The organism is Kitasatospora griseola (assembly GCF_044999035.1).
In the GTDB taxonomy this organism is placed as follows: domain Bacteria; phylum Actinomycetota; class Actinomycetes; order Streptomycetales; family Streptomycetaceae; genus Kitasatospora; species Kitasatospora griseola.
On record NZ_CP173360.1, the window covers coordinates 4,272,320 to 4,328,999 of the forward strand.

The window sequence follows — 56,680 nt, forward strand, 5'->3', positions numbered from 1 at the left end:
CGCTCCACGCTGTCCTGGAAGGGCGACATGGAGGGTGCGTTGGAGCGGCTGCTCGGCGGCCGGCGCAAGGAACCGGCGCTGCGGCCGTTCTGAGAGCGGCGTTCTCCGCTCCGGCGGGGTCGGTCCGGATCGGACTGCCCGGCTCTCGTCGCGTCCTGACGAAGCCTCACCGGGGCCACGGAAACACCGAGGCGGCCCGCACCGGGAACTCCCCGTGCGGGCCGCCTCGGCGACGGCGTCCGGAACGGACTACAGGTACTCGGCCAGCTCGCGGAGCAGCGCGGCCTTCGGGCGGGCGCCGGTGATGGTCTTCACCAGCTCGCCGCCCTTGTAGACGTTCAGCGTCGGGATGGAGATCACGTTGTACGTCGCGGCGGTCTCCTGGTTGGCGTCGACGTCGAGCTTGACGACGGACAGCTTGTCGCCGTGCTCGGCCGCGATGTCCTCCAGGACCGGGGCGACCTGGCGGCACGGGCCGCACCAGGTGGCCCAGAAGTCGACCAGGACGGGCTTTTCGCTCTTGAGAACCTCGGCGTCGAAGGTCGCGTCGGTTACTTCCTTGGTGGCGCCGGCCACGGGAACTCCTTGGGGTCGGAGGAGAGGTGCGAGAGGGATAACAACGGCGGGGGCGGTTCTGTTTCGGTGCGGAAACGGTCGCCGCCCCCGGCCGGTGGGCTGCTCGGCCCTGGTGGGTCTGCCGGTGGCTCAGACCGCGACAGCGGCGGTCTCGGCCTCGGAGTCCGTCAGCGCGGCGAGGTAGTGCTCGGTGTCCAGCGCCGCGGAGCAGCCGGTGCCGGCGGCGGTGATCGCCTGGCGGTAGGTGTGGTCGACCACGTCGCCCGCGGCGAAGACACCCGGGATGTTGGTGCGGGTGGAGGGGGACTCCACCTTCAGGTAGCCCTCGGCGTCCAGGTCCAACTGGCCCTTGAACAGGTCGGTGCGCGGGTCGTGGCCGATCGCGATGAACAGGCCGGTGACGGGCAGCTCGCGTAGGTCGCCGGTGTTGGTGTCGCGCAGGGTCAGGCCGGTCAGCTTCGGGTCGCCGTGGATCTCCTCGACCGCGCTGTCCCAGGCGAAGGTGATCTTCGGGTTGGCGAAGGCGCGCTCCTGCATCGCCTTGGAGGCGCGCAGGGTGTTCCGGCGGTGGACGATCGTGACGCTGCGGGCGAACCGGGAGAGGAAGGTCGCCTCCTCGATCGCGGTGTCGCCGCCGCCGACCACCGCGATGTCCTGGTCGCGGAAGAAGAAGCCGTCGCAGGTCGCGCACCAGGAGACGCCGCGGCCGGAGAGCTTGTCCTCGTTCGGCAGGTTGAGCTTGCGGTGCTGCGAGCCGGTGGTGACGATCACGGCCCGGGCGCGGTGCACGGTGCCCTCGGAGTCGGTGACGGTCTTGATGTCACCCGTGAGGTCGACGGCGACGACGTCGTCCGGCACCAGCTCGGCGCCGAAGCGCTCGGCCTGGGCCCGCATGTTGTCCATCAGCTCGGGGCCCATGATGCCGTCGCGGAAGCCGGGGAAGTTCTCCACCTCGGTGGTGTTCATCAGCGCGCCGCCGGCCGTGACCGCGCCCTCGAACACCAACGGCTTGAGGGAGGCACGCGCGGTGTACAACGCAGCGGTGTACCCGGACGGGCCGGAACCGATGATGATCACGTTACGGACGTCGCTCACTGCATCTCCTGGTTCGCATGGCGTCCCGCTTGCGCGGGGGAGGGCGGTTGCTCCGCCGCCCCGGACAACGACTAACCAGTCTCCCGCATTCCCAGGCCCGAGCACACCAGGCACCCGCGCTTCGGACGTGGACGACTCAAAACGGTGAGGAATCAGGGGGCCGGAACGGTGCTGTGCAGCAGGATCGACGAGCCGGGGCAGTCCGGAGTGGCCAGGTAGACGTCCAAAGGGCCGCTGCCACCGGGCGGGCGGAACACCAGGGCCAGCACCGGTCGGCCCTGGTAGCGGCCCGTTCCAGTGGTCAGCGGCGGGTCGTCCGGGTGCCCGGCCGCGGCCAGCGCGCAGGCCGGTGCGCCGCCGCCCGGGTCGGCCGGGGCGAGCTGGTCGGCGGGCTTGGCGGACAGCAGTTGACGGATCTGCGTCGGGAGCTGTTCGGCGGTGAATTCCGGGCCCTGGCTGCCGGCGACGGCGTTGGGCCGGGGACGGGAGGCGTCGACGGCCGTCGGCTCGGAGGCGGCCTTGCCGCTGTCCCCGTGGGCGGCCGAGGCGGTGGAGCGGGCCGTGTCCCGGTCGATCAGCAGCCCGCCCAGGGTGGCCACGGCGGCCACGGCGGCGGTGGCGAGCAGCAGGCCCAGGGCGCGACGGCGACGGCGCGCGGGGCGTCCCGGCCCGGTGGCGGCGCGGGCGGGCCCGCCGGGGCGGGGCGGGGCGGACGGGCCGGACGAGGCGGCGAGAGGGCGCTCCGGGCGCTCCTCGGCGCGGGTCTCGGCGCGGGCGGCGGACTCGGCGGCCAGCGCCGCCGTCAGCCGGTCGGCGACGTCCTGCGGGATCGGTGCGGCGGGGAGGTCCGCCAGCAGCTCCGGGAGGCCGCTGAGCGCGGCGTAGTCCTCGGCGCAGGACGGGCAGGCGGCCAGGTGGTGGTGGAGGGGTTCGGCCTGTTCGGCCGGCAGCAGGTCCTCGGCCAGATCGGCCAGCGCGTCCAGGTCGGGGTGCTCGGAAGGCGGGTGCGGCGTCATCGCGGGGTCGCATCTCCTTCCAGCGTGGTGGCGGGATTCGTGGGTGGGACGGGGGAGGGCCGGTTCGGGTTCCCGGTCCGGGCCGCGGACGGGGTTCCACGTGGAACACCGGCGACGGGTGCCCGCGGGCCGGGGGTGGTTCCACGTGGAACACGCGGCGGATCGGCCTCCCGCGGAGCGGGGCCCGGGTCGGTTCCACGTGGAACACGGGCGGCGTCGGTTCCACGTGGAACATCGTCCGGGCGGAGGTGGCGCAGCAGGGGCAGCAGCCGGGCCCGGCCGCGGGCGCAGCGGCTCTTGACGGTGCCGACCGGGACGCCGAGCACCTCGGCGGCCTCGGCGACCGGGTAGCCCTGCATGTCGACCAGCACCAGGGCGGCCCGCTGATCGGCGGGCAGCGCGGCCAGGGCGTCCGCCACCTCGCGCCGGGTCTCGGCGCGCACCGCGTGGTTCTCCGCGCCCTCGCTGGTGCCGAGCGCGGCGTCCGGCGGGCCGCCGGGGTGCTGGTCGAGCGACTCGGCCCGGCGGACGGCGCCGCGGCGGGCGCGGTCCAGGCAGGCGTTGACCACGATCCGGTGCAGCCAGGTGGTGACCGCCGAGCGGCCCTGGAAGCCGGCCGCGGCACGGAACGCGGAGACCAGGGCGTCCTGGAGCGCGTCCGCGGCATCCTCGCGGTCGCCGAGGGTGCGCACCGCGACCGCCCACAGGCGGTCGCGGTGGCGGTGCACCAGCAGCCCGAAGGCGTCCGGGTCGCCCGCCGTGTGCCGGGCGAGCAGTTCGGCGTCGGTGGGCTCCTCGGCCATCCGCCCCCTCCTCACGGTCCGGCCGTCCGATCCGGCGGCCGCGGGTCACCATCGTTGGGGATCCGGCGGAGCGGATCAAGGGGCGCAGGCGGTCCGATCGTGCGGCTAGCCGTTGACCTGGATCTCGGCGATCCTGCCGCGGTAGCCGCCGTCGTCGGTGGGCACGTTGGTGAGCCAGACCAGCAGGTACCGGGTGGTGACCGGGGCGGCGGGCTTCAGGGTGACCTTGGAGCCGGAGCCGCCGGCGATCGTGGCGCCGAGGCTGCGGAAGCCGTTCTCGTCGTCGGCCGGGGCGGTGGTGGCGCCGGCCGGGGCGGCCTTCAGCTCGACCTTGGTGTCGCCGAGGAGCTGGACCTCCACCGAGCTGACGGCCCGCGTCGAGCCGAGGTCGACCAGCAGGCCGTCGCCGGGCCGGTAGGCGGTGCCGAACTGGTCGTTGTAGCGCTGGGTGGTCCAGGCGGTCGTCGGGTTGCCGTCGGTGGCGTTGGGGAGCTCGCTGACGTGTTCGTCCTTGGTACCGCCGAACGCGTTGAACGGGGAGACCGACGAGATGGTGAGCTTCTCGCCGGTGGCGGCGGCGCCGCTGTCGCTCGGGGCGGGGGCGGGGGCGGTGTGGTTGTCGGTGGTGGCCTTGTTCCGGTTGTTGACGTAGTCCACCAGCTGCCAGGAGCCGACCGTGACGGCGGAGAGCGCCACCAGCGAGGCGGTCCACTGGGCCACCCGGCGCAACCCGCGGCGGCGGCGCGGGGCGGGCCGCGGGGCCGGGCGGGGGGCGACGGGGGCCGGGGCGGGCTCGGCCGCCGGGATCGCCTGGGTGGGCGCGCCGGGGGAGTAGCGCGGCCGGGCGGCGGGCGGGGTGCGCAGCACCGGCGGGGCGGGCTGCTCCGGCTGCCGGATCTTCGGCAGTTCGGCGATGGCCGCGGCCAGTTCGGCGGGGGTGGTGATCGGCTCCTTGTGGTGCGGCGGCTGCTCGCACAGGATCCGGGCGGCGAGTTCCGCCAGGCCCTTGTGGACGCCGGCCCGGACCTGGTCCGGGGGCACGCAGCCGAGGTCCTTGGGGAGCCCCTGGAGGTCGTAGCGGTCCTCCGGGTAGGGCCAGCGGTGGGTGAGCGACGCGTACAGCAGTGCGCCGATCGCACGGACGTCGGTCAGTTCGGCGTCCTCGGTGGGCAGGCCGCGCAGGGCGGCGTCGACCGCGATGCCGTTGATCCGGTACTGGCCGCCGTCGGTCCGCAGCACGCACTTGGGGGTGAGCCGCAGGTGGGCCTGGCCGCGCTGGTGGGCGGCGGCGATGGCGTCGGTGACCTGGCGGACCATCTGGTAGGCGTCGTACGGCTCCAGCGGGCCGTCGGCCAGCAGCTCGCCGAGGTCGCGGGCGCCGGGCAGCCACTCGCGGACCACGTACACCAGCTCGCCCTCCTGCACGGCGTCCAGCACCTGGACGAAGCGCGGGTCGCCGAGCAGGGCGGCGCTGCGGGCCGCGGTGAGCACCGACTTGGCGCGGCGGTGGCCGGCCGAGAGCAGGTGCACGCCGACGGCGCGGCGGAGCTTCTCGTCGACGGCGCGCCAGCTGGTGAAGGTGTCCGACTCGGAGATGCACTCCTCCAGCCGGTAGCGGCCGCCGATCTTGTCACCGCTGTGCCGCTGCGGGGCGGGCAGCACGGCGGGCAGCGTGGCGGTGTCGGCGTCCAGCGTCTCGGTGCTGGTGGGCGGGGCGGGCTCGGACGGCTCGATCGGGGGCAGCGGGCGGCGCACGCCGCGGCTGCGGGAGGGGCGCTCGGCGGCGCGGGCACCCTGGGCGGTCAGTTCGGCGTCGATCTCCTGCGCGGAGAGCGGGGCGGTGGCGTCGGCGGGCGGCTTCGGGTCGTCGCTCCCGGGGGCGTCGGCGGGCTCCGCGGCGGCGGGCCGCAGCGGGGTGGTCGGGGCGTCCTTCGCCCCGGGCTTCGACGCGCCCTTCGGGGCAGTCTTCGGGGTGTTCTTCGCGGCGTCCTTCGGGGAGCCGTTCGCGGTGCTCTTCACCACGCTGTCGGCGGACCCCTTCGCGGCGCGGCCGCGGTCGGATCCGGTGTCGCGCTGCGAGGTTCCGGGCGCGGCCTCGGTCGCCGCCCCGTCCGTCTCGGACGTGTCGACGATCGCCTTGGTGCCGTCAGCCACCGTGGTCCTGCCTCCCCTTGTGTCGTCCCGGGCCGGGGCCGGGACGGTCGACGAGCCGCTGCCGGAGTGGTCGGCCGTGCTGCAAGGACAATTGTGCCCACTCGCGGCACCCTGGTACGACCGCTGAGAGTGCCGGGAGGTTGCCCGCTTACCCACTTCCGGGCGAACAGCAGACGAATGGGCCGGAATCGGGGGTGTGCCCCGACTCCGGCCCACAGTAGGCGGACTGAGTCGCCGACGAATCGTCAGCCCCGCGATTGACGATTCGTCAATCCGTGACCGGTGTTCCGGTCAGCGGCCGATCCGCCGACGGACCATTCCGGTGAGCGCGTTGAGTTCCTCGATGCGCATCCGGCGGGCCAGCAGCAGGAACACCGCGATCTGGACGACGGCCGCCACCAGCAGCGTCAGGACGTTGCCGATCCAGCCGTCCACCACCCGCAGCGCGAACAGCTCGATCCCCAGGCCGACCACGGCGGCGGGCAGCGAGGCGATCGCCAGCCGGACGTAGGTCTTGGTGATCCGGGCGGTGTCCAGTCCGCCGATCCGCGCCTTCAACTTCGGCACCGCGACGAACACGCCCACCGCGTACGACAGGCCGTAGCCCAGCGCCATGCCGGTCACCGCCCACTGCGCGGGCAGCAGCAGCCAGCACAGCACCGCGGTGCCGGCCTGGGTGAGCGCCACCCAGACGGTGTTGGAGAACGGGGTGCGGGTGTCCTCGTACGCGTAGAAGCCGCGCAGCAGCACGTACTGCACCGAGTACGGGATCAGGCCGAGGGCGAAGGCGGAGAGCATGTAGCCGACCGCGGTGGTGCCGTGGGCGACCGCGCCGCCGTTGCCCAGGCCGTAGATCGAGGAGCCGATCACCGGGCCCAGCGACAGGAACAGGAACGCCGCCGGGACGATCGCCACCGCCGAGGTGCGCAGGCCGTAGGAGAGGTCGTCGCGGACCGCCCCGGCGTCCTGGTCGGCGGCCGCCCGGGACAGCCGGGGGAGCACCGCGCTCATCACCGACACGGTGATCACCGCCATCGGCAGCTGCCAGATCAGCAGCGCGTTGGAGTACGCGGCCAGGCCGACGCCGAGGTGGCCGTCGTGCTCGGCGGCCTTGCCGGAGGCGGTGGCCAGCTGGGTCACCACCAGGAAGCCCGCCTGGTTGGCCAGCACGAACAGGAAGGTCCACTTGGCCAGCCGGGCCGCCTTGCCCAGGCCGGCGCCGCGCCAGTCGAAGCGCGGCCGGAACGCGAAGCCTGCCGACCGCAGGTACGGGATCATCGACAGCGCCTGCACCGCCAGGCCCAGCATGGTGCCGATGCCGAGCAGCCGGACGCCCTCGGGGGAGATGGCCTGCGGGGTGACCTCGGTGTGCTGGAAGGTGCCGTACACGCCGATGTACATCACGAAGGTGAAGATCACCACGAGGTTGTTCAGGACCGGCGTCCACATCATCGCGCCGAACCGGCCGCGGGCGTTGAGGATCTGGCCCATCACCACGTGCACGCCCATGAAGAAGATGGTCGGCAGGCAGTACCGGGCCAGCGCGACCGTGGTGTCGGCGCTCTGCTGGTCCCGCATCAGGGCGTGCGAGATCAGCTGCACCAGCATCGGCGCGGCCAGCACCGCGACGAACACCACGCCCGCCAGGCCGGTCACCACCAGGGTGAGCAGTCGGTTCGCGTAGGCGGTGCCGCCGTCCTCGTCGTTCTTCATGCTGCGCACCAGCTGGGGGACGAACACCGCGTTCAGCGCGCCGCCGCCGATCAGGATGTACAGCAGGGTGGGCAGCGTGTTGGCGGCGTTGTACGAGTCGCCCATCGAGGCCACGCCGATCGCGGCGGCGATCACCATGGTGCGCAGGAAGCCGGTGCCGCGGGAGACCAGGGTGCCGGCCGCCATGACGGCGCTGGAGTTCAGCAGCCCGGCGACCCGGCTGCCGGCGCCGTCGCCACCGCTGCCACCGGCGTCGCCCGGCCCGGCGGGCGCGGGCGCGGGTGCGGCTGCGGGCGCAGGTACGGGGGCGGGCGGCGCGGCGGCGGCGTTGGCCTCCAGGACGGCCGCGTCGGCCCGCATCACCGCCTCCTCCTCGGAGAGCGGCGGGTCGAACTCGATCGGCGGCACGTACGGGTGGCGCTCGCCCGTCGCGGGGGCGGGCTCGGGCCCGAGGGCCTTCGCGGGCTCCGGTTCGCCGGCGGGCTCGGCCGACTCGGGCTCGGTGGCCTTCGGCGCGGGCGGTGCGGCCTGCGGCGAGTGCGGTGCGGCCTGCGGCGCGGGCGCCTGCTCCGGGGCCGACAGCAGGGTCTCCACGCCGACGTACTCGGTGGTCTCGGTGTCCCAGCGCGACCCGGTCGGCTCGGCGGCCTCCGCGGCCACCTCTGCGGCGATCGACGCCCAGCGCGGGGCCGGCGCGGTCAGCCGCAGGGCGGCCTCGGGCTCGCGGCTCGGCTGGCCGGGCACCGCCGCCGTGGCCTCCGGGGCGTCCTGGACCTCCGCGGCGTCCGGGACGGCGTCCGGCAGGTCGACCTCGCCGTACGGGTCCGCGTCCCCGTACGCCTCGGCGGCGTACGGGTCACGGGCGTAGGTGTCGGCGACGTACCAGTCGGCGGTGGGGTCGGCGGGGGCGGCGGCGGACCGTGGGCCGCCCGCGCGGTCCTGGGGCCTACCTCCGCCCTGGTCCTGGGTTGCTCGCTCGCTCCGCTCGTTCATGCCACCAATCCACGTCAGAGAGGGGGGACGGACGCCTGGGGGTGAGGCGCCCGGTGATCCACCATCTCATCACCGGAGACCCGATCGGTGTCATCCCGGTCGGAGGAGGGCTCCGCGTCGGCGCCCGGCCGGTCGCCGTCGTCGCCCGCGGCGTCCGACAGCGGGCGGTCCGGGTCCTCGTCGATCTCGCCGGCCGCCTTGCGCTTCTTGCGCTGCAGGTAGAACCGCACCCCGGCGAGGAGCATCAGCGCGGTGCCGCCGGCGATCACGTACGTCACACCGCTGGCCACCGAGGTGACGTCGACGGTGAACTCCACCGGTTCGCCGTAGCGCTGCGCGTTCGGGCCGGTGGTCCACAGCTCCGCGGTCACCTGGACCTGGCCGTTGACCTGCGCCTCGGCGGGGAAGCGGAAGGTGCGGGAGGTGGTGGCGTCCAGCACCACCGGCTGGTTCTCGCCGACGAGGAGACGGTTCGGCTGGGTGGAGTACAGCCGCAGCTCCAGGTTGCCGACCGCCTGGGTGAGGTCGTTCTTGACGCTGATCAGCAGCGTCGCGTTGTCGCCCGGCAGGGTCACGGTGCTCTTCTTCGGCACCCGGACCGCCGACTTCAGGTTGTCCAGGTAGTGCTGCACGCCGGCCCGGTAGGCGATGCCGGTCTTCTGCTGGTCGCGCCAGCTGGTGGACATCGACCGCACCATGGCCGCGCTGAACGGGCCGCGGACCCGCTCCGGCTGGGTGAGGATCATCATCAGCTGGTCGACGCCGTCCTGGATGCCCATGGTGTCGACCAGCTCACCGGAGGACAGCTCGGTGCCGGTCGCGTCACCCGGGTAGTCGGCCGGGACGTTGGCGTTGGCGGTCGGGTCCGCCGGCATGTCGACGACCTTCTGCAGGGTGACCGGAGCCACCCAGCCGCCGTTGCCGGACGCCGCCAGCACCGAGTCGTGCAGCGCCTGCGCGGTGCCGACGGTCAGCGACCGGGACGGCAGCACCAGCACGCCGCGCTGGTGCTCCGGCTCCTGGTGGGCGATCGCCAGGGTCTCGGCCAGGAACCGCTGCTGGACCGCGGTGCGGTCCTGCACGGTGGCCAGGTCGTTCTGGAACAGCGAGGCGAGCACGGAGTCCGAGACCACCGCGGTCTGCCCGTTGCCGATCGGACGCGCCGCGTTCGGCGTGTAGGTCAGCTTGTCGGACTCCGGCATCGACGCGCCGTTGACCAGCACCGTCCGGCCGCCCGCCGCGCCCGCCACGGCCGCCGTCCGCTGGTCCAGCAGACCCCGGTACGGCCAGGCCACGTCCGAGTGGGCGTCCACCGAGAGCCGCGCCTCGGTGGTGACCTGCCCCGCCGTCATCGCCTTGCGCAGCGCGGCGTCCATGCCGTTCAGGCCGGCGCCGTGGTGCGCGATCGACGCCAGGTCCGGGTCGGCGTACGGCAGCGACACCACCTCGGAGTCCTGCCCCGACACCGCCGACTTCAGCTTCGCCAGCCAGGCCGTCGCCGCGTCGCGGCCGGTGCCCGGCACAGTGTTGTCGTCCCGCGCGGACTCGCCGGAGGTGCCGGGCTTCTGCACCCGGTACGGCTTGGTCATCGCGAACACGGTGTCCAGCAGGTCCGGGTCGATCGCCCAGGTCAGGCCCGGCATCGTCTTGCCGATCTCGACCAGCTGGTTCAGCCGCCCGTCGCCGGTCAGCTCGCCCGCCAGGCTGTCGTCCCGCAGCACCGGCGTCTGGTCCTGGTCCGGCATGGTCTGCGCGACCAGCACCGGGGCGTGGGTCAGCGGCCACACCACCGAGACCTGCGAGGGCTTGGCGGTGGCGTGCCCCTGGAACGGCAGGTAGGTGCGGGCGATGCCGAGCGGGTGCGCCGTCCGGTCGCCGCCGGTGGTGCCCCAGAGGTCCACCGCCAGCTCGTAGCTGCCGGTCTCCTTGGCGTTCAGCGCGGACACCGGCACCTGCAGGGTGAAGTCCTTGCTCTGCCCCGGGCCCAGGTCGCCGACCTCCTGCGCCGGGTTGTCCAGCGCGATGCCGTCCTTGGTGCTCGGCGTGGCCCAGGAGCCCATCATTTCGATGTCGCTGCGGGTGGCCAGCATCGGCTTGCCGGCGCTCGGCTGCCGCACCTTGACCGCCGAGGACCTCAGGGTGTCCGAACCGGAGTTGGTGACCTTGCCGGTGACCGTCACGTTCTCGTTCTCGTGCGCGATCTTCGGCGTCGCCCCGTTGCCGACCTGCACCGTGTCGATCTGCACGGTCGCCGGGTACTCGCCCGTCGCAGTCACCAGAGTGCCGGGCCGGGCCGCCGCCGGGGCGGCCGCGACGGCCCCGACCAGTCCGCCTGCCAGCAGGGCGGCGGCACCCCTGGCCAGCCGGCCCGTCCACCGTCCACGGCGCCCGGCCCCTGCCGCGCCCCGCCCGGTCCGCTCGTCCACGCGCGTCCTCGCCGTTCCTGATCGTCTCGATCGACCCACGCACCGACGCGGCCCCGCCCGACCCCGGCGGCCTCCGACAAGGAGCGTTCACCCGGCATGGTAACGACGTTGCGCGGCCCGCAGTGCCACGGGCCGGGAGCTGAGGAGCGGGCGGAGCACACGAAACGGGAGGGCGGCGGAGCAGGGCGGGCACGTACCCTTGTGAGCCGTGTCCACTGCCAATGCGTCCAGCACCAATCATTCCAGCTCCGCCGACCGGGTCGCCCTGCCGGGCCTGACCGAGGCGCAGACCCTCGGCCTGCAGGAACTGCTGAGGGTCTCCCCGGTCGCCGACGAGATCGCCCGCCGCTTCCAGGACGCCGGCCACCGGCTCTCGCTGGTCGGCGGCTCGGTCCGGGACGCCCTGCTCGGCCGGCTCGGCAACGACCTCGACTTCACCACCGACGCCCGCCCCCAGCAGATCCTCAAGCTGGTCAAGGGCTGGGCCGACGCGGTCTGGGACGTCGGCATCGCGTTCGGCACCGTCGGCGCCCGCAAGGACACGCCCGAGGGCTCGTTCCTGATCGAGATCACCACGTACCGCAGCGAGGCCTACGACCGCAGCTCCCGCAAGCCCGAGGTCAGCTACGGCGACTCGATCGAGCAGGACCTGGTGCGCCGCGACTTCACCGTCAACGCGATGGCCGTCGACCTGCCCGGCCGCGGCTTCGTCGACCCGCACCGCGGCCTGGACGACCTGGAGGCCCGGGTGCTGCGCACCCCCGCCACCCCCGAGGAGTCCTTCTCCGACGACCCGCTGCGGATGATGCGGGCCGCCCGCTTCGCCGCCCAGCTCGACTTCGAGCCGGCGCCCGAGGTGGTCGCCGCGATGACCGCGATGGCCGAGCGGATCACCATCGTCTCCGCCGAACGCGTCCAGGCCGAGCTCAACAAGCTGCTGCTCGCCGAGCACCCGGTCAAGGGCCTGCGCCTGCTGGTCGACACCGGCCTCGCCGACTTCGTGCTGCCCGAGCTCCCGGCACTGCGCCTGGAGAGCGACGAGCACCACCGCCACAAGGACGTCTACGAGCACTCGCTGACCGTCCTGGAGCAGGCCATCGCGCTGGAGACCGAGGGCCCCGACCTGGTGCTGCGCCTCGCGGCGCTGCTGCACGACATCGGCAAGCCGCGCACCCGCCGCTTCGAGTCCGACGGCCGGGTCTCCTTCCACCACCACGAGGTGGTCGGCGCGAAGATGACCCGCAAGCGGATGCGCGAGCTCAAGTACTCGAACGAGCTGATCAATGAGGTGTCCCGGCTGGTCGAGCTGCACCTGCGCTTCCACGGCTACGGCGGCGGCGAGTGGACCGACTCCGCGGTGCGCCGCTACGTCACCGACGCCGGCCCGATGCTGGAGCGCCTGCACAAGCTGACCCGCTCCGACTGCACCACCCGCAACAAGCGCAAGGCCGCCGCGCTGGCCCGCACCTACGACTCGCTGGAGGAGCGGATCTCCACGCTCCAGGCCCAGGAGGAGCTGGACGCGATCCGGCCCGCACTGGACGGCAACGAGATCATGCAGCTGCTCGGCCTGCGCCCCGGCCCCGCGGTCGGCCGCGCCTACAAGCACCTGCTCGAACTGCGCCTGGAGCACGGCCCGATGGAGCACGAGGCGGCGGTCGCCGCGCTGCACGAGTGGTGGGCGGCGCAGCCGAAGGACTGACGCCGGCTCAGTGCCCGCTGGTCGCCGGCTTGGGAGCGGCGTTCAGCGGGCTGATGCACAGCCGGTACTTGACCATCTTCTTCTTGGACCGGTACTGGCTGTCGTAGGCCGTCGTCCCCGGGTACTGCTGGGCGCAGTTGTACGTGCTGATGAGGCCGGTGTGGCGCGCCACGACCTTCCAGTTGGCGTCCGCCGCGGTGCAGGCCACCGTCTGGTGCTGAGTGGTGAGGCAGTCCCCGACGTTCGCGCCCTTGTTGCCCCCGCCGGTCAGCGCGCGGAAGGCGAACAGGCCGCCGACGGCCACGCCGATCAGCCCCAGGCCGACCACCACGCCCCGGATCCTGGCCTTCCGGGTGGGCGGCTTGGCGGGCGGCGGCGCCTGTCCCCAGGCGGGCATCTGCCCCTCGCCGGCCGGCGGCTGCCCGTACGCGGGGGGCTGCCCGTACGCCGGCTGCGGGCCGGGCCCGGGAGGCTGCTGTCCGTACGCGGGGGGCTGCCCGTAGCCGGACGGCTGACCGTACGCCGGGGGCTGTCCGTACGCGGGCGGGTGGCCGTAGCCGGGCGGTTGCTGGCCGGGCTGCTGGCCGTACGGGGCGGGCCCGCCGTACGGACCGGGCGGCGGCGGTGTGCTCATCTGTTCTCCCCCAGGACGACGAAGGCGTGCCGTGCGCCCACGACCCTAGCGCCAGAGACCCCGTCAGGTCCGGCGTGCGGAACGGAAGTACAGCAGCGCGCCGAGCGCGTACAGCACCGCCAGGCCCAGCACCACCGGCACCGAGCGGCCGTTCAGCGGCAGCACCAGGGCGGTCACCCCGGCCGCCGCGACGAACGAGACGTTGACAAGCACGTCGTAGATCGCGAACACCCGGCCCCGGTACTCGTCCTCGACCGACTCCTGCACCAGGGTGTCCGCGCAGATCTTGGTGCCCTGGGTGACCACGCCCAGCAGCAGTGCCGCGAGCATCGACGGGACCTCCCGGAAGGTCAGTCCGAGCGCCGGGACGAACACCGCGGCGGCGGCCAGACACACCGTCATCCAGCCGTGCAGCCCGAGCCGCCGGGTGCACCACGGGCTGATCACCGCGGCGACGAAGAAGCCCACCGCGGACAGGATCACCGCCCGGCCCAGGCTGGACAGGCCGCCCGCGGTGTCCTCCGCGCTGTTGAAGGTGTACCGGGAGAGCATCAGCACCACGACGATCAGCACGCCGTAGCAGAACCGGGCCAAGGTCACCGCGGCCAGCGCCCGCACGGCCGGCCGGCAGTCCCGCAGCAGGTGACGCAGGCCGGCCAGCAGATCGTGCCAGGCGGTTCCCAACGCCTGTCGCAGGGAAGGGAGTTCATCGTGCACCTCGGGGCCGAGCGCATCCGGTGCGATTCGTCGGGCGGCCGTCGCGGCGGAGAGGTAGAGCAGCGCCGCCAGCGTCACCAGGACGGCGTCCGCGTTCCGCCCGGGCGGCATCACCTGGTGCACCAGGAAGCCGACGATGCCGCCGGAGGCCGCCGCGACCGTGCCCAGGGTGGGCGAGAGGGCGTTCGCGGTGACCAGGTCGGACGGGTCCACCACCCGGGGCAGCGACGCGGACAGGCCCGCCAGGATGAACCGGTTCAGCGCCGTCACCAGCAGCGCGGCCGCGAAGAACATCCAGTCGGGCGCCCGGCCGAGCAGCAGCGCCGCCGTCACCAGGCCCAGCCCGAAGCGGGCCAGATTGCCCATCAGCAGGACCTGACGCCGCCGCCAGCGGTCCAGCAGCACCCCCGCGAACGGCCCGATCACCGAGAACGGCAGCAACATCACCGCCAGCACCGCGGCGATGTCGGCGGGGGAGGACTGGTGCTCCGGGGAGAAGATCACGTACGCGGCCAGCGAGACCTGGAAGACCCCGTCGGACAACTGCGAGAGCAGGCGCACCGTCAGCAGCCGGCGGAAGCCGGTGCCGTGCAGCAGGCCGCGCAGGGTGGCCTCGCGCGGGGGCCGTTCGGTGATCACCCGCCAAGGGTGCCACGAGCCCGACGGTGTTTCACGTGAAACATCCGCCAACTTCGCGCGACGCGCGCCCCCCGCGCGCCTCCGCACAACCGGTGACACCGCCACTCCGAGGTCGTTGGGCACTTACAAGGGAAGAACCATCTCGGAACGACGGGAGGCTCCCCATGCGAGACGAGTTCACTGCCCTGCTCCTCGGCCAGGTCGGCTACCACGAGGGCCGCGACGCCGACGGCACCTGGAACAACCGCCAGCGCTACAGCGAGGAAACCCCCGGCCTCGAATGGTCCGACGGCCAACCCTGGTGCGCCACCTTCGAGGCCTGGGCCGCCCACCGCACCGGCATGGACAACCTGTGGCCGATGACGGCGTCCTGCCTCGACGCCGTCGCCTGGTGGCGCCGCCAGAACCGCTGGACCCCCTACCCCGTCCTCGGCGGCCCCTTCTACCTCGGCCCCGGCGGCGGCGACCACACCGGAGTCGTCTACGCCTACGACGCCGACACCATCTACACCGTGGAGGGCAACACCAACGATTCCGGCTCCACCGAGGGCGACGGGGTCTACCGGAAGTCGCGGGCACGGCGCGGGCCCGGGTCGCCGTACGGGTACGGGGTCCCGGCGTATCCGGAGGGGACGGTGTCGGCGGATCCGGCGCTCGGGGGGATCCCGGCGGCGCGGACGTCCGGGCAGCCGACCACGCCCGGGGCGCCGCAGTGGCCGGGGCGGTACCTGCGGGTGCAGTCGCCGATGCTGCACGGGGACGACGTCCTGACGTGGCAGCGGCGGATGGCCTGGCGCGGGTGGGTGATCACCGCGGACGGCTGGTACGGGCCCGCGTCGGCCGGCATCTGCCGGGCCTTCCAGCAGCGGCACGGGCTGTCGGTGGACGGCGTGGTCGGGCCGGTCACCTGGAACGCGGCCTGGTCCTGACGCGACGGAGGGCCGCCCCGTGAAAACGGGACGGCCCTCCGGCAGAGCGTGACGAAACGTCAATGCTCAGAGCTCAGAGCTTGAAGCTCAGCGCCCAGCGCTCGCCTTCTTCAACGAGCAGGCTTCGCTGCGCTCAGCGCTCGCCTTCTTCAACGAGCAGGCTTCGCTGCGCTCAGCGCTCGACCTCGCCGCGGATGAACTTCTCGACGTTCTCCTTGGCCTCGTCGTCGAAGTACTGCACCGGCGGGGACTTCATGAAGTAGGAGGACGCGGAGAGGATCGGGCCGCCGATGCCGCGGTCCTTGGCGATCTTCGCGGCGCGCACGGCGTCGATGATGACACCGGCCGAGTTCGGGGAGTCCCAGACCTCGAGCTTGTACTCCAGGTTCAGCGGGACGTCGCCGAACGCGCGGCCCTCGAGGCGGACGTACGCCCACTTGCGGTCGTCGAGCCACGCGACGTAGTCGGACGGGCCGATGTGGACGTTCTTGGCGCCCAGCTCACGGTCGCGGATCTGCGAGGTGACGGCCTGGGTCTTGGAGATCTTCTTGGACTCCAGGCGCTCGCGCTCGAGCATGTTCTTGAAGTCCATGTTGCCGCCGACGTTCAGCTGCATGGTGCGCTCGAGGATGACACCGCGGTCCTCGAACAGCTTCGCCATCACGCGGTGCGTGATGGTCGCGCCGACCTGGGACTTGATGTCGTCGCCGACGATCGGGACACCGGCCTCGGTGAACTTGTCGGCCCACTCCTTGGTGCCGGCGATGAACACCGGGAGGGCGTTCACGAAGGCGACCTTGGCGTCGATGGCGCACTGGGCGTAGAACTTGGCGGCGTTCTCGGAGCCCACCGGCAGGTAGCAGACCAGGACGTCGACCTGGCGGTCCTTGAGGATCTGGACGACGTCGACGGGGGCCTCGTCGGACTCCTCGATGGTCTCCCGGTAGTACTTACCCAGGCCGTCGAGGGTGTGGCCGCGCTGGACGGTGACGCCGGTCGGCGGCACGTCGCAGATCTTGATGGTGTTGTTCTCGCTGTTGCCGATGGCGTCGGCCAGGTCGAAGCCGACCTTCTTGGCGTCCACGTCGAAGGCGGCGACGAAGTCGACGTCCTTCACGTGGTAGTCGCCGAACTGGACGTGCATCAGGCCGGGGACCTTACCGGCCGGGTCGGCGTCCTTGTAGTACTCGACACCCTGCACCAGCGAGGCGGCGCAGTTGCCCACGCCGACGATGGCTACGCGAACCGAACCCATTCCGGTTGCTCCCTGAATCTCATGAGAGTCGCCGTGGTGTGACGACACTCGTTCCACATCTGTTCTGACTGTCTGACGGGCGCGCGGGGCGCCCACGCCTCGCCGCGAGCGGCGGCAAGGCCGGCGCGGTGCTGCTACAGCGCTCCGGTCAGGAGCGCCCCGGGCGGTCGTACGGTGGCCCGGGCGGGTCCGAGGACCCGGCGGCCTGGCCACGGCCGTCCGAAGTTGGGGGGGACGCGGGGCCGCGTCCGTTTCTGGTGGCGCGCTCGGTCTCGATCAGCTCGTTGAGCCAGCGGACCTCGCGCTCCACGGACTCCAGGCCGTGGCGCTGGAGTTCGAGGGTGTAGTCGTCGAACCGCTCGCGGGTGCGGGCGATCGAGCTGCGCATCCGCTCCAGCCGCTCCTCCAGCCGGCTGCGGCGGCCTTCCAGCACGCGCATCCGGACGGCCCGGTCGGTCTGGCCGAAGAAGGCGAAGCGGACACCGAAGTGCTCGTCCTCCCAGGCGTCCGGCCCGGACTCGGCGAGCAGCTCCTCGAAGCGCTGCTTGCCCTCGGCGGAGAGCCGGTAGACGATCTTCGACCGCTTGCCGTTGAGCGCGGTGGCCGGGACGTACTCGACGTCCGGGTTGTCCTCGACCAGGAAGCCCTGGGCGACCAGGCTCTTCAGGCACGGGTAGAGCGTTCCGTACGAGAAGGCCCGGAACGAGCCCAGCAGGACGTTGAGCCGCTTGCGCAGCTCGTAGCCGTGCATGGGCGCGTCGTGGAGCAGGCCGAGGACGGCGAATTCGAGAACGCCGGAGCGTCGGCTCATACCGCCTTCCTCCTTCCGTCGCGGGGTCCTGCTCGTCGGATGCCGGGCCCGGCCCGCAGGGTATGCCGGGCCGATGTGTCGTGCCGATGTATCGGCTCGATATATCGGCAACAGTAACCCTGGGTCACGAAAGGAGCAAGAGGGGCACGCGTAACCGCGATCACAAGGGCTTTGGGCAACGGCCGTGCAATAAATCCCGGTCGGTTCGTCCTGGTTGGCTTCCAATGCCCGATTGGACACCTTTCAGGGAGCCGTACTCTGTCGCCTGTGCACCTGGACCGAGGAGCTGCTGAGAGATGAGCGAACACCGGCGTAGGTCGGCCAACCCCGGGGGCGAGCAGCCGCCCTCCAGGCGGGCGTCCGCCGGGCGCCCGTATGCCTACGGCAGCCCGGTCGAGGGAGCACCCGACTACGCGCACGAGTCGCGCGAGCCGTCGGCCGGTCCCGGCCGTCCCGGTCCGGCGGCGGCCCCCGGACCCCGGCGCGCGGTGCGGGAGACCGCCCAGCAGCCCCGGCTGACCCGGGCGGAGATGCGCAAGCAGTCCCGCAAGGGCAGTGGCGGCGGCGGAGGTTCGGAGGGTCCGCCGAACGGCCGCAGCGCCGGCCGCAACGGCAATCCGGGCAAGCCCGGCAAGAAGCGGCTGATCGACTACCCGCGCTTCGGCAAGACCGGCTTCAAGCGGTGGATGCCGTCCTGGAAGCAGTCGTTGAGCCTGTTCCTGATCTTCTTCGGCGGCAGCGTGGCGGCCATAGGCGCGGCGTTCGCGCTGATCCCGGTGCCGGACGCGAAGGCGTCGATCGATCTCCAGAACAACATCTACTACTGGGCCGACGGCACCGAGATGGCCCGCAAGGGCGACACCAACAAGCAGTGGGTGGAGCTCTCGGAGATCAGCCGCCCGGCGCAGGACGCGGTGATCGCGGCCGAGAACGAGACCTTCCGCACCGACAAGGGCATCGACCCCAAGGGCATCGCCCGCGCCGTCTACAACATGGCGACCGGTGGCGAGACCCAGGGCGGTTCGACCATCACCCAGCAGTACGTGAAGAACGTCTACCTGTCCCAGGAGCAGACGCTCAGCCGCAAGGCCAAGGAATTCATCATCGCGCTGAAGATCAGCGACGACAAGGACAAGATCCTCACCGGCTACCTGAACACCAGCTGGTACGGCCGCGGCGCGACCGGCGTCCAGGCCGCCTCGCAGGCGTACTACGGGGTGGACGCCAACAAGCTGGACGTCTGTCAGAGCGCTATGCTGGCGGGCCTGTTGAAGGGTGCGGCGCTGTACGACCCGACCCTGAACGCCGGCAACCGCGACCGCATGCAGGAGCGCTGGAACTACGTTCTGGACCGGATGCAGGCCACCAAGACGATCACGGCCGAGGACCGCGCCAAGTGCGGGCCGAAGTTCCCCGAGCCGATCGTGGTGAAGGCCCCGGCCAGCATGAACGGCGAGGTCTCCTACCTGGTGGACACCGCCAACAAGTTCCTGGCGGCCAAGGACAAGAACCTCAACCAGCAGCGGCTCGACCGCGGCGGCTTCCAGATCTACACCACGTTCCAGAAGGACAAGGTCGACGCCCTGAAGAAGGCGGTCGACGACTTCGAGGCCGCCAACCTGCACCCGGACAAGCGGGCCGAGGACCAGAACGTCCAGATCGGCGCGGCCTCGGTGGTGCCGAACGACGGCGCGATCATCGCCCTCTACGGCGGCAAGGGCATCGAGAACAACCACTACACGAACAACGCGGACGCCGTCGGTGTCCCGGTCGGCTCGACCTTCAAGCCGTTCGTGCTGGCCACCGCGATGCAGACCGGGGTGCTCACCAAGAACGGTGAGGACGGCACCCCGGCCAAGATCAACCAGGACTCCAAGTACCTGGCCGACAACCTGGCCCCGATCTACACCAAGGACGGCACCCCGGCCATCGGCGACGACGGCAAGCCGTACAAGCAGCGCAACAGCGAGCCCGGCCAGAAGGGCTACGTGACGCTCAAGCAGGCCATGCAGTGGTCGTACAACGTGCCGTTCGTGCAGCTGGGCCAGGACGCGGGCAACAAGAACGTCAGGGACATGGTGATGAAGCTGGGCCTGCACGAGGACACCCTCGCGCCGGCCACCAGCCTGACCTTCCCGCTCGGCACCTCGACCCCGTCGGCGATCCGGATGGCCTCGGCCTACTCGGTGTTCGCGGCCCGCGGCCAGCAGACCGACCCGTACTCGGTGAGCAAGGTGCTGTTGGGTGGCAAGGAGCTGCCCGGCTTCACCAAGCCGACGCCGAAGCAGGTGCTCGACCCGGTGGTCGCCGACAACATCACCGAGGTGCTGCAGAACGTGGCGAAGAACGGCACCGGCAGCAAGACCAACGAGCTGGGCTTCCCGGTGGCCGGCAAGACCGGTACCACCGACGGCGGCAAGTCCGCCTTCTGGGTGGGTTACACCAACAGCCTGACCACCTCGGTCGGCATGTGGCGCGAGGACCCGGCGAACAAGTCGGGTCTGCAGTCGCTCGACGGCACCGGCGGCAAGAACGAGATCCACGGTGGTGACTTCCCCGCCGAGGTGTTCACCCGGTACATGAAGGTGATAGGCCCCGGTAACCCGAAGAACTTCCAGGCCGCGACCCCGTGGGGCCAGGAGGTCGACTCCTCGGGCGCTCCGGCCAGCCCGTCGTCCAGCGCCTCCGCCTCCACCTCGGCGTCCCCGGGCGAGCAGACCGGACCCGCCGAGCCGCCCGCCAGCAAGTCCCCGGAGGGACCGGTCTCGCCGCCGCCGAGTTCCACCTCGACCTGCCAGGGCAACGGCAACGGAAACGGGAACTGCGGCCCGAGCCGGTCGCCCAGGCCGAGCAAGAGCCCGACCCAGAGCGCCAGTCCCAGCCCGGGAGCCGGGGGCGGCGGCAACGGCGGCGCCGGCAACCTGATCGGCCTGATGGGCAGCCAGTAGGGCCACGGCGCAGGAGAGTTGAGGAAGGCCGGAGGTGGGATCCCACCTCCGGCCTTCTCGTTTCGTCGGACGGTCCCACTCACCGGCCCGCCACTGAAGTCCGAAGGTCGGCGGACTCCCCGTCAGAAGGTTGCCTCCGGGCGGGACACCGGACAGGGCAGCTTCGACCCCGGGCGCCCCGGGTGGGCCGACGTCCGGCTCGACCCGAGCGTCGTCCCCGCCATGCAGACCGACGTCGGCAAGTACATGGAGTCCCTCGGCTACCCGATCGACGGCGGCACCCGCAGCTACCAGCACTGGAAGTGCTTCCAGAGCACGGTGATCGACCACGACGACCTGATCACCGAACTCTCCGTCAAGTACAAGCTGCGCAAGGCGCTGGTCCAGACGTCGGCGTACTGGGAGATGCGGCACATCGAGCCGGCGGACGAGGCGGCCTGGCTGGCCACCATCTCGCTGTTCAACACCGTCGGGAAGTTCAAGGACACGTCCACCGGAATCGCCAAGCAGCGCGGGCTCACCCTCACCGGCGCCTGGAACTACTGCCTCGCGCAGGGGCTCATCACCGGTAGGGCCATCGCCGACCGGACCAACGACGAGCACCTGTACAACGCCTGGAAGAGCTCGTACGACTCCGAGACGTCCGCTCTCACCAGCGTCTTCCTGATCCACATGTGGGACATCGCCGGCAAGCCCGACGGCGACGACAAGTCGCCCGCGATGAGGCCGCCGCGCCTGGACTACGTGGACTCGGAGATCTACGACGTGCTGCGCCGCTACCAGGGGCCCGGAGCGGAGGCGTTCGAAGAGGCCAAGAAGCGGATGGGGCTCTACTACATCATGGAGAAGTACAACGCCATCTCCCGTAATCGATAGTGGAGTTGAAGGTCCGATGCCCGCAGACCAACCGTTCGCCAGACACGACGGCACCGTCATCCTCCTGATGTTGCTGATCGGTCTCCTCGCCACCCCGGGGCTGATCTTCTACGGCGTCAGAGGCCTGCTCCGCGCCAAGGCCGCCGCGTCCCGTGCGGCGGCCCTGGTGGCCGCCTCCGCCCTGGCGTGGGCCATGGCGATCGGTCTCTACGTCTGGGGCCTGCTGTACCTGTTCATGGCCGACGACTACAGCGAGGCCAGGGCGTGCGACGCGGCGCTGGACGGACGGGTCGTGGGGTACTCCCCGTCGTTGGTCCCGTTGCGGTTCGGCTGTCTCGGACCCGACGGCCGCACGGCTTCCGTCGTCGTCCCTTCGTACGTCAACCCGGTGCTGGCCGTGCTGGTGGTCTGCGCCGTGACGCTCACCGTATTCGCGATCGTTCGAAGCAAGGAGAGAACCACGTGACGGCGAACATTCCGCGGCGCACCGTGCTGCGCCGTGCCATCGGCGTCGCCGCAGGCGCCGCGATCGGATCACAGCTGTTCGCGGTGCCCGGCCATGCCGCGACGCCCGCCCCCGACCGTGACCGGTTGCGCGAGTTGACGCGGGAGACCAGGGAGCGGGAGGCCCGGGTGCGGGAGGGCGCCGCGTCGAAGAACGGGTGGGACATGGAGAAGGTCGTGGACGACCGCGGCCACGTCTACACCCGTCCGGTGCCGGGCACGCCGCTGGGTGTCCAGGTGCGGATGGGCGACGTCGAGACGGTCCTCGTCCACGTGATCAGCAGGTTCCACTACGAGATCGACGCCCTCCGGGAGGGCGACGTGGTCGGCTGGCGCGCGCCGGCCTCGGTGCGCCGGAACCTGGCGGAGTCCAACCAGGCGTCCGGCACCGCGGTGCAGATCCGCCCCGGCTCCTACCCCTCCGGCGTCCGCGGGGGGTTCTACCCGCTGGAGGTGCTCACGATCCGGGACATCCTCGCCGACTGCGAGGGCGTCGTGCGGTGGGGCGGTGACGACCGGGTGCCGGACGAGTCCCTGTTCTACATCGACGTCGCCCCCGACGACCGGCGGATCGCGGACGTCTCCTGGAAGTTCCGCGAGTGGGCCTTCACTCCGGGACGGGGCGCGGGGAGCATGACCGATCCGCTCCAGCCCGAGCGTCTGCAGGCCGCGAAGCGCCTGGCCGGCCGGCAGGCCTGACCTCTCGCCGAATCCCGGCGAAACCGCCACAGAGGGGCACCGGACCGCGAACGGCGATCCCGTGCCCCTCTTCGGTTGCGGGCGAGGGTGCGGCAGTATGTGCGCCATGACGTCCAGCCTGCGTGACGAGACCCCAGCGCCCGGGCCGGTTCCGGCCGCGGGGCCGCTGCCGAACACCGTGGTGGTGCCCGCGGACGAGGACCCGGTCTCGGAGGCCGGCAGCGAGCTGCTGGGCGGCCCGCCGGGGCGTCGGGCGCTGCTCGGGGTGTCCTGGTGGACGCCGGCCAGGTTCCTCGCGGTGGTCGCGGTGGTGGTCTTCCTGCTGGGTCTGTTCCAGAAGGCCTCGTGCTACCAGAGCGGCTGGTTCTTCGGCGCCACCAGCCAGTACACGCACGCCTGTTACAGCGACATCCCGCACCTGTTCTCGGGGCGCGGCTTCGCGGACGGCGGGCGCCCGTACCTGGACCCGATCCCGCAGGGTTCGGCGGACATGCAGTACCTGGAGTACCCGGTGCTGACCGGTCTGTTCATGCAGGTCGCGGCCTGGCTGACCACCCACAACGGCGACATGATGAGCCGCGAGCAGTGGTTCTGGCTGGTCAACGCCGGAATGCTGATGATCTGCGCGGTGGTCGCGGTGGTCGCGGTCTCCCGCACCCAGCGCCGCCGCCCGTGGGACGCGCTGCTGTTCGCCCTCGCTCCGTGCCTGGCGCTGGACTCCACCATCAACTGGGACCTGCTCGCGGTGGCGCTGGCCGCCGTGGCGATGGCGTACTGGTCCGGGTCCCGGCCGGTGTGGGCGGGTGTGTTCATCGGTCTGGCGACCGCCGCCAAGCTCTATCCGGTGCTGCTGCTCGGCCCACTGCTGGTCCTGTGTCTGCGGTCCGGGAAGTGGAAGGAGTTCGGCCTGGTCTTCGGCGGCACCGCCGGTTCCTGGCTGATCGTCAACGTGCCGATCATGCTGGCGAACTGGAAGGGCTGGCTGACCTTCTACAGCTTCAGCCAGGTCCGCACCGAGGACTACGGCTCGTTCTGGCTGATCCTGATGCAGGCCGTGCGCAACGGGCAGCACCTGGAGAGCCTGAACACCTGGATCGCGGGCCTGCTGGTGCTCAGCTGCCTGGCGATCGGCTGGCTGGCGATCAGCGCCCCGCGCCGTCCGCGCTTCGCCCAGCTGGCCTTCCTGGTGGTCGCCGCGTTCGTGCTGACCAACAAGGTGTACTCGCCGCAGTACGTGCTCTGGCTGATCCCGCTCGCGGTGCTGGCCCGGCCGCGCTGGCGGGACTTCCTGATCTGGCAGGCCTGCGAGGTGCTGTACTTCCTCGGCATCTGGTCGTACCTGGCCTACAACGGTGACGCCAAGCACCACGGCATCGACCTGCAGTGGTACCACTTCGCGATCGCCCTGCACCTGGTCGGCACCCTGTACATCTGCTACCTGGTGGTCCGCGACATCCTCTACCCGGACCGCGACCCGGTGCGCTGGGACGGGAGCGACGACCCGTCCGGCGGCGTGCTGGACGGCGCCCCGGACCGGTTCGTGCTCGGCTCGGCCCGCGGCTTGCGCGAGGAGGCGAGCTACGCCGAGTACGCCCCGCAGGGCGAGGCCGACTGGCTGGTCGAGCCCGAGCCCGCCCCGCAGCCGAAGTAGCTCCGCAGGAACGCCGAAGCCCGACCGCCTCCCCGGCGGTCGGGCTTCGGCCGTTGCGGCGGCCGCCTCAGCGTTCGACCACCCGGTCGAAGTGGGTGGTGGTGTGGCGGACGGTCAGCGCCAGTTCGTCGCCGACCGCGGGCGCCTTGTGCTCGCCGGGCAGGAACAGGATCGACACCTGCATGTGCGGCGGTTCGGCGAACCACAGCTGCTTGCCCTGCCAGCTGTACGGGGAGAGCGTCCGGTTCAGGGTGGCCAGGCAGGCCCGGGCCAGGCCCTTGAGGCGCTGCAGCATCCCGTGCACGTACTTGGGAGCCTCCAGGCCGACGCCGTGCGCGGTGCCGCCGCTGACCACCAGCAGGTGGCCGCCGGACGGCGCCTTGTGCTGCCGGTAGCCGTACCGCTCGCCACGCCCGATCGGGGTGACGTCCAGGACGGTGGCCCGGGAGGACATCGCGCCCACGTCGCCGAGCCACAGCCGGGTGCCGATCCGGGAGCGGAACTCGGTGTCGGGGTGGCGTTCGGCCAGCCGTCGCACGTCCTTGGCGGCCAGGTGGCTGAGGTAGACGACGTCGGTGGGGAGCCCGGCCGCGCCGATCGCCCGGACCCATTCGGCGACCTCGTCCACCGGGTCGGAGCCGTCCGGCCGGTCCAGCGGCAGGTGCAGCGCGAAGCCCTCCAACGCCAGGTGGCCGACCGGCAGTTCGGGGAGTTCGCCGACCCGGACGCCGTGCCGCCGCATGCCGGTCATGCACTCGATCACCACGCGGGCGCCGGCGGGCAGCGCGGCCAGCGCCTCGGTGTGCGCGACGGTGCGGATCACCCGGTCGGCGGGCAGCTCCGCCTCGGGTTCACCGGCCCGGTACGGGGTGAGCACCAGCAGGTCGCCGGGGAAGGCGTCGGCCATCGCCGCCGCCTCGTCCGCGGTGCCGACGGCCAGCACGGGGCTGCCCAGCCGGGCCGCCTCCTCGGCGAGCCGCCGGTTGCCGAAGCCGTAGCCGTTGCCCTTGGCGACCGGGACCAGCCCGGGGAACTCGGCCAGCAGCCCGCGCTGGTGCGCCCGCCAGCGGTCGCCGTCCACGTACATCGTCAGGGTCATCACGTTCTCCCTGTAAAGGTCCGACCTGAGCTCAGCGGCGCGACATGTAGAGGTCGAGCGCCTTGTGCAGGAGCTTGTTGAGCGGGTAGTCCCACTCGCCGAGGTACTCCGCGGCCTGTCCGCCGGTGCCGACCTTGAACTGGATCAGTCCGAACAGGTGGTCGTCCTCGTCCAGCGTGTCGCTGATGCCGCGCAGGTCGTAGACGCTCGCGCCGAGCGCGTACGAGTCGCGGATCATCCGCCACTGGACGGCGTTGGACGGCTTCACCTCGCGCTTGTGGTTGGCGGAGGCGCCGTAGGAGTACCAGACGTGCTCACCGACGGTGAGCATGGTGGTGGCGGCCAGCGGTTCGCCGTCGTGGTAGGCGAGGTAGAGCCGCATCCGGTTGGGGTCCTCGGCGGTGAGCGCCTTCCACATCCGCTGGAAGTAGGACAGCGGGCGGGGGGTGAAGTGGTCGCGTTCGGCGGTGGTCACGTACAGCTTGTGGAAGACCGCGAGGTCCTCGTAGTCGCCCTGGACCACCTCGACGCCGGTCTTCTCGGCCTTCTTGATGTTGCGCCGCCACAGCTGGTTGAAGCCGCGCTGGACGTCGTCCAGCGAACGGCCGCCGAGCGGGACCTGGAACACGTAGCGGGGCTGCACGTCGCCGAAGCCGGCGCCGCCGTCCTCGCCCTGCAGCCAGCCGGAGCGGCGCAGGCGTTCGGCGGCCTCCAGGGCGCGCGGCTCGGACCAGTCCGGCTCGACGTCGCGCAGCCGCTTGGCCTCCTTGGAGGCGATCGCCTCCTTGATGGTGGCGGCCTCCCAACGGCGGACCACCACCGGCGGGCCCATCTTCACCGAGAACGCGCCCTGCGACTTCAGGTGCGCCAGCATCGGCTTCAGCCAGCGGTCCAGGTCCGGGTCGAACCAGTCGATGACCGGGCCCTCGGGCAGGTACGCCAGGTACCGCTTCACCTTGGGCAGCTGGCGGTAGAGCACCAGCCCGGCGCCGACCAGCTCGCCCGCGGTGTCGAACCAGCCGAGGCTCTCGGCGCGCCACTCCGCCTTGACGTCCGCCCAGGAGGGCACCTGCATGTGGCTGGCTGAGGGCCGGCTCTGCACGAATGCCAGGTGTTCCTCACGCGTGATCGTCCGCAGACGCAGGCTCATGCTCCGTGCTCCTCCTCGTCAGACTTACCCAGGGTGACCCTATCGCCCGAATGGTCCGATTCGACCGGGAAACGGTCCGACATGGCTGTGCCCCCCCGTTTCGTACCTGCTGAGCACAGGTAGTACGCCGGGAGGGCAGTGGAGGTTGCGCGCCGGTGGTCGGGTTCACCCGGTTCCACCGCGCGCGGGGGTCACCACACGCCCCCGAAGAGTCCGCCGTGCGCCACTCCGAGGAACAGGCCGAACGCGGCGGCGCCCGTCCCGATCACCACCAGGAAGCGCTCGGCCGTGGTGACCGAGACGAACAGGCCGATCATCCCGGTGACGACCCCGGCCAGTCCGGTCCACGAGCTGAGCAGGTGGAGGTTGTAGAAGAACGAGGTGACGAAGGCGACCGCGCCGAGCAGCAGGGTGACCCCGACCAGGGCGTTCTCCCGCGGGTGCGGGTTGCCGTCGGTGTTCAGGGTGAACTGCGGCCGGTGGACGTTCTGCGCCATAGGACCCACCTCCTGTGGTGGAGGGAACGTTCGTTCTGTCCAGATTGATACTGGTATGACCGAAATGACAACCCCGGGATCCTGGCGTTTTGTCCGCCGGTCGGCTCACCCGGTAGGCTGGCCCCTCTGCACTGGTGTAGGGCGTGCCCGCATGCCCGGACCATCGGTGCCGACGCGCACAACCCTCCTGCCACGGAGAGACCGTGGCCGTTGAGTCCAAAGGAGGTGGGTTACACATGCGTCACTACGAGGTGATGGTCATCCTCGACCCGTCGGTCGAGGAGCGCGCTGTCTCCCCCCTGATCGAGAGCTTCCTCAACGTCGTCCGCACCGGCGGCGGCAAGGTTGAGAAGATCGACACCTGGGGCCGTCGTCGCCTGGCGTACGAGATCAACAAGCAGTCCGAGGGCATCTACTCGGTCATCGACCTCACGGCCACGCCCGAGGTCGTCAAGGAGCTCGACCGCCAGCTCAGCCTGAGCGAGTCGGTTCTGCGGACCAAGGTCCTGCGCCCGGACACCCACTGAGCCCACTTCCGGCGTACGCGCCGGAGGGCTCGCGTCCGGTGTTCCACGTGGAACACCGCTGACGAGCACCGCAGAACTTCTTTCCGAGAGGTCATCACCACATGGCAGGCGAGACCGTCATCACCCTCGTCGGCAACCTCGTCGACGACCCCGAGCTGCGTTTCACTCCGTCGGGCGCCGCGGTGGCCAAGTTCCGCATCGCGTCGACCCCGCGCACCTTCGACCGTCAGACCAACGAGTGGAAGGACGGCGAAAGCCTCTTCCTCACGTGCAACGTCTGGCGTCAGCCGGCGGAGAACGTGGCCGAGTCGCTGCAGCGCGGCATGCGCGTGATCGTGCAGGGCCGACTGCGCCAGCGGTCTTACGAGACCAAGGAAGGCGAGAAGCGGACGGTCTTCGAGGTCGAGGTCGATGAGGTCGGCCCGAGCCTGCGCTCGGCGACCGCCAAGGTCACCCGCGCCAACCGCTCCGGCGGTCCCGGCGGCGGTGGCGGTGGCGGCTTCGGCGGCCAGCAGGGCGGCGGCGGGTACGGCGGCGGCAACCAGGGTGGCGGCAGCTGGGGTGGCAACTCCGGCGGCGGTCAGTCCGGCCCGTCCGACGACCCGTGGGCGTCCAGCGCCCCGTCCGGCGGCCAGCAGGGCGGCGGCTGGGGCGCCCCGTCCGGTGGCGGCTACTCGGAAGAGCCCCCGTTCTAAGCGGCGCTCGGCCGGGCCCGCACGGGCCCGGACACGCTGACAGATCTCGTACTTAACGGAGCACACAATGGCGAAGCCGCCTGCTCGCAAGCCCAAGAAGAAGGTTTGCGTCTTCTGCAAGGACAAGGCCACTTACGTGGACTACAAGGACACGAACCTGCTGCGGAAGTTCATTTCCGACCGCGGCAAGATCCGTGCCCGCCGGGTCACCGGCAACTGCACCCAGCACCAGCGTGACGTCGCCACGGCCGTGAAGAACAGCCGTGAGATGGCCCTGCTGCCCTACACCTCCACCACGCGCTAAGAGAGGGTGACCGAACAATGAAGATCATCCTCACTCACGAGGTCCCCGGCCTCGGCAGCGCCGGCGAGGTCGTCGAGGTCAAGGACGGCTACGCCCGCAACTTCCTGGTCCCGCGTGGCTTCGCCATCCGCTGGACCAAGGGCGGGCAGAAGGACGTCGACGCCATCCGTCGCGCCCGGAAGATCCACGCCATCCAGACCCTCGAGGCCGCCAACGAGGTCAAGGCCAAGCTCGAGGGCCTGCAGGTCAAGCTGGCCGTTCGCTCCGGCGACGCCGGCCGCCTGTTCGGCTCGGTGACCCAGGCCGACGTCGTGGAGGCCATCAAGGCCGCCAACGGCCCGGCCGTGGACAAGCGCGCCGTCGCGATCGCCTCGCCGATCAAGACCGTGGGCACCCACAAGGTCTCGGTCAAGCTGCACTCGGACGTTCAGGCCAACCTCGACGTCGCCGTCGTCGCTGCCTGATCTCTGCCGCAGAGCTGACGAAGGGGCCGGACTCCACTCGGAGTCCGGCCCCTTCGCCGTGCCGTCGAAGGGCTACGCCCGGACGGCGCCGGTCACCATCCAGCGGCCGGTGCGTATCCGGCCGGCCAGGACCGCGGCCCGGGCCAGCATGAACAGGTTCATCGCCCACCACAGCCCGGCCAGGCCGAGGCCGAGCACGGGCACCGCGAGGACGGCCGGGGTGAACAGCAGCAGCGCGGCCAGCATCCCCCAGGCCAGGAAGCGGCCGTCGCCGGCGCCCATCAGCACGCCGTCCAGCACGAACACCAGGCCGCCGATCGGCTGGGTCAGCGCCGCCAGCAGCAGCACGGTGGACAGCAGCCCCCGCACCGACGGGTCGTCGGTGAACAGCGGGACGTACAGCGGCCGGGCCAGCACCATCAGCAGGCCCAGCAGCACGCCCGCGCCGACGCCCCACTCGACCATCCGCCGGGTCGCCGCGCGGGTGCCCGGCAGGTCGCCGGCGCCCAGGTAGCGGCCGATGATGGCCTGCCCGGCGATCGCCACGGCGTCCAGCGCGAAGGCCATGAACGACCAGATGGTCATGGTGATCTGGTGGGCCGCGATCTCGGCGTCGCCCAGGTGCGCGGCCACCGCGGTGGCCAGCAGCAGCGAGGCGCGCAGGCTCAGGGTGCGCACCACCAGCGGGCCGCCGGCCCGGGCGGAGGCCTTGATGCCGGCCAGGTCGGGCCGCAGCCCGGCGCCCTCCCGGCGGGCGCCGCGGACCACCACGGCGACGTACACGGCGGCCATCGCGTTCTGCGCGATCACGGTGCCCCAGGCGGAGCCGGCCACCCCGAGGCCGGCGCCGTACACCAGGCCGAGGTTGAGCAGCAGGTTGGCGCCGAACCCGCCGATCGCCACCAGCAGCGGGGTGCGGGTGTCCTGGAACCCGCGCAGCACGCCGGTGGCGGCCAGCACCAGCAGCATCGCGGGCACGCCGAGGGCGCTGATCCGCAGGTAGGTGACGGCGTACGGGGCGGCGGTGGGGGAGGCCCCGAGCAGGTGGGCGGCCTGCGGGGCGAGGGCCAGCGTGAGCACGACCATGCCCGCGGAGAGGATCAGGGCCAGCCAGATCCCGTCGATGCCCTGCTGGACGGCCGCCCGGCGGTCGCCGGCGCCGATCCGGCGGGCGACCGCGGCGGTGGTGGCGTAGGCGAGGAAGACGAAGATCCCGGCGGCGGTGGTGAGCGCGGCGGAGGCGATGCCGAGGCCGGCCAGCTGGGCGGTGCCGAGGTGGCCGACGATCGCGGAGTCGGCCATCAGGAAGAGCGGTTCGGCGACCAGCGCGCCGAACGCCGGGACCGCGAGCGCGAGGATCTCGCGGTCGTGGCGGCGGCGTTCGGCCGTGGGGGCGGGACGGGTGGGCGTCGCTGGCATGACGTCCACCCTACTCATCCACAGGTAATGATCGCTAGTGGCTTTTGGCTCTTACCGGACCTGTGGACGGACGGTGGATCGAACGGTCGATCGAACAGTTGGGCGGTCCCGTCCCCAGCTGTGTGAAGAATTTCTCATGCACAGGGTGGGGAAAAGGTCGCCGCAGGTCAGCGAGTTGACACCGGGGCGATCGTGTGGTTATCCACAGCGGTGTCCACAGGGTTGTGCACAGCTTTCCGGGGGTTCTCCACAGCCTCCGAGCAGTTATCCACATGGCCTGTGGATAACCGTCTTGGAGGAACCGCCCGGACCCCCGTACCGTGGCTCCGGACCAGACCCCGGTGGCCGCGCGACACCGCCCCGCACACAGCCGGAACTGTCGGCTCGGTGGCGTATGAAAGACAGAGCGCCCGCACCGGACAGGCCCGCACCAACTCGCACCAACCGCTGATCGGGGAACACGCGTGACCGGCCCCCAGTACGACGACCACGAAGCCCCTCCGCCCCCGGAGGACGACTGGCAGCCGTCCGACGACGCCTTCCCGCTCGACGCCTTCCCCGACGGTCCCGGCGACCGCCTGCCCGCCACCCGTCGTTCGAACAACGCCGCCAACGGCTCCGGTGGGCAGGGCGGCGGCGGGGGCTTCCAGCGCCGTGACGGCGGCGGCAAGGGCGACCGCTTCCCCGGCAAGGGCGAGCGGCGCGACCGCGACGGCGAGACCGGCTTCGGCGGCAGCGAGGGATTCGAACGCGTCCCCCCGCAGGACCTGGCGGCGGAGCAGTCCGTGCTCGGCGGCATGCTGCTGTCCAAGGACGCCATCGCCGACGTGGTCGAGGTGCTCAAGCCCGCCGACTACTACCGGCCCGCCCACGAGCTGATCCACGGCGCGATCCTCGACCTCTACGCCCGCGGCGAGCCCGCCGACCCGATCACCGTGGCCGGCGAGCTCACCAAGCGCGGCGAGCTGGTCCGCGTCGGCGGCGCCTCCTACCTGCACACCCTGGTCAACTCCGTCCCGACCGCGGCCAACGCCGAGTACTACGCGGAGATCGTCCACGAGCGCGCCGTGCTGCGCCGCCTGGTCGAGGCCGGCACCCGGATCGCCGGCATGGGCTACGCCGCCGAGGGCGACGTGGACGACATCGTCAACGCCGCCCAGGCCGAGATCTACGCCGTCACCGAGCAGCGCACCAACGAGGACTACGCCCCGCTCGCCGACATCATGGAGGGCGCGCTCGACGAGATCGAGGCGATCGGCTCCCGGTCCGGCCAGATGTCCGGCGTCCCCACCGGCTTCGCCGACTTCGACCAGCTCACCAACGGACTGCACCCCGGCCAGATGATCGTCATCGCGGCCCGCCCCGCCATGGGTAAGTCAACCCTGGCGCTGGACTTCGCCCGGGCCTGCTCGATCCACAACAACCTGCCGAGCGTGATCTTCTCGCTCGAAATGGGCCGCAACGAGATCGCCATGCGCCTGCTGTCGGCCGAGGCCCGGGTGGCGCTGCACCACATGCGCTCCGGCAACATGACCGACGACGACTGGACGCGGGTGGCCCGGCGGATGCCCGAGGTCAGCGCGGCGCCGCTGTACATCGACGACTCGCCGAACCTGTCGATGATGGAGATCCGCGCCAAGTGCCGCCGGCTGAAGCAGCGCAACGACCTGCGCCTGGTGGTCATCGACTACCTGCAGCTGATGCAGGCCGGTGGCTCGCGGCGGGCGGAGAGCCGCCAGCAGGAGGTCTCGGACATGTCCCGAAACCTCAAGCTGCTGGCGAAGGAGCTGGAGATCCCGGTGATCGCGCTCTCCCAGCTGAACCGTGGCCCCGAGCAGCGCACCGACAAGAAGCCGATGGTCTCCGACCTGCGTGAATCCGGCTCGATCGAGCAGGACGCCGACATGGTCATCCTGCTGCACCGCGAGGACGCCTACGAGAAGGAGTCCCCGCGGGCCGGCGAGGCGGACCTGATCGTGGCCAAGCACCGTAACGGCCCGACCGCCACCATCACCGTCGCCTTCCAGGGCCACTACTCGCGCTTCGTGGACATGACCCGCGACGTGACCTGACGGACGGTGAGGCGTCGCGCCGTCAGAACCAGTGCAGGCAGTGCGGTTCGCGTTCGGCGCGGAACATGGCGTCGGCCAGCACGGCCGCGGCCGGGTGGTGGGCGCGGATGTGGCCGGCCCGGACCAGGGTGCTCGGGGTGGTGCCGCCCAGGTAGATCGAGCCGAGGTCGCTGATGTCCAGCGACAGGTCGGGCTCGCGGTCGGTCGGGGTGCAGTCGGCCCGGCCGTCGCGGACGGCCAGCAGGTGGCGGGTCCGCTCGCCGAGGAACGGGTCGTCGACGTCCAGGACGAGCTCGCCGTCCGCGGACCAGCCGCGGGCGGTGAGGGCGCGCGGGACGTCGAGCAGCCGCACCCAGAGCCAGTCGGTGTCGTTGGTGACCGCGCCGGCGGCGAAGTCGGTCAGCTGCCAGCGCAGCGGGTTGCCGGGCGGGAAGTGCCGGAAGGCGACCTCGGTGACCAGGTCGTGGCCGAGCAGGCAGCGGGCCAGCGCGGTGAACGCGGCGTCGTCGAGCGCGACGGTCTCGTCGACCAGCATGGCCTGCGAGTCGTCCAGGGAGTAGCAGGCGTACCCGTCCGGGGTGCCGTCGGCGTCCCGGTGGAGGGCGATCCAGCGCTGGGCGGGGGCGGTCGGCGGGTGCCCGGCCCGCCGGGACCACCAGCGGGGCGGGCGGGAGACCGCGCCCGGCTGGGTGCGGCGGTAGCGGTCGTAGACCTGCTCCACCAGCTCGCGGCAGTCGCTGAGCGGGAGCAGTTCGACGGTGCCGGTGGGCTCCTGGCCCGCCCGCGGCGGCGTGAGCGCGGCCCGGTGCCGGGGCACCGTCAGCCGCCTGGTGTAGGTCGCCGGGCCGTAGCCGAACCGCCGGTAGATCACCGCCTCGGAGGCCAGTAGCACCGACATGATCTCGCCGCGTTCGCGCAGGTCGGCGAGTTGACGGCGCTTCATCTCGGTGAGGATGCCCTGCCGCCGGTGGGTGGGCAGCACGCCGACGCAGCTGATGCCGGCCACCGGCACGGTCGACCCGCCGGGCAGCGTCAGCTCGAACGAGTACGCGCACGCGGTGCCGACCGGCCGCCCCTGCTCGGTGACGGCGAGCAGCCCGCGCTCGGGTTCGAGCGCCGACCACCAGACCCCGCCGCCGTCCTCCTCCGGCGAGGTCGGGTGCTTCCCGAACGCCGCGAACACGGTGTCGACGAAGACGTCGAGGTCCTTCTCGGTGGTGGAACGAATCTCCATGGCTGTGCTGCCTCCCCGCAGTCGTCCGGCCAGGTGCCCGCCCCAGTGCAAGCGGCGGCCCGCCACTGGGTCAAGCGAATTTGCGGCTGGTAGCCTCACCCGCCGTGATGGGCCACGACGACCTGCCACTGTGCCTGCTGCCGGACGAAGTGACGCTGCTGCTGGCCGAGTTGGCGGCGCCGCCGCGGCTGGTGGCGCACCTGCGGCTGGTGCACGACGTGGCGGTGCGACTGGTGGACTGGGCGGCGGAGCACTGCCCGGCGCTGGAGTTCGACCGGGCGGCGGTGCTGTTCGGCGCGGCCACTCACGACATCGGGAAGGTGGTGCACCGTGCGGAACTGTCCGCCCCCGGATCGGCGCACGAGCCGGCCGGCCGGGAACTGCTGCTGACGGCGGGCGTCGCCCCGCGCCTGGCGCGCTTCGCGGCCGGCCACGCGACCTGGGGCCCGGACACCGGCGTCGAGGACCTGCTGGTGTCCCTCGCCGACAAGGCCTGGAAGAACAAGCGCGTCCCGGCCCTGGAGGACCTGCTGGTCACCGCCCTGGTCCGGGCCGGTGGCGGCGAGCGGTGGGAGGCGTTCCTCGTCCTGGACGAACTGCTCGCCGCGATCGGCGACGGCGCGGAGGAGCGCCTGGCGTACCAGGCGCTCTTCCCGACGGCCTAGGCGAGGGTGACGGTGCTGCGGAAGACCGTCGCGCCGGGGCCGGTCAGCGCGGTCTTCGCGCCGTTCGCCGGCAGGAACGCCGACTCGCCCCGGCGAAGCGTCAATGCCTGCCCCTCGGAGGCGAGTTCGACGGTACCGCCGGTGCAGAGCAGGATCTGCGGGGCGTCGCCCGGCAGGGCGACGGGGTGCTCGGCGAGGTCGTAGCGGGAGAGGCGGAACTCGTCGATCGGCACCGGGTAGAGCCGCTCGCCGTCCGTGCCGGGCTCGGGGCGCATGATCTCCGGGCTGCCGCTCTCGAAGCCGACCACCTTCATCAGCTCGGGGACGTCCACGTGCTTCGGGGTGAACCCGCAGCGCAGCACGTTGTCGGAGTTGGCCATGATCTCCACGCCGGTGCCGCGCAGGTACGCGTGCGGCAGGCCGGCGCCGAGGTAGAGGGCCTCGCCGGGCTGCAGGCGGACGTAGTTGAGCAGCAGGGCGGCGACCAGGCCGCGGTCGCCGGGGTACTCGGCGGCGGCGAAGGCGTAGCCGGCCATCGCACCCGTCGGGTCGGACGGGGCGGCGGCGGTGACGGCGCGGGCCACGGCGTCCACGGTGGCCCGGCCCTGCTCGTCCGTCAGCGCGAGCGCCTCGGCGAGCGCGCCGGACAGCGCCTCCGCCTCCGGCTTGGTGCGCAGCAGGTCGATCAGCGGCTCCAGCCCGGGCACCTCCAGCGAGGCCATCAGGTCGGCCGCGTCGGCGGGCGTCCGGAAGCCGCACAGGCCCTCGAACTCGCTGAGCGCGCAGATCAGTTCGGGCTTGTGGTTGTCGTCCTTGTAGTTGCGGTGCGGCGCGTCGACCGGGATGCCGCGCCGCTCCTCGTCGGCGTAGCCGGCCCGGGCCTCGGCGCGGGTGGGGTGGGCCTGGATGGACAGCGGGGTGGCGGCGGCCAGCACCTTCAGCAGGAACGGCAGGGTGGGTCCGAACTGCGCGACGGCGGCGGCGCCGAGCTCGGCCGCCGGGTCGGCGGCGATCACCCGGTCGAGCGGCGCCGGGCCGTTGCCGCGGTCGACCACCGAGGGCGCGCCGGGGTGGGCGCCCATCCACAGCTCGGCCTGCGGCTCACCGGTGGCGGGCCGGTCGAGCAGCTCGGGGATGGCGGTGGCCGACCCCCAGGCGTAGTCGCGGACGGTGTTGTCGAGCCGGTCCATCAAGTACTCCCGGATACGTGCGGACATGCGTGCGCTGCGGTGGCCAGTGCGCGAGGACCACCGACAATAGCTGACGCACCTGGCCGCCCGATGGTGCCAGTGATCACTCTCCTGGGCGCGCCAACCGGCATCGGACGGGTGTTCCGGAGAGGCTGGGACGGTAACCGGGGCCGATCGGTCCCGCCACCGAACACCGACCAGGGGAGCAGCCGTGACCGCGTCACCGCCCGACGAGAACGCCGAGGGCCGTGGGGCGGGCGCCGCGCCGCCCTTCCCCCCGTTGGTGGTCGACGTCTTCACCGGCCCGGAGACCGCGTTCTTCGCCACCTCCAGCCTGATCATGGGCGAGCGCACGGCGATCCTGGTGGACGCCCAGCTGACCCGCAGCGCGGGCCGGGAACTCGCCGAGTGGATCGCCGGCAAGGGCCGCCAGCTGCTGGCGATCGTGGTCACCCACCAGCACCCGGACCACTACTTCGGCGCGGACGAGGTGCTCCGGCTGTTCCCGGACGCCCAGCTGCTGGCCGCGCCGTCGGTGGTGGAGGGCATCCGGCAGACCGCGGCGGCGAAGGTGGCGCAGTGGAAGCCGGTGTACGGCGACGACATCCCCGACCGGCCGCGGCTGCCCGCCCCGCTGCTCCCGCAGCCGCTGATGATCGACGGCCAGCTGATCCGGGTGCTGCCGCTCGGCCAGGCCGACAGCGCGGGCTCCACCGTGGTGTACCTGCCGAGCATCCACACCGTGGTCGCGGGCGACTTCGTCTACAACGGCACCCACGTGTGGACGGCCGACACCGACCCCGCCGCCCGCGGCCAGTGGTCGCACAACCTCGGCCGGATCGCCGACCTGAGCGTGGACCGGGTGATCGCCGGACACCGTGCCCCCGGCATGGACGACGCCGCGCACCGCGTCCTGGGCTTCACCGCCGAATACCTGCGCGACTTCGACGAGGCGCTGGCCGACCACCCGCGGGACGCCGAGGCCCTCGCCACCGCGGTGAACGAGCGCTACGGCGGCCTGACCCTGCCGGCCATCCTGGAGCTCGGCGCGGCGGCCAACGTCGGCCGCGCGCAGGTTCCGCAGGAGGACAACGACATCATCGACGCGGAGATCGTCGACGAGCAGGACGACGAGCCGGGCGACGAGCGGTAATACTGCCCGGATGACGCAGTACGACGCGGTGGTGGCCGCCGGTGGGGCGGGCCGACGGCTCGGCGGCACGGACAAGCCGGCCCTGACGGTCGGTGGGCGGCCGCTGCTGGACCGGGTGCTGACCGCCTGTGCGGGCGCCCACCGGATCCTGGTGGTCGGCCCGCGGCGGCCCACCGACCGCACCGGCGTGCACTGGCTGCGCGAGGACCCGCCCGGCGGCGGGCCACTGGCGGCGGTGGCCGCCGCGCTCCCCGAGGTGTCGTCGCCGCTGGTGCTGCTGCTCGCCGCGGACCTGCCGTTCCTCGACACCACCACGGTGACCCGACTGCTGGCCGCCGTCGGCGACGCGGACGGCGCCCTGCTGGTGGACGCCGAAGGCCGCGACCAGCCGCTGACCGCCGCCTACCGCACCACCGCACTGCGCGAGACCCTCACCTCGCTCGGCGACCCGGCCGGCCGGCCCCTGCGCGCCCTGACCGCCCCGCTGCGCCTGGCCCGGGTCGCCGACCCGACGGGCGCGTCCTTCGACTGCGACACCCCGGACGAACTGGCAGCCGCCCGCCTGCGGGCGGCGGGGGAGCACTGAGCCGCCGCCGGGGCCAGTGCGTGGCGCTCCGGGTGGAAGCGGCCTGCGGCCCGCGGCTCGCGGGATCGGGCAGCATGGGCGTCATGGAGCGCACATTGGACGAGTGGATGGCCGCGGCGGCCGCCGAACTGGGGCTGGACCTGACGGTGGACGTCCGGGGGTTGCTGGACATGACGCGGGTGGTGGCGCACGGCGTGGAGCGTCCGGCGGCGCCGTTGACGGCGTTCCTGGTCGGGTACGCGGCGGCGCGCAGCGGCGGCGGGGCGGCGGCGGTGGCCGAGGCGTCCGCGAAGGCGACCGCGCTGGCCGAGCGGTGGGCGGCCGAGGCGGACGGCCCGGCGGAGCGGTGAGCGGCGGGGCGGGCAGGGGGACGGTGGATCCGGTCGGCGCGGTGGCGTCGGCCGCGGCGGCGACGCTGCGCGGCTGCCCGTGGCCGGTGGCCCGGCGCACTGCTGCGGCGGCGGCGCGCCCGCTGCCGGTGGAGCCGGTGCCGTCGGCGGCCGCGCTCGGGCGGACTCTTGCCGAGCCGCTGACCGCGCTCACCGACCTGCCCGCCTTCGACACCTCGGCGATGGACGGCTGGGCGGTGGCCGGGCCGGGCCCGTGGCGGCTGTCCGGCCGGGTGCTGGCGGGCCAGGGCTGTGCCCCGCTGGCGGACGGCGCGGCGGTGGAGATCGCCACCGGCGCCCAGTTGCCGTCCGGTGCCACCGGGGTGCTCCGTCGCGAGCGCGGCCGACCGGTCGAACTGCCGGACGGGGCGGTCCAGTTGCACGGCGTGGTCGGCCCGGGCCAGGACGTCCGGCCGCGTGGGCAGGAGTGCGGCCGGGGTGAGGAGCTGCTGCCCGCCGGGCTGCCGGTGACTCCGGCGGTGCTCGGCCTGGCGGCTGCCGCCGGGCACGACCGGCTGGCCGTGCACCGCCGTCCGACCGTAGAACTGCTGCTGCTGGGCGACGAGTTGCTGACGTCGGGGCTTCCCGCGCCGGGCCGGGTGCGGGACGCGCTGGGCCCGCTGCTGCCGCCGTGGCTGGCCGCGGCCGGGGCGGAACTGCTCGGCAGTCGCTACGTCCGGGACGACTTCGGGCTGCTGCGGGACGCGATCCGGCACTCGCCCGCCGACCTGGTGCTGACCACGGGCGGCACCGCCGCCGGGCCGGTGGACTTCCTGCACGCCGCTCTGGAGGCCACCGGCGGGCATCCGCTGGTGGACGGGGTGGCGGTGCGGCCCGGGCACCCGATGCTGCTGGCGGCGCTGCCGGGCGGTCGGCACCTGGTGGGCCTGCCGGGCAATCCGCTGGCGGCCGTCGCGGGGCTGGTGACGCTCGCGCTGCCGCTGCTGCACGCGCTGTCCGGGCGGATCGCCCCTGCGGCCGGGCCGACCGAGGCGCTCGCCGCCGCATTGCCCGGGCATCCGGTGGACACCCGGCTGCACCCTGTCCGGCGCACTCCCGCCGGGCTCGCCCCGCTGCCGCACGACGGCCCGGCGATGCTGCGCGGCCTGGCCCGGGCGGAGGCGCTGGCCGTGGTGCCGCCCGGCGGTCTGGCGGCGGGGGAGCGCGCCGAGGTGCTGCCGCTGCCCTGACCGGCCGGGCGGATGTTCCACGTGGAACCCGGCCGCCGGACCGGGCCGACCGGGGCACTGCCCGGGCGGATGTTCCACGTGGAACCGTCAGGTCACTGCGGGACGACGGGCGTGCCCGGCTTGATGACGATCAGCCGGTCGGTGAGCTGGAGCACCGCCGCCTCCGGTTCGGTGTAGTTGAGCACCCGGCGCCCGCGCACCACGGCCACCACCAGGTCGGGCAGCTCGCGCGGGCTCTGTCCGGCCTCGGCCTTGGTGACGGGGCGTTCCGCGACGTCCAGGCCGTTGCCGTAGGTGAGCAGGTCCTCCATCACGGCGCCCGCGTTGGGGCTGAGCATCGACATGCCGAGCAGGCGGCCGGCCGAACTGGAGGAGGTGACCACCACGTCGGCGCCGCTCTGCCGGAGCAGCGGGGCGTTCTCGTCCTCGCGGACGGCGGCGACCACGGTGGCGCCCCGGTTGAGCTGGCGGGCCGTCAGGGTGATCAGTGCGGCGGTGTCGTCGCGCTCGGGGGCGACCACCACCTGGGCGGCGCGCGGCAGTTCGGCGCGCATCAGGGTCGCGGTGCGGGTGGCGTCGCCGAGCACGCCGACCAGGCCGTCGTGGGTGGCCTGGTCGATGGCCCGGGGCTGCGGGTCGACCACCACGATGGAGTCCTTCGGAACGCCCTGTCCGAGCAGGGTGTCCACGGCGCTGCGGCCCTTGGTCCCGTAGCCGATGACGACGGTGTGGTCCCGCACGACGTGCCTCCAGCGTTCGATCCGCCACTGCAGGCGGGTGCGTTCGGTGAGCACTTCGAGAGTCGTGCCGACCAGGATGATCAGGAAGACCACGCGCAGCGGCGTGATCACGAAGATGTTCACCAGCCGCGCGCCGTCGCTCACCGGGGTGATGTCGCCGTAGCCGGTGGTGGAGAGGGTGACGGTCGCGTAGTACGCGGAGTCGAGGAAGCTGACCGAGCCGTTCGCGTTGTCGTTGTAGCCGTCACGGTCCAGGTACACGATCAGCGTGGTCGCCACCAGCACGCCCAGCGCCAGCAGCAGGCGGCGGCCGACCTGCCGCAGCGGCGGGCGGGTCCGGCGGGCGGGCAGCGAGATCCGGCGGGCGGGGTCGGTGTCTTCGGTGCCCTGGTCCCGGAAACGACTGAGCGTCAGACGGGACGGCCGGGCACCCGGGTCGTCGGGCGGATTGGAGTTCGACACAGGCACAAGGATGGGGGGTGGAGGCGTCGCCCACCGACCCCGGGGGCGGAGTGTCGTCAGCCTGTCCAGCCGGGGCCCCGGCCCTTGACGGACTGCCGGTTGACGGCGGGGGGACGGTGTGGCCCGAGGGCGGGGGCGTAGCGTGGCGGCCATGCGAGCCATCACGATTCCCGAGCCCGGCGGTCCCGAGCAGCTGGTCTGGGCCGAGGTGCCCGATCCCGTTCCGGCGGCCGGCGAAGTGCTGGTCGAGGTCGCCGCCACCGCGGTCAACCGCGCCGATCTGCTGCAGCGTCAGGGCTTCTACGATCCGCCGCCGGGCAGTTCGCCCTACCCGGGCCTGGAGTGCGCGGGTCGGATCTCCGCGCTCGGCCCCGGTGTGGCCGGCTGGGCGGTCGGCGACGAGGTGTGCGCGCTGCTGGCCGGCGGCGGCTACGCCCAGCAGGTCGCTGTCCCGGTCGGTCAACTGCTGCCGGTGCCCAAGGGGTTGACGCCAGCGCAGGCCGCGGCGCTGCCCGAGGTGGCCTGCACGGTGTGGTCGAACGTCTTCCAGGTCGCGCACCTGCGCCCCGGCGAGACGGTGCTGCTGCACGGCGGCGCCAGCGGCATCGGCACCATGGCGATCCAGCTGGCCAAGGCGGTCGGGGCCCGGGTGGCGGTCACCGCCGGCAGCCCGGAGAAGCTCGCCCGGTGCGCCGAACTCGGCGCGGACGTGCTGATCGACTACCGCCGGCAGGACTTCGTCGCGGAGCTCGCCGAGCTCGGCGGGGCCGACGTCATCCTCGACATCATGGGCGCCAAGTACCTGGAGCGGAACGTGGACGCCCTCGCGGTCAACGGCCGCCTGGTGGTGATCGGCATGCAGGGCGGCGTCAAGGCGGAGCTCAACCTGGCCACCCTGCTGGCCAAGCGGGCCGCGGTGATCGCCACCAACCTGCGCGGTCGTCCGCTGGCCGAGAAGGCGGCGATCGTGGCCGCGGTGCGCGAGCACGTCTGGCCGCTGGTCGAGGCGGGTGTGGTCCGGCCCGTGGTGGACCGGGTCCTGCCGATCGCCGACGCCGCCGAGGCGCACCGTGTGGTGGAGGCCGGCGCCCAGGTCGGAAAGGTCGTCCTGGAGGTGTGAGCAAGGGCCGCGGGGCAGCGGAAATGCCCGGAATGTCCCGGTGTGTGAGGCTGGATCCAAGCTGTTCCGCCTCCGCCCGCACCTCGGTGCGGGCGACCGTCGGGAGGACCTGCTTTCCATGCTCGCTCGCCGCCGCCCCGTGCCCCCGGCCCCGCGCCGCACCCCCACCGCCCGCCCCGGTGCGCTGCTCCGCAGGGCCGCGCTGACCGGCCTGGCGCTGCCGCTGCTGCTGGCCGCGCCCGTCTTCGCCGCCGATCCGACGGCCGACTTCCGACAGCAGACCCAGGCGCGCCCGGACGCCGCCCGACAGCAGGCGCAGGCCGAGTTCGACGCCGAGGTCGGACCGGCCGCGGAGCAGCTCGCGCAGGCCGTGGCGGCGGGGCGGTCCCTGCAGCCGACGGCGCCGGCCGACGGCGCGATATCCGGGACGGCCCAGGCCGTCCCCGCGCCCGTCCCCGTCCCGGTGCCCGCCGCCCCGAGCTCCACCCGGACGACCGGCTCCCCGAGCCCGACCCCCGCCCCCGCCGGACCGGCCGTGTCGTCCCGCACGCCGATGCCCGTAGCCACGCCGTCCGCTCCGCCGAGCGTCGCCGCCGTGTCCGCCACGCCTGTCGTGGCCGCCGGGCCTCCCGCAGCCGTCGAGCCGCCCGCCCCGACCGAGCCGTCGCCGTCCGCGGGACGCCCGGCCGAGCCGCCCGCCGAGCCCCCGGCGCCCCCGAGCGCGGAACCGACCCCGTCGAGCGCCCCGGCCCCGGCGCCGGCCCGGCCCGGGTGGGCGCACCACCACCAGCGGCCGGCGGTGCCGCCGACGCCGACGCCGACCCCGGCGCAGCCCGAGCCGCCGACGGCCGCGACGGACGGGGCCGGCGCGCAGCAGCCGGCGCCCGGACCGGGGGCAACTGAGGCAGCGGGGACACCGGGGACGACCGGCGGGGCGGAGGGGACCGGGGGGAGCGACGAGGACGCGGCCGACCCCGCGACGGGCGGCGGCGCGGACGACGCGGTGGTCGCGGGCGGGGCCCCACTGGCCGGCCCGGTGGCGCCGGCGGGGCCGCTGCACCTGGGCGACCAGTCCGCGCGACAGCTGCCGCTGGGCGTCGGACTGGGCATGATCGGACTGGGCCTCGGCCTGGTCGGAATGAAGCTGCGCCGGCGGTGAGGCCGTGCGACGCGGGCGCCCGCCGGGTGGGACGATCCCGGGACCAGGTTCGTTGACCTCCGCGGTGGACGAAGCATATGAAGGAGCTATGACCAACCCGATGAACGAGCGGTCGCAGCAAGAGCCTTACCAGGCGTCGAGCGGGAAGTCCGAGGACAGTCCGAAGGTGCTGATCGTCGGACCGGACGGCATGGCGGTGGGCACCGCGCCGGCCGGCGGGCTCGGCCGGGGCGGCGAGGAGGACGAGCCGCGTGAACTGCCGGTGACCGAGATGGTCGAGCAGCCGGCCAAGGTGATGCGGATCGGCAGCATGATCAAGCAGCTGCTGGAGGAAGTGCGGGCAGCGCCTCTGGACGAGGCGAGCCGGGCCCGGCTGAAGGACATCCACGCCAGCTCGATCAAGGAGCTGGAGCTGGGTCTGGCGCCCGAGCTGGTCGAGGAGTTGGAGCGGCTGTCGCTGCCGTTCGCCGACGACACCATCCCCACCGAGGCCGAACTGCGCATCGCGCAGGCGCAGTTGGTGGGTTGGCTGGAGGGCCTGTTCCACGGCATCCAGACCGCGCTGTTCGCCCAGCAGATGGCGGCGCGGGCGCAGCTGGAGCAGATGCGGCGGGCGCTGCCGCCCGGACTGCACGGCGCGGAGGGGGACTTGGAGGAGCCGGGTCCGGGCCGCGGTCTGCGTTCCGGTCCGTACCTGTAGCCGGCCTCGGGGGCCGCGCTGCGGCGCGGCCCCGAACCGCTACCCTGGCCCCAGTCCGGAAGTACCGCGTGCCGAGGGGGAGCTGGGACCATGACAGAGGGCACCACCGAGGGCCACTCGCTCGGCCACGGCAGGTACGTGCTGCAGCGGTTGCTCGGGCAGGGCGGCATGGCGGCCGTCCACCTCGCGTACGACACGGTGCTGGACCGTCAGGTCGCGGTGAAGACGCTGCACACCGAACTGGGCCGGGAGGCCTCGTTCAAGGAGCGGTTCCGGCGCGAGGCGCAGGCGGTGGCCCGGCTCCAGCACACCAACATCGTCTCGGTGTTCGACTCCGGTGAGGACGTCGGGCCGGACGGGACGGCGACGCCGTACATCGTCATGGAGTTCGTCGAGGGCCGTTCGCTGAAGGACGTGCTGGACGAGCAGGTGACCACCCGCGGCGCGATGCCGACCGAGCAGGCGCTGAAGATCACCGCGGCGGTGCTGTCGGCGCTGGAGGCCTCGCACGACCAGGGGCTGGTGCACCGCGACATCAAGCCGGCGAACGTGATGGTGTCCACCAAGGGCGTCGTCAAGGTGATGGACTTCGGCATCGCCCGGGCCCTGCAGTCCGGGGTGACGTCGATGACGCAGACCGGCATGGTGGTCGGCACCCCGCAGTACCTGTCGCCGGAGCAGGCGCTCGGCAAGAGCGTCGACGCCCGGTCCGACCTGTACTCGGTGGGCTGCATGCTGTTCGAACTGCTCAGCGGGCAGCTGCCGTTCGACGGCGACTCGGCGTTCTCGATCGCGTACAAGCACGTGCAGGAGACCCCGCCGGCGCCGTCCACGCTGAACGGCGCGGTCACGCCCGCGGTGGACGCGCTGGTCGCGCAGGCGCTGCGCAAGGACCCGGCGCACCGGTTCCCGACGGCGGAGGCGATGCGCGAGGAGGTGGAGCGGGTCGCGGCGGGCGAGCAGGGCAACACGCCGCTGCAGGCGTCCACCCCGCTGGTGATCGGCGAGGGGCCGCGCTCGGTGCACGCCGCGCCGTCGCTGACCAACTTCCCGCCGGTGGGCGGCGCCACCCCGCCGCCGCAGCCGTACCGGCCGGCGCCCGGGCCGCAGACCCCGCCGCCGTACGCGCAGACCCCGGCGCCGTTCCCGCAGGCACCGCCGCAGTTCGCGAAGCCGCCGCAGACGCCGCAGCCGTTCCCGCAGCCGCAGTTCCAGCAGGGCTTCCCGCAGGGCACCCCGCAGCCGTTCCCGCAGCAGCCGATGCCCGGTCCGCCGATGCCCGGCCCGATGACGGGGCCGATGCCGATGGCGTACCCGCCGCCGGCGAACAACAGCAACGGCTGTTCGACCGCACTGATCGTGGTCGGTGTGATCGTCGGCGTGATCGTACTTGCGATCATCATCGTGGCAATTGCGGTGGCCGGTTCGACCACGGGCACGTCCACGTACTGAGCCCGGACCTGCTCCGTGCCCGAACTCGGCCTCGGGGCAGGCTCGCAGAGCCCGATGTGAGCCCCGCGCACGCCGTCCCGTGCCACGTCGGCGGGCGCGAGACGGTAGCGTGCTGAGGACGGAACCGACAGGGCGAACGCGCGCCGAGCGAGTGCCCGGGGCGAGGAGCGATGGGTCAGAGCGAACGACCGGACGACGGCCGGGCGGACCAGCGGGACGAGGACGACGGCCGGACCGACGAGGTCACCGGACCGACCGAGGTGCTCCCGGTCGGGGCGGCAACTCCGGGTCGGGGCAGCGCGGTTCCCTTCCCCACCGTCGGGGACGGCCGCTACCGGCTGACCGGGCGGCTGGGCCGCGGCGGCATGGCCGAGGTGTTCGCCGCCCAGGACCTCCGGCTGGGCCGCACCGTGGCCGTCAAGCTGCTGCGCTCCGAACTCGCCGAGGACGACACCGCCCGGCTGCGCTTCACCCGCGAGGCACACTCGGTCGCCGCGCTCAACCATCACTCGATCGTGGCGGTCTACGACACCGGCGAGGAGCAGCAGGCCGGGGAGTCCACCCCGTACATCGTGATGGAGCTCGTCGAGGGCCGGACGGTGCGCGAGCTGCTGGTGGACGAGGAGGCGCCGCCGGTCGACCAGGCGCTGATCATCACCGCCGGGGTGCTGGAGGCACTGGCCTACAGCCACCAGCACGGGATCGTGCACCGGGACATCAAGCCCGCCAACGTCATCATCACCAACGGCGGCGCGGTCAAGGTGATGGACTTCGGCATCGCCCGGGCGCTGACCGGCGCGGCCACCACCATGACGCAGACCGGCATGGTGATGGGCACCCCGCAGTACCTGTCGCCGGAGCAGGCCCTCGGCAAGGCCGTCGACCACCGCTCCGACCTGTACGCGGCCGGCTGCATGCTGTACGAACTGCTCACCCTGCGGCCGCCGTTCGTCGGCGAGACCCCGCTGGCGGTGGTGTACCAGCACGTCCAGGACGCGCCGGTGCCGCCGTCCCGGGTGAACGACCGGGTGCCGCCGCAGTTGGACGCGCTGGTGCTGCGGGCGCTGGAGAAGAACCCGGACGACCGGTTCCAGAGCGCCGACGAGTTCCGGGCGCACGTCCAGCACGCGCTGCGCCAACTGCACGGTGCGGCCGGCGCGGGCCGGCCGACGGGTGCCGGGGGCCTGGCGGCGGGCGCCGCGGCCGGCGGCTGGGACCACCAGGCGATCGGCGCCGCGTCGACCACCGAGCCGCTCGACATGGTCGGCGACGAGGCCGCCCGGACCGAGGCCCTGCCGTACCCGATGGCCTCGGCGTACCAGACGCCCGCGCGCCCCTACCCGGGCGTCGGCGGCGGCAACGGCGGTGGCAGCGGCGGCGACGGCGAGGACCCTCAGGAGCGGCCGCGCCGCAATCCCTGGGGCTTGGTGCTGGGCGCGGTGGCCCTGGTGCTGGCCGCCACCGTCGGGGTGGCGCTGGCGCTGACCGCCAACCAGGACGACACGCACAAGACGCCGGCCACCAACACGCCGGTCCACGCCAGTGGCAGCCCGTCCGTCGACGAGTCGACGGAGCGGCCCACCAGTGCCCCGCCGACCCGCAGCCAGGGCACCGGCCACCAGCAGGAGACGCCGAGCTGGTCGCCGTCGCCGAGCGCCTCCGCCTCGGCCAGCGCGTCGGCGTCCGCCTCGGCCAGCGCCTCGCACTCGGCGAAGCCCTCGGCCCCGGCCAGCCCGACCGGCGACAAGACCACGCCGTCGGCCGGCCCGAGCTCGGGCACCACGTCCAAGCCGACGCCCAGCAACGGGACGGTGCAGCTGCCGGCGGTCGGCACCGGCTGACGGAGGCTGCGGGCAGGTCAGTTGGCGAAAGCGTCCATGACCTGCTCGTAGTCCTGGCACCACCAGGTGAGCTGCCCGGCGGAGGCCGCGAACAGCGGGTCGGCCCGGTGGTCGCGGCGCTGGTAGTGCCACTGCAGCATCCACAGGTCGTTCAGCCGCTCCCACCACACCCGGTGCACCGCGGCGGCGACCTGTTCGGCGTTCGCGGCGCCGGTGGCGCGGTAGGCGCGGGCCCAGTGCCGGACCCGGACCAGGTCGAGGACGCCGGTGGCGCGGTCGTTGAACAGCAGCGTGGCGGCCCGCACCGCCTCCTCGGCGACCGGGTGCGGGGCGAGCTTGTCCCAGTCCAGGACGGCGCTGACGGCATCACCCCGGTAGAGCACGTTCAGGCTGTGGAAGTCACCGTGCGTCCAGCCGGTGGGCGGTGCGTCGGCCGGGCCGGGGCGGCGGTGGCGGTGGGTGGCGAGCAGTTCCAGCCGTTCGGTCAGGCGTTGCTCGGCGAGCCGGTCGAACGGCCCGTACGGGCGGTGCACCCGGGCCAGCTCGCGCAGCTCCAGGACGAGCCGCTCGGTCTCCTCGACCTCGGCACTGAGCACCGCGTCCGGCTGCCGTAGCGGGGCGCAGACTTCGCGGAGTGCGCCGTGCAGTGCTCCCAGCAGGCTGCCGAGTTCGCCGCACCGGACGGGGTCGAGCTCGGTGCCGTGCCGGTGGTCGCCGGGCACCCACGGGTAGAGCGCGAACAGCCGGCCGCCGTACGCGGTGACCGTCCGGCCGTCCCGGTTGGCGAGCGGCGGCGGCACCGGCAGGCCGCGGGCGGCCAGCGCGGCGGTGGCGCGGTGCTGGCCGAGAATCGCCGGCCGGTTGGCGGTGGCCCGGTCGACGTAGCACTTCAGGAAGTACGTGGCGCCGTCGGCGGTGGCGATCCGGTAGCCGCGGTTGAGCAGTCCTTCGGCCACCGGCACCACCGCCGACGGCGGCGCGGTGCGGTAGGAACGCAGGACTCCGGCCACGGCGGCGTGCGCGACCGGGGGGCTGAGAGTGCCGATGGGGGGAGCGGTGGCGTCCGGGCGGGCCGGCGCGAGGGAGATGGTCTGACCGTACGTCACGGAGCAGAGCGTATTACTCGGCGTGATAGCGACTTGACACAGTGTATTCGATGTGATCTCAGTGCTGCTGGTCCGCCTGACGGCGCGCCACGTACGCGGCGACCTGGGTGCGGCGCTCCATGCCCATCTTGGCCAGCAGGCTGCTGACGTAGTTTTTTACGGTTTTCTCGGCCAGGTGCAGCTCATTGCCGATCTGCCGATTCGTCATCCCCTCGCCGATCAGATCGAGGATGCGGCGCTCCTGTTTCGTCAACTGCGCGATTCGCTCGTCCTCCTTCTCGCCGCCCTCGCGCAGCCGGGCCAGCACCCGGCTGGTGGCGACTGGGTCGAGCAGGGATTTGCCGGCCGCGACGTCGCGCACCGCGGACAGCAGGTCGGTGCCGCGGATCGCTTTCAGGACATATCCGGAGGCGCCCGCCATGATCGAGTCGAACAGCGCCTCGTCGTCGGAGAAGGAGGTGAGCATCAGGCATTTCACCGACGGGTACCGGGAGCGGATCTCCCGGCAGACCTCGACCCCGTTCCCGTCGGGAAGTCGGACGTCCAGGACCGCCACGTCGGGGTGGACCACCGGAATCCGGTTGAGCGCCTCGGCGGCCGTGCCGGCCTCGCCGACCACCTCGATGTCGCCCTCCGTGGCGAGCAGGTCGTGCACGCCCCGTCGGACCACTTCGTGATCATCGAGGAGAAACACCCGGATATGTCCGTTATCTGTCATTTGCAAAGCCTCGCACAAATCGATGGGCGTTACCCCCTTTCGCAGCGGCCGCTGCCCGGATACCGTGCGCTGGTGTCCTGACCGGAAGGTAAGCCGCGTCACACCGTCGGTTTCCCGTACCGGAGAACAACTAGGACGTCCTAGCGCAAGAGCGCCAAGGGGTGCCGCTGGGTAACGTTCTCGTGAGGGACGCCGTCGGAAAGGGAACACCGCCCACCCGCACTGGCGCGCACACCCACGCGCGCGAGCCGGGAGGGCGACCGGACCGGCCACCGGCGACCCCGGGCGGCCGGACAGACCGAGGGAGTGAACGTGACCGTCAAAAGCACGGCGAGGGCGCGCAAGAAGGCCGCCCCCGGCGTCCCTGACAAAACCAGTGCCGGCTCCGCCGCACCGGAGCTCGTCCAGCTGCTCACACCGGAGGGCGACCGGGTCGAGCACCCGGACTACCCGCTCACCGTGACACCCGAGGAGCTGCGGGCGCTCTACCGGGACCTGGTACTGGTGCGGCGTTTCGACGCCGAGGCCACGTCACTGCAGCGGCAGGGCGAGCTCGGCCTGTGGGCCTCGCTGCTGGGCCAGGAGGCGGCGCAGGTCGGCTCCGGCCGGGCGATGCGCCCCGGCGACTACGCCTTCCCCACCTACCGTGAGCACGGCGTGGCCTGGTGCCGCGACGTCGACCCGCTGAACCTGCTCGGCATGTTCCGCGGCGTGAACAACGGCGGCTGGGACCCGAACGAGAAGAACTTCCACCTCTACACCATCGTGATCGGCGCGCAGACCCTGCACGCCACCGGCTACGCGATGGGCATCACCAAGGACGGCGCGGACGACGCGGTGATCGCCTACTTCGGCGACGGCGCCTCCAGCCAGGGCGACGTCAACGAGGCCTTCACCTTCGCCTCGGTCTACAACTCGCCGGTGGTGTTCTTCTGCCAGAACAACCAGTGGGCGATCTCCGAGCCCACCACCGTCCAGACCCGCATCCCGCTGTACCGCCGCGCCTCCGGCTTCGGCTTCCCCGGCGTCCGGGTCGACGGCAACGACGTGCTGGCCTGCCTCGCGGTCACCCGCTGGGCGCTGGACCACGCCCGCACCGGCCAGGGCCCGGTGCTGGTCGAGGCGTTCACCTACCGGATGGGCGCGCACACCACCTCCGACGACCCGACCCGCTACCGGCAGAACGAGGAGACCGAGGCCTGGAAGGCCAAGGACCCGATCCTGCGGCTGAAGGCCCACCTGGAGAAGGAGGGCCTCGCCGACGAGGCGTTCTTCGCCGAGGTCGAGGCCGAGAGCGAGAAGCTGGGCCTGCGCGTCCGTGAGGGCGTCCGCTCGATGCCCGACCCGGACCCGACCCTGATCTTCGACCACGTCTACACCGAGCAGCACCCGCTGGTGGACGAGGAACGCGCCGAGTACGAGGCGTACGCCGCCTCCTTCGAGGGTGGGGAGCACCACTGATGGCCGGTCAGCTCAGCATTGCCAAGGCGCTCAACGACGCGCTCCGCAAGTCGCTGGAGAGCGACCCGAAGACCGTCCTGATGGGCGAGGACATCGGCAAGCTCGGCGGCGTCTTCCGGATCACCGACGGCCTGCAGAAGGACTTCGGCGACGACCGGGTGATCGACACCCCGCTCGCCGAGTCCGGCATCGTGGGCACCGCCATCGGCCTCGCGCTGCGCGGCTACCGCCCGGTGGTGGAGATCCAGTTCGACGGCTTCGTGTACCCGGCCTTCGACCAGATCGTCTCCCAGCTCGCCAAGATGCACGCCCGCGCGCTCGGCCACGTCAAGATGCCGGTCACCGTCCGCATCCCGTTCGGCGGCGGCATCGGCGCGGTGGAGCACCACAGCGAGTCGCACGAGGCGTACTTCGCGCACACCGCCGGCCTGCGGGTGGTCAGCCCGTCCAACGCGCACGACGCGCACTGGATGCTGCGCCAGGCCATCGAGTCGGACGACCCGGTGGTCTTCCTGGAGCCCAAGCGCCGCTACTGGGACAAGGGCGAGGTCGGCGAGGACCCGATGCTGCCGCTGCACTCGGCGCGCATCGTCCGGCCCGGCACCGACGCCACGCTGATCGCCTACGGGCCGATGGTCAAGGTCTGCCAGGAGGCGGCGAAGGCCGCCGAGGAGGACGGCCGCCAGCTGGAGGTGGTCGACCTGCGCTCGCTGTCGCCGATCGACTTCCCCACCCTGGAGGAGTCCCTCAAGCGCACCGGCCGCGGCATCGTGGTCCACGAGGCCCCGGTCTTCCTCGGCCTGGGCGCGGAGCTCGCCGCCCGGCTCACCGAGCGCTGCTTCTACCACCTGGAGGCACCGATCCTGCGGGTCGGCGGCTACCACGCCCCGTACCCGCCGTCGCGGGTCGAGGAGACCTACCTGCCCGATCTCGACCGTGTGCTCGACGCCGTCGACCGCGCGCTCGCGTACTGAACCGAGGGGCGAAGATGACCACTGACGTTCGCTCGCTCCGCGAGTTCAAGATGCCCGACGTGGGCGAGGGCCTCACCGAGGCCGAGATCCTCACCTGGTACGTCAAGCCGGGCGACACCGTCACCGACGGGCAGGTCGTCTGCGAGGTGGAGACCGCCAAGGCCGCGGTCGAGCTGCCGATCCCGTTCACCGGCGTGGTCGAGGCGCTGCACTTCCCGGCGGGCGCCACCGTCGACGTCGGCACCGCGATCATCGCGGTGGCCGTCGCCGGCGCCGCCCCGGCCGAGGCGGCGCCCGCGCCGGCCGCGGCCGCGGAGGCGGTGGAGACCGAGCCCGAGCGCCGCGAGGTGCTGGTCGGCTACGGTCCGCGCACCGGCTCGGTGCAGCGCCGGGCCCGCCGCACCAACGGTGCGGCCGCCGCCGCGCCGGCGGCCCCCGTCGTGCCCGCCGCGCCCGTCGCGCCGGTGGCTCCCGCCGCCCCGGTCGCCCCGGCGGCCGTGCCGGTCGTCGCGGAGGGCGAGCGCCCGCTGGCCAAGCCGCCGGTGCGCAAGCTCGCCAAGGACCTCGGCATCGACCTGCGCACCGTGCGGCCGACCGGCCCGAACGGCGTGATCACCCGCGAGGACGTGCACGCCGCGGCCACCGCCACCGCCGCGCCGGTCGTCGAACCGGCCGCCGCGCCGGTCGCCCCGCAGACCGCCCCGTCGGCGGCAGAGCAGCCCGCGCTGCCGGTGCCGACCGCGGCCGGGGACGTCCGGGTGCCGGTCAAGGGCGTCCGCAAGGCCACCGCGCAGGCGATGGTGGCCTCGGCGTTCACCGCGCCGCACGTCACCGAGTTCGTCCAGGTCGACGTGACCCGGACGATGAAGCTGGTGCGCAAGCTCAAGGAGAGCGGCGAACTGGGCGCCGGGGTGCGGGTCAGCCCGCTGCTGCTGGTCGCCAAGGCGCTGCTCACCGCGATCAAGCGGCACCCGGAGGTCAACGCCAGCTGGGACGAGGCCGCCCAGGAGATCGTGATCAGGGGTGCGGTGAACCTCGGCATCGCCGCGGCCACCCCGCGCGGGCTGATCGTCCCGAACATCAAGGACGCCGGCGCCAAGACCCTCTCCCAGCTGGCCGTCTCGCTCGGCGAGCTGGTGGAGACCGCGCGGCAGGGCAAGACCTCCCCGGCCGACATGTCCGGCGGCAGCGTCACCATCACCAACGTCGGCGTGTTCGGCGTCGACACCGGCACCCCGATCCTCAACCCCGGCGAGGCCGCCATCCTGGCCTTCGGCGCGGTGCGGGAGCTGCCGTGGGTGCACAAGGGCAAGGTGGTGCCGCGCCAGGTCACCACGCTGGCGCTGTCCTTCGACCACCGGCTGGTGGACGGCGAGCTCGGCTCCAAGGTGCTGGCGGACGTCGCCGCGATCCTGGAGTACCCGAAGCGCCTGATCACCTGGGGCTGATCCGCCCCGGCCGCCCGGGCCCCGCTCCGTTCCGCGGAGCGGGGCCCGGCGCGTTCCGGGCCCGTCGGGCGGGGCCTCAGCCCCGGGCGGCCCGCCAGGCGGCGTGCGCCAGGGTGTGGAAGGCCTCGCTGTCGGAGCGGTCCAGGCCGAGCGCGCCGACCAGCAGCGCCGCGGTGGCCGGGCGCGGCCCGGCCGTGCCGCGCTCCAGGTCCGACAGGGTGCGGATGCCCAGGCCCGCCTTGACGGCCAGCTCCTGCTGGGTCAGCCGGGCCCCCTGCCGAAGTGTCCGCAAGGCCTGTCCGAATGCCCTGCGCGGGTCCGTGTCCGGCCCGTTCTCCATGTCCGCCGCCTTTCCCCCCGGGTGGTTCCCGGACGGCAGGGTATCCCGCCGGGCGGCGGCCCGTTCGCCGTTTCCAACTGCGCTGCGGCCACGCGGAATTGGCTGCTCCAATCGTTCTCCTCCGGTGATTCCCCGGTGATTTTCGCGGCGCCGGGGGCGGGGGTCCGCATTGCTCCGCCCGAGGGCATTTCGGGCCGACCCCGCCGGGCCCGCGGTCGGGATGGGTACGTCTGTGCGACCAGCCACCCGCGCAGTCAGGCCGGGTGTCGTCGCAGCGAGGACTCCCGCGTATGCCGCCTGGTGCCCCCGGTCCCGTGATGCGTTCCGCGGCCGCCGTGCTGCTGGTCGCCGCCGCCGTGCTGCCCGCCGCGGTGGAACTGGCCTCGCCCGCGCCGTCCACCGCGATCGGCCCGCCGCTGCCGGGTCCGGACCGGGCCGCGCCGCCCGCCGCCCGGCCCGACCTGCGGGCCCCCGGCGCGCCCGCCGTGGACCTGCGGCTGTCCGGCGACCCGGCCAACCGGATCACCCTGGTGCTGCTGGGCGACGGCTACACGGCGGCCCAGCAGCAGCTGTTCCACGACCAGGCGGACCGGGCCTGGCACGCGCTGCTGGACATCGAGCCGTTCCGCACCTACCAGGGGTTCTTCAACATACGGCGGGTCGACGTGGTCTCCCCGGTGTCCGGGATAGCCGAGAGCGAGAGCGCCGGGAAGGCCCCCGTCACCCCGCTGGGCATGCACTTCTGGTGCGAGGGCACGGCCCGCCTGCTGTGCGCGGACGAGGACGCCACCGCCCGCTGGGCCGGCCAGGGCGAGGGCCCGCAGTACCTGATAGCGCTGGCCAACTCGACCGAGTACGGCGGGGCCGGCGGCACCGGGGTGACCACGCTGGCCGGCGGCAGTCCGGACGCCGGGCGGATCATCCAGCACGAGATAGGGCACACCGTCGGCGCGCTGGGCGACGAGTACGACAGCGCCCCGAGCGACCCGGACTACCCGAACCTGTCCCTGGTGGACGCCGAGGAGATGGCGCACGACCGGACCAAGTGGTGGCGCTGGCTGGGCGTGGTCTCCCCGGACGGCGGCGGCCCGGTGGGCGCCTACCGCAGCGCCAACGGGCTGTACCGGCCGACCGAGGACTCGGTGATGCGCAGCCTCGGCGGGGTGTACAACCTGCCGTCCCGGGAGGCGATCGTCGAGCAGCTGTACCGCCGGGTGAAGCCCGCCGACGCCCCCGAGCCCGCCCCCGGGCAGGTGACGGGCCGGCCCAAGCTGCACGTGCGGCCGCTGGCCCTGACCGGCCCGCGCCAGCTGCGGATCGCCTGGTCGCTGGACGGGAAGCAGGTGGACGCCGGCACCGCGGACGGGACCTGGCTGGACACCGCCGTGCTCGCGCTGTCGCCGGGCCACCGGCACACCGTCACCGCGACGGTCCAGGACACCACCGACTGGGTGCGCGACGAGGAGTTCCGCGCGCAGTACATGACCAGCACGGTGAGCTGGACGGTCTCCGGCTGAGCGGTGGCCGCGGCGGTTTCGAGTCGTTTCGCACCCTGGCGGAAACATCAGGTGATGGGATGACTAGCCTGATTGCACTATGAGCGTGGACCCCGTCCCCACCGCACCGTCCCTGTCCGTACCCGCTCCCCGCCGCGCCGGTGACCCCTCGGCCGTCGCCTCCCCGGTCACCGGATTCCCCGCCGCCGTCCTGCACCCGCCCGGCGGGCGCGCCGCCTGGTTCGCCTGGTCGGTCGGCGTCAGCGTCTACGTCCTCGCCGTGGTGCACCGCACCAGCCTCGGCGTGGCCGGCCTGGACGCCTCCGCCCGGTTCGGCATCGGCGCCTCCGCCCTGTCCACCTTCTCCATCCTGCAGGTCCTGGTGTACGCCGGGATGCAGATCCCGGTCGGCCTGCTGGTCGACCGGATCGGCCCGCGCCGGGTGCTGCTGCTCGGTGTGGCCCTGATGAGCGCCGGCCAGCTGGCGTTCGCGTTCTCCACCGCGTTCGCGCCCGCGCTGGCCTCCCGCGCGGTGCTCGGCTGCGGCGACGCGATGACCTTCATCAGCGTGCTGCGGATCGCCGCCCGCTGGTTCCCGGCCGCCCGCAACCCGTTCGTCGCCCAGCTCACCGGCCTGGTCGGCACCGGCGGCAACCTGGTCAGCACCGTCGTCCTCGCGCAGGCCCTGCACACCGCCGGGTGGAGCACCACCTTCGGCGTCATCGCGCTCACCGGCGTGCCGATCTTCGTCGCCGTGCTGGCGCTGCTGCGGGAGGCCCCGCCCGGTGCGCCCGCCCCCGTGCCGCAGGAGGGCGCCCGGCTGCCGGTCGGGCGGCTGATCCGGGCCGCCTGGGCCGAGCCCGGCACCCGGCTCGGCCTGTGGGTGCACTTCACCACGGCGTTCCCGGCGTCCGCGTTCGGCCTGCTGTGGGGGCTGCCCTACCTGGTCGAGGGCCAGGGCATGTCCCGGGCCGGCGCGGGCGGCCTGCTGAGCCTGCTGGTGCTCAGCAGCATGGCGTTCGGCCTGCTGTTCGGCCGGCTGATCTCCCGCTCGGCCGCGCTGCGGCTGCCGGTCGCCTTCACCGTGCTGGGCGCCACCGCGCTCTGCTGGACCGTCACGCTGGCCTGGCCGCACGGCCGGCCGCCGCTGTGGCTGCTGGTGGTGCTGATCCTGGTGATGGGCAGCAACGGCCCTGCCTCGCTGATCGGCCTCGACTACGCCCGCGCCCACAACCCGGCCGAGCGGATGGGCACCGCGTCCGGCATCGCCAACATGGGCGGTTTCATCGGCTCGATGATCACCCTGCTGGGCATCGGCGTCCTGCTGGACGCACTGGCCGACCCGGGCAGCGGCGGCTACGACGCGCACGCCTACCAGCTGGCGTTCTGCTTCCAACTGCTGCCGCTGCTGCTCGGAACGACGATGATCCTGCGGCTGCGGCGCAAGCTGGCCGCAGCCTGAGGGCGGATCAGGGGGTGCTCGCCAGATGGGCGAGCACCCGCAGGCCCAGCTCCTGGTCGCCGATCACGTTCACCAGCGCCGTCTCCGGGCGGACCCGGCCGCAGCACAGCCGCACGAAGGTCTGCCAGTCCATCGCCAGCCGCACGTCCGGGGCCGGCTCCACCGACTCGTCCACGCTGCCCCGGCCGTGCGCGCCGACCCGCACGGTGCGCTGGAACGGCAGCGCACCCGCCACGTCGAACACCACCGTGCTGCCGATCGGCGCGCCCGCCTCCTTGGCGACCTGCTTCGGCAGCGTCTCGATCAGCAGGTCGCGCGTCAGCACGGCCGCGGGGGAGTCCAGGTTGCCGGGCTCCTGCAGGGCGCGGCGCAGGTCCTGCTCGTGCACCCACACGTCGAAGGCGCGCATCCGCAGCACCGCGGCGTAGGGGAGGTCCCGGGCCAGCGGCCCGCCCGGCCAGCGCACCAGGTCCTCCGGCTGGTGGCGGGAGTTGCGCAGCGCCCGCGAGCGGCGGATCACCGTGTACTCCAGTTCGCTGGTGATCTCCACCGGCGTCCAGCAGCGGCGCTTGTCCACCGGCAGTTCCATGTACCGGGTGAAGTCGTTGGTGACGTGCCGCAGGTCGCGCGGCAGCGCGTGGATCGGCCGGGGGTCGCCGAGCATCTCCGACTCGACGCCGATGATGTGCGACACCACGTCGCGCACCGACCAGCCGGGGCACTCGGTGGCCCGGTTCCACGCGTCGGTCGGCAGCGGGGCGAGCAGCTCGGATATCGACTCGATCGACTGCGTCCACGCATCGGTGTACGCCTGCACGGTCTGGTTGTCCGCCACTGGTATCTCCGGCCCCTCCGTCGGCTTGCGTCGTCCCACGTCGCCCGGGCTGCCGAGACCTTCGCACGGACGCGCATACGGCACGTTACGCTGCCGGGTGAGAGCAGGGCAGCGCTTTCGGGTGACGATCGTAGGACTCTTGTCGTGGACGGTGGTACTGTGCGCGCTTCATTGATCCAACTCGCGGTCTCGGACGCCGAGCCGGCCGCCGAACGGCGGGCCAGGGCCGCGGCGCTGGTCCGCGCCCAGGACGGCGCCGACCTGGTGGTGCTGCCCGAGCTGTGGCCGGTCGGCGGCTTCGCCTACGACGCCTGGTCCGACGGCGCCGAACCGCTCGACGGGCCCACCGCCGAGACGATGTCCGCCGCCGCCCGGGCGGTCGGCTGCTGGCTGCACGCCGGCTCGATCGTCGAACGCGATCCCGACGGGCCGATCTACAACACCTCGCTGCTGTTCGCCCCCGACGGCGAACTGGTCCGCACCTACCGCAAGATCCACCGCTTCGGCTTCGACGCCGGCGAGGCCGTCGTGATGGGCGCCGGCCAGGAGATCGTCACCGCGGACGCCGGCTTCGCCACCCTGGGCCTGGCC

48 protein-coding genes and 2 pseudogenes (2 of these 50 cut by a window edge) are annotated in these 56,680 nt (G+C 72.7%); 28 read left to right on the forward strand and 22 right to left on the reverse strand.

Going from position 1 to position 56,680, the window contains the following annotated elements; translation table 11 throughout:
* Positions 1-93, forward strand: the 3' portion of a protein-coding gene (locus ACI1MP_RS19265) for a GNAT family N-acetyltransferase (protein WP_100589614.1). The gene continues 525 nt to the left of window position 1, outside the view; only the last 93 of its 618 coding nucleotides appear in the window; its start codon lies off the left edge, out of view; the stop codon is at positions 91-93.
* Between the two features lie 156 nt (positions 94-249).
* Here the strand turns inward: ACI1MP_RS19265 and trxA are convergent, their stop codons facing one another.
* The 7 genes from trxA to ACI1MP_RS19300 form a co-directional block, all read right to left on the reverse strand.
* The gene (gene trxA / locus ACI1MP_RS19270; RefSeq protein WP_043915349.1) at positions 250-576 is read right to left on the reverse strand and encodes a thioredoxin; all 327 of its coding nucleotides are present in this window, start codon (positions 574-576) and stop codon (positions 250-252) included.
* 129 nt (positions 577-705) lie between these two features.
* Positions 706-1,671, reverse strand: a complete 966-nt coding sequence (gene trxB, locus ACI1MP_RS19275; protein WP_043915347.1) for a thioredoxin-disulfide reductase — start codon at positions 1,669-1,671, stop codon at positions 706-708.
* 152 nt (positions 1,672-1,823) lie between these two features.
* The gene (locus ACI1MP_RS19280; RefSeq protein WP_404869107.1) at positions 1,824-2,687 is read right to left on the reverse strand and encodes a hypothetical protein; all 864 of its coding nucleotides are present in this window, start codon (positions 2,685-2,687) and stop codon (positions 1,824-1,826) included.
* The gene (gene sigM / locus ACI1MP_RS19285) at positions 2,684-3,490 is read right to left on the reverse strand and encodes an RNA polymerase sigma factor SigM (protein ID WP_404869108.1); all 807 of its coding nucleotides are present in this window, start codon (positions 3,488-3,490) and stop codon (positions 2,684-2,686) included. Before sigM ends, ACI1MP_RS19280 begins: the two co-directional genes overlap by 4 nt.
* A gap of 105 nt (positions 3,491-3,595) precedes the next feature.
* Complete coding sequence (locus ACI1MP_RS19290; protein WP_404869109.1) at positions 3,596-5,644, reverse strand: hypothetical protein; 2,049 nt, start codon at positions 5,642-5,644, stop codon at positions 3,596-3,598.
* A 291-nt stretch (positions 5,645-5,935) separates the two neighbouring features.
* Positions 5,936-8,350: a murein biosynthesis integral membrane protein MurJ gene (murJ, locus tag ACI1MP_RS19295; RefSeq protein WP_404869110.1), complete on the reverse strand. Its 2,415-nt coding sequence runs from the start codon at positions 8,348-8,350 to the stop codon at positions 5,936-5,938.
* Positions 8,351-8,364: 14 nt separating this feature from the next.
* Entirely contained in the window at positions 8,365-10,776 is a 2,412-nt protein-coding gene (locus ACI1MP_RS19300; protein WP_404869111.1) for a DUF6049 family protein, read from the reverse strand.
* A 298-nt stretch (positions 10,777-11,074) separates the two neighbouring features.
* Here ACI1MP_RS19300 and ACI1MP_RS19305 point away from each other — a divergent pair, with 298 nt between their 5' ends.
* Positions 11,075-12,478, forward strand: coding sequence for a CCA tRNA nucleotidyltransferase (locus ACI1MP_RS19305; RefSeq protein ID WP_373295481.1), 1,404 nt, complete (start codon positions 11,075-11,077; stop codon positions 12,476-12,478).
* Between the two features lie 7 nt (positions 12,479-12,485).
* Here ACI1MP_RS19305 and ACI1MP_RS19310 read toward each other — a convergent pair whose 3' ends face one another.
* Both ACI1MP_RS19310 and ACI1MP_RS19315 read right to left on the reverse strand, forming a co-directional pair.
* Positions 12,486-13,112 (reverse strand): hypothetical protein, encoded by a 627-nt coding sequence (locus tag ACI1MP_RS19310; protein WP_404869112.1) that lies wholly within the window; start codon positions 13,110-13,112, stop codon positions 12,486-12,488.
* 63 nt (positions 13,113-13,175) lie between these two features.
* Positions 13,176-14,468, reverse strand: coding sequence for an MFS transporter (locus ACI1MP_RS19315; RefSeq protein ID WP_363475589.1), 1,293 nt, complete (start codon positions 14,466-14,468; stop codon positions 13,176-13,178).
* A gap of 164 nt (positions 14,469-14,632) precedes the next feature.
* On the opposite strand from ACI1MP_RS19315, the gene ACI1MP_RS19320 reads away from it, so the two are divergent.
* Positions 14,633-15,397, forward strand: coding sequence for a peptidoglycan-binding protein (locus ACI1MP_RS19320; RefSeq protein WP_229847523.1), 765 nt, complete (start codon positions 14,633-14,635; stop codon positions 15,395-15,397).
* A 172-nt stretch (positions 15,398-15,569) separates the two neighbouring features.
* Here ACI1MP_RS19320 and ACI1MP_RS19325 read toward each other — a convergent pair whose 3' ends face one another.
* Both ACI1MP_RS19325 and ACI1MP_RS19330 read right to left on the reverse strand, forming a co-directional pair.
* Positions 15,570-16,652 carry an inositol-3-phosphate synthase gene (locus ACI1MP_RS19325; protein WP_043915344.1) on the reverse strand — a complete coding sequence of 361 codons (1,083 nt, stop codon included), beginning with the start codon at positions 16,650-16,652 and terminating at the stop codon, positions 15,570-15,572.
* A gap of 148 nt (positions 16,653-16,800) precedes the next feature.
* Positions 16,801-17,463 (reverse strand): PadR family transcriptional regulator, encoded by a 663-nt coding sequence (locus tag ACI1MP_RS19330; protein ID WP_043915342.1) that lies wholly within the window; start codon positions 17,461-17,463, stop codon positions 16,801-16,803.
* Between the two features lie 296 nt (positions 17,464-17,759).
* On the opposite strand from ACI1MP_RS19330, the gene ACI1MP_RS19335 reads away from it, so the two are divergent.
* From ACI1MP_RS19335 to ACI1MP_RS19355, 5 genes are all read left to right on the forward strand, one after another.
* Complete coding sequence (locus ACI1MP_RS19335) at positions 17,760-20,411, forward strand: transglycosylase domain-containing protein (protein WP_404869113.1); 2,652 nt, start codon at positions 17,760-17,762, stop codon at positions 20,409-20,411.
* 222 nt (positions 20,412-20,633) lie between these two features.
* Positions 20,634-21,287: a hypothetical protein gene (locus ACI1MP_RS19340; protein ID WP_404869114.1), complete on the forward strand. Its 654-nt coding sequence runs from the start codon at positions 20,634-20,636 to the stop codon at positions 21,285-21,287.
* 16 nt (positions 21,288-21,303) lie between these two features.
* Positions 21,304-21,753 (forward strand): hypothetical protein, encoded by a 450-nt coding sequence (locus ACI1MP_RS19345; RefSeq protein WP_404869115.1) that lies wholly within the window; start codon positions 21,304-21,306, stop codon positions 21,751-21,753.
* Positions 21,750-22,490: a hypothetical protein gene (locus ACI1MP_RS19350; RefSeq protein WP_404869116.1), complete on the forward strand. Its 741-nt coding sequence runs from the start codon at positions 21,750-21,752 to the stop codon at positions 22,488-22,490. Before ACI1MP_RS19345 ends, ACI1MP_RS19350 begins: the two co-directional genes overlap by 4 nt.
* A 106-nt stretch (positions 22,491-22,596) precedes the next feature.
* Entirely contained in the window at positions 22,597-24,141 is a 1,545-nt protein-coding gene (locus tag ACI1MP_RS19355) for a glycosyltransferase family 87 protein (protein ID WP_380333704.1), read from the forward strand.
* Positions 24,142-24,208: 67 nt separating this feature from the next.
* On the opposite strand, the gene ACI1MP_RS19360 is transcribed toward ACI1MP_RS19355, so the two are convergent.
* The 3 genes from ACI1MP_RS19360 to ACI1MP_RS19370 all read right to left on the reverse strand — a co-directional run bounded on the left by ACI1MP_RS19360 (position 24,209) and on the right by ACI1MP_RS19370 (position 26,887).
* Positions 24,209-25,240 (reverse strand): alanine racemase, encoded by a 1,032-nt coding sequence (locus tag ACI1MP_RS19360; protein ID WP_380333703.1) that lies wholly within the window; start codon positions 25,238-25,240, stop codon positions 24,209-24,211.
* A 31-nt stretch (positions 25,241-25,271) separates the two neighbouring features.
* Complete coding sequence (locus tag ACI1MP_RS19365; RefSeq protein WP_380333702.1) at positions 25,272-26,390, reverse strand: lipid II:glycine glycyltransferase FemX; 1,119 nt, start codon at positions 26,388-26,390, stop codon at positions 25,272-25,274.
* A 191-nt stretch (positions 26,391-26,581) separates the two neighbouring features.
* Complete coding sequence (locus ACI1MP_RS19370) at positions 26,582-26,887, reverse strand: hypothetical protein (protein ID WP_100589631.1); 306 nt, start codon at positions 26,885-26,887, stop codon at positions 26,582-26,584.
* Between the two features lie 236 nt (positions 26,888-27,123).
* Here ACI1MP_RS19370 and rpsF point away from each other — a divergent pair, with 236 nt between their 5' ends.
* The 4 genes from rpsF to rplI all read left to right on the forward strand — a co-directional run bounded on the left by rpsF (position 27,124) and on the right by rplI (position 28,877).
* Positions 27,124-27,414, forward strand: a complete 291-nt coding sequence (gene rpsF / locus ACI1MP_RS19375; RefSeq protein WP_100589632.1) for a 30S ribosomal protein S6 — start codon at positions 27,124-27,126, stop codon at positions 27,412-27,414.
* Between the two features lie 101 nt (positions 27,415-27,515).
* Positions 27,516-28,109 (forward strand): single-stranded DNA-binding protein, encoded by a 594-nt coding sequence (locus tag ACI1MP_RS19380; RefSeq protein WP_043915335.1) that lies wholly within the window; start codon positions 27,516-27,518, stop codon positions 28,107-28,109.
* 67 nt (positions 28,110-28,176) lie between these two features.
* Positions 28,177-28,413 (forward strand): 30S ribosomal protein S18, encoded by a 237-nt coding sequence (rpsR, locus tag ACI1MP_RS19385; RefSeq protein WP_030457605.1) that lies wholly within the window; start codon positions 28,177-28,179, stop codon positions 28,411-28,413.
* 17 nt (positions 28,414-28,430) lie between these two features.
* Complete coding sequence (gene rplI, locus ACI1MP_RS19390; RefSeq protein WP_035864395.1) at positions 28,431-28,877, forward strand: 50S ribosomal protein L9; 447 nt, start codon at positions 28,431-28,433, stop codon at positions 28,875-28,877.
* A gap of 72 nt (positions 28,878-28,949) precedes the next feature.
* Here rplI and ACI1MP_RS19395 read toward each other — a convergent pair whose 3' ends face one another.
* Positions 28,950-30,296: an MATE family efflux transporter gene (locus tag ACI1MP_RS19395; protein ID WP_100589650.1), complete on the reverse strand. Its 1,347-nt coding sequence runs from the start codon at positions 30,294-30,296 to the stop codon at positions 28,950-28,952.
* Between the two features lie 578 nt (positions 30,297-30,874).
* Between ACI1MP_RS19395 and dnaB the strand changes: the two genes are divergently transcribed.
* The gene (dnaB, locus tag ACI1MP_RS19400) at positions 30,875-32,368 is read left to right on the forward strand and encodes a replicative DNA helicase (RefSeq protein WP_043916617.1); all 1,494 of its coding nucleotides are present in this window, start codon (positions 30,875-30,877) and stop codon (positions 32,366-32,368) included.
* A 22-nt stretch (positions 32,369-32,390) separates the two neighbouring features.
* Here dnaB and ACI1MP_RS19405 read toward each other — a convergent pair whose 3' ends face one another.
* Positions 32,391-33,602, reverse strand: coding sequence for a GNAT family N-acetyltransferase (locus ACI1MP_RS19405; RefSeq protein ID WP_380333701.1), 1,212 nt, complete (start codon positions 33,600-33,602; stop codon positions 32,391-32,393).
* 107 nt (positions 33,603-33,709) lie between these two features.
* Here ACI1MP_RS19405 and ACI1MP_RS19410 point away from each other — a divergent pair, with 107 nt between their 5' ends.
* Entirely contained in the window at positions 33,710-34,267 is a 558-nt protein-coding gene (locus tag ACI1MP_RS19410; protein ID WP_380333901.1) for an HD domain-containing protein, read from the forward strand.
* On the opposite strand, the gene manA is transcribed toward ACI1MP_RS19410, so the two are convergent.
* On the reverse strand, positions 34,264-35,457 hold the full coding sequence (gene manA / locus ACI1MP_RS19415) for a mannose-6-phosphate isomerase, class I (RefSeq protein ID WP_380333900.1): 1,194 nt from the start codon (positions 35,455-35,457) through the stop codon (positions 34,264-34,266). The two genes, ACI1MP_RS19410 and manA, sit on opposite strands and share 4 nt — an antisense overlap.
* A gap of 211 nt (positions 35,458-35,668) precedes the next feature.
* Here manA and ACI1MP_RS19420 point away from each other — a divergent pair, with 211 nt between their 5' ends.
* The 3 genes and pseudogenes from ACI1MP_RS19420 (at position 35,669) to ACI1MP_RS19430 (ending at position 38,775) form a co-directional block, all read left to right on the forward strand.
* The gene (locus ACI1MP_RS19420; RefSeq protein ID WP_387995566.1) at positions 35,669-36,610 is read left to right on the forward strand and encodes an MBL fold metallo-hydrolase; all 942 of its coding nucleotides are present in this window, start codon (positions 35,669-35,671) and stop codon (positions 36,608-36,610) included.
* A 10-nt stretch (positions 36,611-36,620) separates the two neighbouring features.
* Positions 36,621-37,546: pseudogene (locus ACI1MP_RS19425) on the forward strand (NTP transferase domain-containing protein).
* 41 nt (positions 37,547-37,587) lie between these two features.
* Complete coding sequence (locus tag ACI1MP_RS19430) at positions 37,588-38,775, forward strand: molybdopterin molybdotransferase MoeA (RefSeq protein ID WP_404870809.1); 1,188 nt, start codon at positions 37,588-37,590, stop codon at positions 38,773-38,775.
* 92 nt (positions 38,776-38,867) lie between these two features.
* On the opposite strand, the gene ACI1MP_RS19435 is transcribed toward ACI1MP_RS19430, so the two are convergent.
* Positions 38,868-39,977, reverse strand: coding sequence for a potassium channel family protein (locus ACI1MP_RS19435; protein ID WP_380333699.1), 1,110 nt, complete (start codon positions 39,975-39,977; stop codon positions 38,868-38,870).
* A 151-nt stretch (positions 39,978-40,128) separates the two neighbouring features.
* On the opposite strand from ACI1MP_RS19435, the gene ACI1MP_RS19440 reads away from it, so the two are divergent.
* The 5 genes and pseudogenes from ACI1MP_RS19440 (at position 40,129) to ACI1MP_RS19460 (ending at position 46,249) form a co-directional block, all read left to right on the forward strand.
* The gene (locus tag ACI1MP_RS19440; RefSeq protein WP_100590257.1) at positions 40,129-41,097 is read left to right on the forward strand and encodes an NAD(P)H-quinone oxidoreductase; all 969 of its coding nucleotides are present in this window, start codon (positions 40,129-40,131) and stop codon (positions 41,095-41,097) included.
* A gap of 118 nt (positions 41,098-41,215) precedes the next feature.
* Positions 41,216-42,256: a hypothetical protein gene (locus ACI1MP_RS19445; protein WP_404869117.1), complete on the forward strand. Its 1,041-nt coding sequence runs from the start codon at positions 41,216-41,218 to the stop codon at positions 42,254-42,256.
* Positions 42,257-42,344: 88 nt separating this feature from the next.
* The gene (locus ACI1MP_RS19450; protein ID WP_100590251.1) at positions 42,345-42,956 is read left to right on the forward strand and encodes a bacterial proteasome activator family protein; all 612 of its coding nucleotides are present in this window, start codon (positions 42,345-42,347) and stop codon (positions 42,954-42,956) included.
* A 90-nt stretch (positions 42,957-43,046) separates the two neighbouring features.
* Positions 43,047-44,363 (forward strand): annotated as a pseudogene (locus ACI1MP_RS19455) (protein kinase domain-containing protein); the annotation flags it as partial.
* A 215-nt stretch (positions 44,364-44,578) separates the two neighbouring features.
* Positions 44,579-46,249, forward strand: coding sequence for a protein kinase domain-containing protein (locus ACI1MP_RS19460; RefSeq protein WP_380333697.1), 1,671 nt, complete (start codon positions 44,579-44,581; stop codon positions 46,247-46,249).
* A gap of 17 nt (positions 46,250-46,266) precedes the next feature.
* On the opposite strand, the gene ACI1MP_RS19465 is transcribed toward ACI1MP_RS19460, so the two are convergent.
* Positions 46,267-47,355 (reverse strand): phosphotransferase enzyme family protein, encoded by a 1,089-nt coding sequence (locus ACI1MP_RS19465; RefSeq protein WP_404869118.1) that lies wholly within the window; start codon positions 47,353-47,355, stop codon positions 46,267-46,269.
* A gap of 58 nt (positions 47,356-47,413) precedes the next feature.
* Positions 47,414-48,073 carry a response regulator transcription factor gene (locus ACI1MP_RS19470; protein WP_100590255.1) on the reverse strand — a complete coding sequence of 220 codons (660 nt, stop codon included), beginning with the start codon at positions 48,071-48,073 and terminating at the stop codon, positions 47,414-47,416.
* Between the two features lie 312 nt (positions 48,074-48,385).
* Here ACI1MP_RS19470 and pdhA point away from each other — a divergent pair, with 312 nt between their 5' ends.
* Genes pdhA through ACI1MP_RS19485 form a run of 3 tightly spaced genes read left to right on the forward strand, consistent with a single transcriptional unit; the run spans position 48,386 to position 51,956 of the window.
* On the forward strand, positions 48,386-49,534 hold the full coding sequence (gene pdhA / locus ACI1MP_RS19475) for a pyruvate dehydrogenase (acetyl-transferring) E1 component subunit alpha (protein ID WP_043915326.1): 1,149 nt from the start codon (positions 48,386-48,388) through the stop codon (positions 49,532-49,534).
* Positions 49,534-50,508 (forward strand): alpha-ketoacid dehydrogenase subunit beta, encoded by a 975-nt coding sequence (locus ACI1MP_RS19480; protein WP_043915325.1) that lies wholly within the window; start codon positions 49,534-49,536, stop codon positions 50,506-50,508. The genes pdhA and ACI1MP_RS19480 overlap by 1 nt, the downstream gene beginning before the upstream one ends.
* Positions 50,509-50,522: 14 nt before the next feature.
* Positions 50,523-51,956 (forward strand): dihydrolipoamide acetyltransferase family protein, encoded by a 1,434-nt coding sequence (locus tag ACI1MP_RS19485; protein ID WP_404869119.1) that lies wholly within the window; start codon positions 50,523-50,525, stop codon positions 51,954-51,956.
* A 76-nt stretch (positions 51,957-52,032) separates the two neighbouring features.
* Here the strand turns inward: ACI1MP_RS19485 and ACI1MP_RS19490 are convergent, their stop codons facing one another.
* Positions 52,033-52,296, reverse strand: coding sequence for a helix-turn-helix domain-containing protein (locus ACI1MP_RS19490; RefSeq protein ID WP_100589104.1), 264 nt, complete (start codon positions 52,294-52,296; stop codon positions 52,033-52,035).
* 317 nt (positions 52,297-52,613) lie between these two features.
* Between ACI1MP_RS19490 and ACI1MP_RS19495 the strand changes: the two genes are divergently transcribed.
* Entirely contained in the window at positions 52,614-53,813 is a 1,200-nt protein-coding gene (locus ACI1MP_RS19495; protein ID WP_404869120.1) for a M64 family metallopeptidase, read from the forward strand.
* Between the two features lie 79 nt (positions 53,814-53,892).
* On the forward strand, positions 53,893-55,254 hold the full coding sequence (locus ACI1MP_RS19500) for an MFS transporter (protein ID WP_404869121.1): 1,362 nt from the start codon (positions 53,893-53,895) through the stop codon (positions 55,252-55,254).
* A 7-nt stretch (positions 55,255-55,261) separates the two neighbouring features.
* On the opposite strand, the gene ACI1MP_RS19505 is transcribed toward ACI1MP_RS19500, so the two are convergent.
* The gene (locus tag ACI1MP_RS19505) at positions 55,262-56,089 is read right to left on the reverse strand and encodes a maleylpyruvate isomerase family mycothiol-dependent enzyme (protein WP_363475629.1); all 828 of its coding nucleotides are present in this window, start codon (positions 56,087-56,089) and stop codon (positions 55,262-55,264) included.
* Positions 56,090-56,248: 159 nt separating this feature from the next.
* On the opposite strand from ACI1MP_RS19505, the gene ACI1MP_RS19510 reads away from it, so the two are divergent.
* Positions 56,249-56,680, forward strand: the 5' portion of a protein-coding gene (locus ACI1MP_RS19510) for a carbon-nitrogen family hydrolase (RefSeq protein WP_380343135.1). The gene runs 366 nt beyond the window's last position; 432 of the gene's 798 nt are visible here — the first part of the coding sequence; it begins with the start codon at positions 56,249-56,251; the stop codon falls past the right edge of the window.

Excerpts from the sequence above, each read along its gene's own strand:
- ACI1MP_RS19450 (WP_100590251.1), top strand. The coding sequence starts at position 42,345 with ATGACCAACCCGATGAACGAGCGGTCGCAGCAAGAGCCTTACCAGGCG.
- ACI1MP_RS19405 (WP_380333701.1), bottom strand. The coding sequence starts at position 33,602 with ATGGAGATTCGTTCCACCACCGAGAAGGACCTCGACGTCTTCGTCGAC.
- ACI1MP_RS19500 (WP_404869121.1), top strand. The coding sequence starts at position 53,893 with ATGAGCGTGGACCCCGTCCCCACCGCACCGTCCCTGTCCGTACCCGCT.
- ACI1MP_RS19320 (WP_229847523.1), top strand. The coding sequence starts at position 14,633 with ATGCGAGACGAGTTCACTGCCCTGCTCCTCGGCCAGGTCGGCTACCAC.
- ACI1MP_RS19370 (WP_100589631.1), bottom strand. The coding sequence starts at position 26,887 with ATGGCGCAGAACGTCCACCGGCCGCAGTTCACCCTGAACACCGACGGC.
- ACI1MP_RS19365 (WP_380333702.1), bottom strand. The coding sequence starts at position 26,390 with ATGAGCCTGCGTCTGCGGACGATCACGCGTGAGGAACACCTGGCATTC.
- ACI1MP_RS19445 (WP_404869117.1), top strand. The coding sequence starts at position 41,216 with ATGCTCGCTCGCCGCCGCCCCGTGCCCCCGGCCCCGCGCCGCACCCCC.
- ACI1MP_RS19340 (WP_404869114.1), top strand. The coding sequence starts at position 20,634 with ATGCAGACCGACGTCGGCAAGTACATGGAGTCCCTCGGCTACCCGATC.
- ACI1MP_RS19380 (WP_043915335.1), top strand. The coding sequence starts at position 27,516 with ATGGCAGGCGAGACCGTCATCACCCTCGTCGGCAACCTCGTCGACGAC.
- ACI1MP_RS19490 (WP_100589104.1), bottom strand. The coding sequence starts at position 52,296 with ATGGAGAACGGGCCGGACACGGACCCGCGCAGGGCATTCGGACAGGCC.
- ACI1MP_RS19480 (WP_043915325.1), top strand. The coding sequence starts at position 49,534 with ATGGCCGGTCAGCTCAGCATTGCCAAGGCGCTCAACGACGCGCTCCGC.
- manA (WP_380333900.1), bottom strand. The coding sequence starts at position 35,457 with ATGGACCGGCTCGACAACACCGTCCGCGACTACGCCTGGGGGTCGGCC.
- ACI1MP_RS19460 (WP_380333697.1), top strand. The coding sequence starts at position 44,579 with ATGGGTCAGAGCGAACGACCGGACGACGGCCGGGCGGACCAGCGGGAC.
- ACI1MP_RS19280 (WP_404869107.1), bottom strand. The coding sequence starts at position 2,687 with ATGACGCCGCACCCGCCTTCCGAGCACCCCGACCTGGACGCGCTGGCC.
- ACI1MP_RS19335 (WP_404869113.1), top strand. The coding sequence starts at position 17,760 with ATGAGCGAACACCGGCGTAGGTCGGCCAACCCCGGGGGCGAGCAGCCG.
- ACI1MP_RS19355 (WP_380333704.1), top strand. The coding sequence starts at position 22,597 with ATGACGTCCAGCCTGCGTGACGAGACCCCAGCGCCCGGGCCGGTTCCG.
- rpsF (WP_100589632.1), top strand. The coding sequence starts at position 27,124 with ATGCGTCACTACGAGGTGATGGTCATCCTCGACCCGTCGGTCGAGGAG.
- sigM (WP_404869108.1), bottom strand. The coding sequence starts at position 3,490 with ATGGCCGAGGAGCCCACCGACGCCGAACTGCTCGCCCGGCACACGGCG.
- ACI1MP_RS19495 (WP_404869120.1), top strand. The coding sequence starts at position 52,614 with ATGCGTTCCGCGGCCGCCGTGCTGCTGGTCGCCGCCGCCGTGCTGCCC.
- ACI1MP_RS19440 (WP_100590257.1), top strand. The coding sequence starts at position 40,129 with ATGCGAGCCATCACGATTCCCGAGCCCGGCGGTCCCGAGCAGCTGGTC.
- ACI1MP_RS19310 (WP_404869112.1), bottom strand. The coding sequence starts at position 13,112 with ATGAGCACACCGCCGCCGCCCGGTCCGTACGGCGGGCCCGCCCCGTAC.
- ACI1MP_RS19470 (WP_100590255.1), bottom strand. The coding sequence starts at position 48,073 with ATGACAGATAACGGACATATCCGGGTGTTTCTCCTCGATGATCACGAA.
- ACI1MP_RS19485 (WP_404869119.1), top strand. The coding sequence starts at position 50,523 with ATGACCACTGACGTTCGCTCGCTCCGCGAGTTCAAGATGCCCGACGTG.
- rpsR (WP_030457605.1), top strand. The coding sequence starts at position 28,177 with ATGGCGAAGCCGCCTGCTCGCAAGCCCAAGAAGAAGGTTTGCGTCTTC.
- ACI1MP_RS19330 (WP_043915342.1), bottom strand. The coding sequence starts at position 17,463 with ATGAGCCGACGCTCCGGCGTTCTCGAATTCGCCGTCCTCGGCCTGCTC.
- murJ (WP_404869110.1), bottom strand. The coding sequence starts at position 8,350 with ATGAACGAGCGGAGCGAGCGAGCAACCCAGGACCAGGGCGGAGGTAGG.
- ACI1MP_RS19345 (WP_404869115.1), top strand. The coding sequence starts at position 21,304 with ATGCCCGCAGACCAACCGTTCGCCAGACACGACGGCACCGTCATCCTC.
- ACI1MP_RS19360 (WP_380333703.1), bottom strand. The coding sequence starts at position 25,240 with ATGACCCTGACGATGTACGTGGACGGCGACCGCTGGCGGGCGCACCAG.
- rplI (WP_035864395.1), top strand. The coding sequence starts at position 28,431 with ATGAAGATCATCCTCACTCACGAGGTCCCCGGCCTCGGCAGCGCCGGC.
- ACI1MP_RS19325 (WP_043915344.1), bottom strand. The coding sequence starts at position 16,652 with ATGGGTTCGGTTCGCGTAGCCATCGTCGGCGTGGGCAACTGCGCCGCC.
- ACI1MP_RS19410 (WP_380333901.1), top strand. The coding sequence starts at position 33,710 with ATGGGCCACGACGACCTGCCACTGTGCCTGCTGCCGGACGAAGTGACG.
- ACI1MP_RS19395 (WP_100589650.1), bottom strand. The coding sequence starts at position 30,296 with ATGCCAGCGACGCCCACCCGTCCCGCCCCCACGGCCGAACGCCGCCGC.